Annotated in this window: 54 protein-coding genes, 2 tRNA genes and 1 pseudogene (2 of these 57 cut by a window edge); 41 read left to right on the top strand and 16 right to left on the bottom strand. The window is 70.0% G+C overall.

All coding sequences use genetic code 11. From position 1 onward, the window contains the following. The 3 genes in view from TN53_RS20990 to TN53_RS20980 are tightly spaced (at most 54 nt apart) and all read left to right on the top strand, a layout consistent with a single transcriptional unit that may run on beyond the window. On the top strand, nt 1-902 hold the 3' portion of the coding sequence (locus tag TN53_RS20990; RefSeq protein WP_046260112.1) for a chorismate-binding protein. 142 nt of this gene lie to the left of the window's left edge; 902 of the gene's 1044 nt are visible here — the last part of the coding sequence; its start codon lies off the left edge, out of view; its stop codon occupies nt 900-902. Further along, a complete protein-coding gene (locus tag TN53_RS20985) occupies nt 899-1720 on the top strand; it encodes an aminotransferase class IV (protein ID WP_046260111.1) in 822 nt (273 codons plus the stop codon). The genes TN53_RS20990 and TN53_RS20985 overlap by 4 nt, the downstream gene beginning before the upstream one ends. A gap of 54 nt (nt 1721-1774) precedes the next feature. Next, nucleotides 1775-2602, top strand: coding sequence for a GNAT family N-acetyltransferase (locus tag TN53_RS20980; RefSeq protein WP_046260110.1), 828 nt, complete (start codon nt 1775-1777; stop codon nt 2600-2602). 12 nt (nt 2603-2614) lie between these two features. Here the strand turns inward: TN53_RS20980 and TN53_RS20975 are convergent, their stop codons facing one another. Next, complete coding sequence (locus tag TN53_RS20975; RefSeq protein WP_046260109.1) at nt 2615-3139, bottom strand: DsbA family protein; 525 nt, start codon at nt 3137-3139, stop codon at nt 2615-2617. 199 nt (nt 3140-3338) lie between these two features. On the opposite strand from TN53_RS20975, the gene TN53_RS20970 reads away from it, so the two are divergent. Together TN53_RS20970 and TN53_RS47880 are read left to right on the top strand one after the other, a co-directional pair. Continuing rightward, the gene (locus tag TN53_RS20970; protein WP_046260108.1) at nt 3339-3779 is read left to right on the top strand and encodes a hypothetical protein; all 441 of its coding nucleotides are present in this window, start codon (nt 3339-3341) and stop codon (nt 3777-3779) included. A gap of 155 nt (nt 3780-3934) precedes the next feature. Next, the gene (locus TN53_RS47880) at nt 3935-4087 is read left to right on the top strand and encodes a hypothetical protein (protein ID WP_020138043.1); all 153 of its coding nucleotides are present in this window, start codon (nt 3935-3937) and stop codon (nt 4085-4087) included. 66 nt (nt 4088-4153) lie between these two features. On the opposite strand, the gene TN53_RS20965 is transcribed toward TN53_RS47880, so the two are convergent. After that, nucleotides 4154-4714 (bottom strand): CGNR zinc finger domain-containing protein, encoded by a 561-nt coding sequence (locus TN53_RS20965; RefSeq protein ID WP_046260107.1) that lies wholly within the window; start codon nt 4712-4714, stop codon nt 4154-4156. Nucleotides 4715-4955: 241 nt separating this feature from the next. Beyond that, on the bottom strand, nt 4956-5369 hold the full coding sequence (locus tag TN53_RS20960) for an SsgA family sporulation/cell division regulator (protein ID WP_004002642.1): 414 nt from the start codon (nt 5367-5369) through the stop codon (nt 4956-4958). Between the two features lie 191 nt (nt 5370-5560). Between TN53_RS20960 and TN53_RS20955 the strand changes: the two genes are divergently transcribed. The 7 genes from TN53_RS20955 (at nt 5561) to TN53_RS20925 (ending at nt 13075) form a co-directional block, all read left to right on the top strand. Further along, nucleotides 5561-6013: a TIGR02611 family protein gene (locus TN53_RS20955; RefSeq protein ID WP_046260106.1), complete on the top strand. Its 453-nt coding sequence runs from the start codon at nt 5561-5563 to the stop codon at nt 6011-6013. Nucleotides 6014-6076: 63 nt separating this feature from the next. Next, nucleotides 6077-6148 (top strand) — tRNA-Val (locus TN53_RS20950). A gap of 328 nt (nt 6149-6476) precedes the next feature. After that, on the top strand, nt 6477-7763 hold the full coding sequence (locus tag TN53_RS20945; RefSeq protein ID WP_046260105.1) for an ABC transporter substrate-binding protein: 1287 nt from the start codon (nt 6477-6479) through the stop codon (nt 7761-7763). Between the two features lie 14 nt (nt 7764-7777). After that, nucleotides 7778-8734 carry a carbohydrate ABC transporter permease gene (locus TN53_RS20940; protein ID WP_046260104.1) on the top strand — a complete coding sequence of 319 codons (957 nt, stop codon included), beginning with the start codon at nt 7778-7780 and terminating at the stop codon, nt 8732-8734. Beyond that, complete coding sequence (locus TN53_RS20935; protein ID WP_046260103.1) at nt 8731-9603, top strand: carbohydrate ABC transporter permease; 873 nt, start codon at nt 8731-8733, stop codon at nt 9601-9603. The genes TN53_RS20940 and TN53_RS20935 overlap by 4 nt, the downstream gene beginning before the upstream one ends. Nucleotides 9604-9627: 24 nt before the next feature. Further along, nucleotides 9628-10227: a hypothetical protein gene (locus TN53_RS20930; RefSeq protein ID WP_046260102.1), complete on the top strand. Its 600-nt coding sequence runs from the start codon at nt 9628-9630 to the stop codon at nt 10225-10227. A gap of 112 nt (nt 10228-10339) precedes the next feature. Next, nucleotides 10340-13075: a hypothetical protein gene (locus TN53_RS20925; protein ID WP_046260101.1), complete on the top strand. Its 2736-nt coding sequence runs from the start codon at nt 10340-10342 to the stop codon at nt 13073-13075. 88 nt (nt 13076-13163) lie between these two features. Here the strand turns inward: TN53_RS20925 and TN53_RS20920 are convergent, their stop codons facing one another. Beyond that, a complete protein-coding gene (locus TN53_RS20920) occupies nt 13164-15500 on the bottom strand; it encodes an SCO7613 C-terminal domain-containing membrane protein (RefSeq protein WP_234441654.1) in 2337 nt (778 codons plus the stop codon). 86 nt (nt 15501-15586) lie between these two features. On the opposite strand from TN53_RS20920, the gene TN53_RS20915 reads away from it, so the two are divergent. Both TN53_RS20915 and TN53_RS20910 read left to right on the top strand, forming a co-directional pair. Beyond that, nucleotides 15587-16033 (top strand): SRPBCC family protein, encoded by a 447-nt coding sequence (locus tag TN53_RS20915; RefSeq protein ID WP_046260099.1) that lies wholly within the window; start codon nt 15587-15589, stop codon nt 16031-16033. Nucleotides 16034-16072: 39 nt separating this feature from the next. Then, nucleotides 16073-16144, top strand: a tRNA-Val gene (locus TN53_RS20910). A gap of 56 nt (nt 16145-16200) precedes the next feature. Here the strand turns inward: TN53_RS20910 and TN53_RS20905 are convergent. Then, nucleotides 16201-16929 (bottom strand): 3'-5' exonuclease, encoded by a 729-nt coding sequence (locus TN53_RS20905; protein WP_046260098.1) that lies wholly within the window; start codon nt 16927-16929, stop codon nt 16201-16203. A 168-nt stretch (nt 16930-17097) separates the two neighbouring features. On the opposite strand from TN53_RS20905, the gene TN53_RS20900 reads away from it, so the two are divergent. The 3 genes from TN53_RS20900 (at nt 17098) to thrS (ending at nt 20955) form a co-directional block, all read left to right on the top strand. Continuing rightward, complete coding sequence (locus TN53_RS20900; RefSeq protein WP_046260122.1) at nt 17098-17664, top strand: DUF4365 domain-containing protein; 567 nt, start codon at nt 17098-17100, stop codon at nt 17662-17664. Beyond that, nucleotides 17661-18887, top strand: coding sequence for a hypothetical protein (locus TN53_RS20895; RefSeq protein ID WP_046260097.1), 1227 nt, complete (start codon nt 17661-17663; stop codon nt 18885-18887). The genes TN53_RS20900 and TN53_RS20895 overlap by 4 nt, the downstream gene beginning before the upstream one ends. A gap of 91 nt (nt 18888-18978) precedes the next feature. Beyond that, entirely contained in the window at nt 18979-20955 is a 1977-nt protein-coding gene (gene thrS, locus TN53_RS20890; RefSeq protein WP_046260096.1) for a threonine--tRNA ligase, read from the top strand. Between the two features lie 39 nt (nt 20956-20994). On the opposite strand, the pseudogene TN53_RS20885 reads toward thrS, so the two are convergent. Further along, nucleotides 20995-21654 (bottom strand): annotated as a pseudogene (locus TN53_RS20885) (ion channel). A 67-nt stretch (nt 21655-21721) separates the two neighbouring features. On the opposite strand from TN53_RS20885, the gene TN53_RS20880 reads away from it, so the two are divergent. Then, complete coding sequence (locus TN53_RS20880; RefSeq protein WP_046260095.1) at nt 21722-22279, top strand: HIT family protein; 558 nt, start codon at nt 21722-21724, stop codon at nt 22277-22279. 121 nt (nt 22280-22400) lie between these two features. Here the strand turns inward: TN53_RS20880 and TN53_RS20875 are convergent, their stop codons facing one another. After that, nucleotides 22401-24068 carry a hypothetical protein gene (locus TN53_RS20875; RefSeq protein ID WP_046260094.1) on the bottom strand — a complete coding sequence of 556 codons (1668 nt, stop codon included), beginning with the start codon at nt 24066-24068 and terminating at the stop codon, nt 22401-22403. 219 nt (nt 24069-24287) lie between these two features. Next, nucleotides 24288-26483 (bottom strand): elongation factor G-like protein EF-G2, encoded by a 2196-nt coding sequence (locus TN53_RS20870; protein ID WP_046260093.1) that lies wholly within the window; start codon nt 26481-26483, stop codon nt 24288-24290. Nucleotides 26484-26721: 238 nt separating this feature from the next. Here TN53_RS20870 and pgsA point away from each other — a divergent pair, with 238 nt between their 5' ends. The 15 genes from pgsA to TN53_RS20795 all read left to right on the top strand — a co-directional run bounded on the left by pgsA (nt 26722) and on the right by TN53_RS20795 (nt 42013). Next, nucleotides 26722-27450, top strand: coding sequence for a phosphatidylinositol phosphate synthase (gene pgsA, locus TN53_RS20865; RefSeq protein ID WP_046260092.1), 729 nt, complete (start codon nt 26722-26724; stop codon nt 27448-27450). Further along, nucleotides 27447-28355: a phosphatidylinositol mannoside acyltransferase gene (locus TN53_RS20860; protein ID WP_046260091.1), complete on the top strand. Its 909-nt coding sequence runs from the start codon at nt 27447-27449 to the stop codon at nt 28353-28355. The genes pgsA and TN53_RS20860 overlap by 4 nt, the downstream gene beginning before the upstream one ends. Further along, nucleotides 28352-29521: a glycosyltransferase family 4 protein gene (locus tag TN53_RS20855; RefSeq protein ID WP_046260090.1), complete on the top strand. Its 1170-nt coding sequence runs from the start codon at nt 28352-28354 to the stop codon at nt 29519-29521. The genes TN53_RS20860 and TN53_RS20855 overlap by 4 nt, the downstream gene beginning before the upstream one ends. A 44-nt stretch (nt 29522-29565) precedes the next feature. Beyond that, a complete protein-coding gene (locus TN53_RS20850) occupies nt 29566-30108 on the top strand; it encodes a membrane protein (RefSeq protein WP_046260089.1) in 543 nt (180 codons plus the stop codon). 116 nt (nt 30109-30224) lie between these two features. Further along, the gene (gene pdxS / locus TN53_RS20845) at nt 30225-31130 is read left to right on the top strand and encodes a pyridoxal 5'-phosphate synthase lyase subunit PdxS (protein WP_046260088.1); all 906 of its coding nucleotides are present in this window, start codon (nt 30225-30227) and stop codon (nt 31128-31130) included. Between the two features lie 7 nt (nt 31131-31137). Next, on the top strand, nt 31138-31749 hold the full coding sequence (pdxT, locus tag TN53_RS20840) for a pyridoxal 5'-phosphate synthase glutaminase subunit PdxT (protein WP_046260087.1): 612 nt from the start codon (nt 31138-31140) through the stop codon (nt 31747-31749). A gap of 49 nt (nt 31750-31798) precedes the next feature. Further along, complete coding sequence (locus tag TN53_RS20835; RefSeq protein WP_046260086.1) at nt 31799-32551, top strand: YebC/PmpR family DNA-binding transcriptional regulator; 753 nt, start codon at nt 31799-31801, stop codon at nt 32549-32551. 205 nt (nt 32552-32756) lie between these two features. Beyond that, nucleotides 32757-33296 carry a crossover junction endodeoxyribonuclease RuvC gene (ruvC, locus tag TN53_RS20830; protein WP_046260085.1) on the top strand — a complete coding sequence of 180 codons (540 nt, stop codon included), beginning with the start codon at nt 32757-32759 and terminating at the stop codon, nt 33294-33296. Further along, a complete protein-coding gene (gene ruvA / locus TN53_RS20825; protein WP_046260084.1) occupies nt 33293-33898 on the top strand; it encodes a Holliday junction branch migration protein RuvA in 606 nt (201 codons plus the stop codon). Before ruvC ends, ruvA begins: the two co-directional genes overlap by 4 nt. Nucleotides 33899-33908: 10 nt before the next feature. Then, nucleotides 33909-34979, top strand: coding sequence for a Holliday junction branch migration DNA helicase RuvB (gene ruvB, locus TN53_RS20820; protein WP_046260083.1), 1071 nt, complete (start codon nt 33909-33911; stop codon nt 34977-34979). 174 nt (nt 34980-35153) lie between these two features. Next, nucleotides 35154-35657: a preprotein translocase subunit YajC gene (gene yajC, locus TN53_RS20815; protein ID WP_046260082.1), complete on the top strand. Its 504-nt coding sequence runs from the start codon at nt 35154-35156 to the stop codon at nt 35655-35657. Nucleotides 35658-35789: 132 nt separating this feature from the next. After that, the gene (secD, locus tag TN53_RS20810) at nt 35790-37550 is read left to right on the top strand and encodes a protein translocase subunit SecD (protein ID WP_199924623.1); all 1761 of its coding nucleotides are present in this window, start codon (nt 35790-35792) and stop codon (nt 37548-37550) included. Between the two features lie 2 nt (nt 37551-37552). Beyond that, nucleotides 37553-38662 (top strand): protein translocase subunit SecF, encoded by a 1110-nt coding sequence (secF, locus tag TN53_RS20805; protein WP_046260081.1) that lies wholly within the window; start codon nt 37553-37555, stop codon nt 38660-38662. Then, entirely contained in the window at nt 38659-39198 is a 540-nt protein-coding gene (locus TN53_RS20800; protein WP_046260080.1) for an adenine phosphoribosyltransferase, read from the top strand. Before secF ends, TN53_RS20800 begins: the two co-directional genes overlap by 4 nt. A gap of 280 nt (nt 39199-39478) precedes the next feature. Continuing rightward, on the top strand, nt 39479-42013 hold the full coding sequence (locus TN53_RS20795; protein ID WP_046260079.1) for a RelA/SpoT family protein: 2535 nt from the start codon (nt 39479-39481) through the stop codon (nt 42011-42013). A 71-nt stretch (nt 42014-42084) separates the two neighbouring features. On the opposite strand, the gene TN53_RS20790 is transcribed toward TN53_RS20795, so the two are convergent. Both TN53_RS20790 and TN53_RS20785 read right to left on the bottom strand, forming a co-directional pair. Next, entirely contained in the window at nt 42085-43314 is a 1230-nt protein-coding gene (locus TN53_RS20790) for a DUF349 domain-containing protein (protein ID WP_046260078.1), read from the bottom strand. Nucleotides 43315-43449: 135 nt separating this feature from the next. Next, nucleotides 43450-44265 (bottom strand): peptidylprolyl isomerase, encoded by an 816-nt coding sequence (locus TN53_RS20785; protein WP_046260077.1) that lies wholly within the window; start codon nt 44263-44265, stop codon nt 43450-43452. Nucleotides 44266-44456: 191 nt separating this feature from the next. Between TN53_RS20785 and TN53_RS20780 the strand changes: the two genes are divergently transcribed. Next, nucleotides 44457-45176, top strand: a complete 720-nt coding sequence (locus TN53_RS20780) for an MBL fold metallo-hydrolase (RefSeq protein ID WP_046260076.1) — start codon at nt 44457-44459, stop codon at nt 45174-45176. Between the two features lie 11 nt (nt 45177-45187). Beyond that, a complete protein-coding gene (hisS, locus tag TN53_RS20775; protein WP_046260075.1) occupies nt 45188-46450 on the top strand; it encodes a histidine--tRNA ligase in 1263 nt (420 codons plus the stop codon). A gap of 48 nt (nt 46451-46498) precedes the next feature. Here the strand turns inward: hisS and TN53_RS45305 are convergent, their stop codons facing one another. The 5 genes from TN53_RS45305 to TN53_RS20755 all read right to left on the bottom strand — a co-directional run bounded on the left by TN53_RS45305 (nt 46499) and on the right by TN53_RS20755 (nt 50206). Continuing rightward, complete coding sequence (locus TN53_RS45305; RefSeq protein WP_420719114.1) at nt 46499-46612, bottom strand: hypothetical protein; 114 nt, start codon at nt 46610-46612, stop codon at nt 46499-46501. A gap of 66 nt (nt 46613-46678) precedes the next feature. Then, a complete protein-coding gene (locus TN53_RS20770) occupies nt 46679-47305 on the bottom strand; it encodes a response regulator (RefSeq protein WP_046260074.1) in 627 nt (208 codons plus the stop codon). Then, a complete protein-coding gene (locus TN53_RS20765) occupies nt 47302-48501 on the bottom strand; it encodes a sensor histidine kinase (protein WP_046260073.1) in 1200 nt (399 codons plus the stop codon). The genes TN53_RS20770 and TN53_RS20765 overlap by 4 nt, the downstream gene beginning before the upstream one ends. Further along, a complete protein-coding gene (locus TN53_RS20760) occupies nt 48498-49343 on the bottom strand; it encodes an ABC transporter permease (RefSeq protein WP_046260072.1) in 846 nt (281 codons plus the stop codon). Before TN53_RS20760 ends, TN53_RS20765 begins: the two co-directional genes overlap by 4 nt. Then, nucleotides 49340-50206 carry an ABC transporter ATP-binding protein gene (locus tag TN53_RS20755; protein WP_046260071.1) on the bottom strand — a complete coding sequence of 289 codons (867 nt, stop codon included), beginning with the start codon at nt 50204-50206 and terminating at the stop codon, nt 49340-49342. The genes TN53_RS20760 and TN53_RS20755 overlap by 4 nt, the downstream gene beginning before the upstream one ends. Nucleotides 50207-50352: 146 nt before the next feature. Between TN53_RS20755 and TN53_RS20750 the strand changes: the two genes are divergently transcribed. The 3 genes from TN53_RS20750 to rpsD all read left to right on the top strand — a co-directional run bounded on the left by TN53_RS20750 (nt 50353) and on the right by rpsD (nt 53350). Next, on the top strand, nt 50353-51009 hold the full coding sequence (locus TN53_RS20750) for a vitamin K epoxide reductase family protein (RefSeq protein WP_046260070.1): 657 nt from the start codon (nt 50353-50355) through the stop codon (nt 51007-51009). Between the two features lie 56 nt (nt 51010-51065). Then, the gene (locus TN53_RS20745) at nt 51066-52421 is read left to right on the top strand and encodes a replication-associated recombination protein A (RefSeq protein WP_046260120.1); all 1356 of its coding nucleotides are present in this window, start codon (nt 51066-51068) and stop codon (nt 52419-52421) included. 314 nt (nt 52422-52735) lie between these two features. Beyond that, a complete protein-coding gene (gene rpsD, locus TN53_RS20740; RefSeq protein WP_046260069.1) occupies nt 52736-53350 on the top strand; it encodes a 30S ribosomal protein S4 in 615 nt (204 codons plus the stop codon). A 30-nt stretch (nt 53351-53380) separates the two neighbouring features. Here the strand turns inward: rpsD and TN53_RS20735 are convergent, their stop codons facing one another. Then, on the bottom strand, nt 53381-55516 hold the full coding sequence (locus TN53_RS20735; RefSeq protein WP_046260068.1) for an ATP-binding protein: 2136 nt from the start codon (nt 55514-55516) through the stop codon (nt 53381-53383). A 160-nt stretch (nt 55517-55676) separates the two neighbouring features. On the opposite strand from TN53_RS20735, the gene TN53_RS20730 reads away from it, so the two are divergent. The 3 genes in view from TN53_RS20730 to alaS are tightly spaced (at most 9 nt apart) and all read left to right on the top strand, a layout consistent with a single transcriptional unit that may run on beyond the window. After that, entirely contained in the window at nt 55677-56111 is a 435-nt protein-coding gene (locus TN53_RS20730) for a DUF948 domain-containing protein (RefSeq protein WP_046260067.1), read from the top strand. Between the two features lie 9 nt (nt 56112-56120). Beyond that, complete coding sequence (locus TN53_RS20725; RefSeq protein ID WP_046260066.1) at nt 56121-56480, top strand: hypothetical protein; 360 nt, start codon at nt 56121-56123, stop codon at nt 56478-56480. Continuing rightward, nucleotides 56480-56984: the 5' end (the start) of an alanine--tRNA ligase gene (alaS, locus tag TN53_RS20720; RefSeq protein WP_046260065.1), read on the top strand. The gene runs 2168 nt beyond the window's last position; the window shows 505 of its 2673 coding nt (coding positions 1-505); its start codon is at nt 56480-56482; its stop codon lies beyond the right edge, outside the window. The genes TN53_RS20725 and alaS overlap by 1 nt, the downstream gene beginning before the upstream one ends.

The raw sequence follows: 56984 nt of genomic DNA, 5'->3' as shown, positions 1-56984 counted from the left end.
GCTTCCAGGACGTACGCAAGGAGCGGGTGCCCGCCCCGGTGCCGGGGGCGTGGCACGGCCCGGCGGCCGACGACTGGACGTCCTCCCTGGACCGCGCCGGATACACGGCGGGCGTCCGCCGGATCCGCGAGCACATCGCGGCCGGCGAGGTCTACCAGGCCAATCTCTGCCGGGTGCTGACCGCGCCCGTCGCACCCGACGCCGACGTGGACGCGCTGACCGCCCTGCTGGCCCGCGGCAACCCGGCACCGTACGCAGGAACGATCCGGCTGCGGGCGCACGGTGTGGAGATAGCCACCGCTTCTCCCGAGCTGTTCCTGCGCCGCGACGGCCGGATCGTCGAGTCCGGCCCGATCAAGGGCACCGGGCGCACCGAGGCGGACCTCCTGGAGAAGGACTACGCCGAGAACGTGATGATCGTGGATCTGGTCCGCAACGACATCGGACGGGTCTGCGCCACCGGCAGCGTGAGCGTGCCCGACCTGTGCGCGGTCGAGAAGCACCCGGGCCTTGTCCACCTCGTCTCGACGGTCCGCGGCGAACTGCGCGAGGGCGCCGGCTGGCCCGAACTGCTCGACGCCGCCTTCCCGCCCGGCTCCGTCACCGGCGCCCCCAAGTCCAGCGCCCTGCGGATCATCGACGCCCTGGAGACGGCGCCCCGCGGGCCGTACTGCGGAGGCATCGGCTGGGTCGACGCCGACCGGGGCACTGGCGAGCTGGCTGTCGGCATCCGCACCTTCTGGATCGACCGCGCGCAAGGCGTGCTGCGGTTCGGCACCGGCGCCGGCATCACCTGGGGTTCCGACCCCGAGGGGGAGTGGCGGGAGACCGAGCTGAAGGCGGCCCGGCTGCTCGCGGTAGCGTCGGGTGCGTACGAGGTTGACGAGAGGGACTTGACGTGAAGATCTGGCTCGACGGCGGGCTGCAGGACATCGAGTCCGCCCGCGTCTCCGTCTTCGACCATGGGCTGACCGTGGGCGACGGCATCTTCGAGACGGTGAAGGCGGTGGACGGCGAGCCGTTCGCCCTCACCCGGCACCTCGACCGGCTGACCCGGTCCGCGCGCGGTCTCGGCCTGCCCGACCCCGACCTCGACGAGGTGCGCCGCGGCTGCGCGGCCGTCATCGAGGCCAACCCGATGCCGCTCGGCCGGCTCCGCATCACCTACACCGGCGGCCACGGCCCCCTCGGCTCCGACCGCGGCGAACACGGCCCGACCCTGGTCGTCGCCCTCGGCGAGACCACCCGCCGACCCGACTCCACCACCGTGATCACGGTCCCCTGGACCCGCAACGAGCGCGGCGCCCTCACCGGACTCAAGACCACCTCGTACGCCGAGAACGTCGTGGCCCTCGCCCGGGCCCGCGAGCACGGCGCCTCCGAGGCGCTGTTCGCCAACACGGTCGGGCAGCTCTGCGAGGGCACCGGGTCGAACGTCTTCGTCGTCCTCGACGGTGAGCTCCACACCCCGCCGGTCGCCTCCGGCTGCCTCGCGGGCATCACGCGCGCGTTGACGGTCGAATGGACCGGCGCCAAGGAGACCGACCTGCCACTGGACGTCCTGGAGCGGGCCGACGAGGTCTTCCTCACCTCCACCCTGCGGGACGTACAGGCCGTCCACCGCGTCGACGACCGGGCACTGCCGGGCACCCCGGGCCCGGTCACCGCCAAGGCCATGCGGATCTTCGACGAGCGGGCCGGTCACGACCTGGACCCGTGAAAGGCCCGATAAATTGGGCTGACTCGGAGGCCCGCGGCGGGTAGAACACCCCTGATGACCACGACCCTGCGGCCAACCGAGCCGCTTCAGCACAACGCCGACGGCACGCGTTCACGCCGCTACCAGGTGTGCGTGAACAGCCGTCCCGTCGGCGCGATACACCTCGGCACCTCACCCTCCTTCGGCGACTCGGTGGCCCGCATCCACGACCTGCGGATCGAGGAGCCCGACCGGCGGCGCGGCCGGGGCACGGTGGCCGCGCTCGCCGCCGAGGAGGTGGCACGTGGCTGGGGCTGCCGCGAGATCGAGGCGGTCGGCGTACCGGCGTCCGCTGAGGCGGCCCTGCGGCTGGTCAAGGCGCTGGGCTACGTCCTGCGCAATCGCGGCATGGTGAAGCAACTCGGCGACACCGCGCCGGACCTGCCCGCCGACAGCCAGGCCCGCCCCATGACGCAGGCCGACTTCGACGCCTGGCTGGTGCACGAGTCGGAGGACTACGCGCGCACCTGGATGGCACGGGGCGTGCCCGAGCCCGAGGCGCGCGCCAAGTCGCAGCGCGACCACGACACGCTCCTGCCGCAGGGCCTCGCGACCGAGAACATGCAGTTCAGCATCCTGGAGCACGAGGGCACTCGCGTGGGCGTCCTCTGGCTCGCCCTGCGCGACGGCAAGCCCTACATCTTCGACGTCGAGGTGGACGAGGCCCACCGCGGTCGCGGACACGGCCGCACCCTCATGCTGCTGGCGGAGACCCAGGCACACGCCCTCGGCGAACGGACCCTGGGTCTGAACGTCTTCGCGGGCAACACCCCGGCCGAGCGGCTGTACGAGTCACTCGGCTACGAGACGACGCAGTACGCCTTCTACAAGCCGCTGCTGTAGGCGTACGACGGCTCAGGCACCCTGGGCGGCCAGCAGCCGGTCCGCGATCTCCTCGATGCGCTCGCGCAGCCCCTCCTGGCTCTTGCCGCCGTCCAGGCGCTCGCCGTCGATGACGTACGTCGGGGTGCCGGTCACGCCGATCGCCTTGCCCTCGGCCTGGTCGGCGTCCACGATCAGGATGTGCCGGCCGTCGATCAGCGCGGTGTCGAACTCCTCGGCGTCCAGCCCCAGTTCGCCGGCCACCTCGACCAGGAAGGGTTCTCCCCCGCGGCCCAGCTCCTCGACCCGGCCCAGCACGGCCTCGACGTAGTCCCAGCCCTTCCCCTGCTCCGCGGCCTCCTCGGCGGCCTGCGCGGCGGCGAAGGCGTGCTTGTTCTTCTCCAGCGGGAAGTGCCGCAGCCGCAGCTCCAGCCGGTCGCCGTATCGCGCACGCAGGGCCCGGACGTCCTCCAGGGCGCTCCGGCAGTCCGGGCACTGGAGATCGCACCAGACGTTGAGCACGGGGGCGACGGGACGCGCGGGGGAGGAGTCACTCATGTCCCCAGTCTCCCAGCCGCGCCTCGGACGACCCAATCGGCCCCGGAACGCCGCAGGGGAGACACACCTCGACCGGCACCTACGGAGGATCCGACCCGGAGATGTCCCTGATGTCGGGTCGGAGGATGGCCCCGCGGGGTGGGGGCGGTGCAGGATGGAAGGGACGAAGTGCCCTGCCGAGCCCTGCCTGGAGGACCGGATGATTGCCGAGACCGTCTGTTCCGCCGCCGCCGCGGCCGGCCTGGGCATCGCGGCGGTGACGGCGTACCGCAAGCGTTTCCTCGCCGCCGCCCGTCTCGCCGCGTACTCTCTCGTGCCCCTCGGCCTGGTCATGACGGGTGTCGTCGACTGGGTGGCGGACACCGCGTTCAGTCCGACGGCCTGGGCCGGCTTCGGTGTGCTCGGTGTCTCCTGGATGCTCTTCGCGAGCACGCGCGCGGTGGAGCGCAGGCGCGGCGGCACCCGCAAGGAGCGCAGGGCGGCCCGGGCCGCGCAGAGCGAGGCGATCGCCCCGGCGGCATCGGCGCCCTCGCTGGGCCAGGCCTCCCGGCCGGCGACCCGTCCCGCCGCCACACCCCGCGCCGGTGCCGGGGAGGACTTCAGTGACATCGAGGCCATCCTGAAGAAGCACGGCATATGACGGGTGCAGGCGGACTGAAACGACACAGTCGGCCCGCACCTGTCCCGGAGCCGTCCACGCCGTGAACCGTTCGTCACGGGATCCGGCGAACTGCCGTTCTTCCCTGGCGTGTTGGTCACCCGACCGGCGCCGACTGCGTCATCATCGCCCGCGAGATGCTGGACACGACACAGAGCGACGCCGCGCCGCCGCAGGACGAGCCGCGCGGGTGCCTTTTCGCCCTTTCCCAGCCACCGCTGATGATCTTTCTTGCGGTGATCGGGTGTCTACTGCTCATGGCTGCGCTGCACGATCTGCTGCTGCTCTGAGCCGTACCCGCGGTGCCCGGCGTCACCCGCCGGGTACCGCGTCGACACCACCGTGCGGGCCGGAGCTCAGCCCGCCGCCTCCTTGCGGCGCGCCCGGTACGCGGCCACATGCAGCCGGTTCCCGCACGTACGGCTGTCGCAGTAGCGCCGCGACCGGTTGCGGGAGAGGTCGACGAACGCGTGCCGGCAGTCGGGGGCCTCGCAGCGCCGCAGCCGTTCCTGCTCCCCGGCGACCACGAAGAAGGCCAGCGCCATGCCACAGTCCGCCGCCAGGTGATCGGCGATGGATGCACCGGGCGCGAAGTAGTGCACATGCCAGTCGTAGCCGTCGTGGTCGGTGAGCCGGGGCGTGGTGCCCGCCGCGGCCACCAAATCGTTGATCAGCCCGGCCGCGACCCGGGGGTCCGCGGCGGAGAAGATCGAGGCGAACCGGCCGCGGATCTTGCGCACCGTGGAGAGATCGAACTCCGAGAGCACCCCGACATCGCTGATCTCGTGCTTTTGTACGAAGTCCTCGAGAGCCGCGACGTCCGGCAGCGCGTCCGGGGTCGTGGTGTCCTCCGGTGCGGTGTTCACCAGATCCACCACGGCATCGAGGGCGCACCGGGTGTCATGGGTGATCAGCACGTTTCGCTCCCTGGCCTGGGGGTCGGGCGGGCGCCCGCCGATGCTGGCCGATGGTAGTGGCTCCACGAGCGCCCGTACCGGCCCCGGACCTCCTGAACCGGTGGTAACGGGCACACGCAGCGGCGCCGCCCCGCGAGAATCCGCGGCGACGGCGCCGGTGTGCGTACCCATATGCGGTTGTCTTGGCCCGAGCCGTCACCCCGAGTCGACGGCGCCGGGCGGCTTGGTGGGACCTCTCGCCCTAGCTCTCCGCCAGGATGTGCGAGAGCTCCTGATCGAGGTCGAAGTGCCGGTGTTCCGTGCCGGGGGGCACGGCGGCGTCCGTTCGCTTCAGGAAGGACTCCAGGGCCCGGGCCGGGGCCTCGAGCAATGCTTCACCTTCCGGGGAGCTCAGGGCGATGCACACGACGCCCTGACCGTGACTGCGCGACGGCCAGACTCGGACGTCGCCGGTTCCGGTGGGCCGGTGGAGGCCCTCCGCGAGGAGGTCGCGGGCGAACACCCACTCGACGGTCTCCTCGGCTCCGGTGTGGAAGGTGGCGTGCACGGCGTAGGGGTCGGCCGTGTCGTACCGCAGGCCTGCGGGGACAGGCAGGGAGGACTCGCTCGACACAACGAGGCGCAGGTGCAGCTCGCAGCTGACCGTGGTGTTCATAAGCGCCAGGGCCTTTCGCTCAGTGTGCGCTCGGGGATTCGCACGTCGGCGAAATCGACATGCCACCTACGGTGCCGTTGTAAACCCCTCTGAGTGTTTTGCGTGCCTTTACGTAACTCTTCCGGCCGAGACCCTGTTCGCGAGGTACGACCATTTCGGTGACCGGTTTCCCTCGGGTAAAGTTTGGCCGTATGAATACGGGGAGTGACGAGCAGGCCGAGGTGGCCGTGGCATCGGACGAGTCGAAGACGAGCGGGGCGCAGAGCGGGCACGGGCTCGGCTCGAAGGCGCCGGAATTCATCAAGGCGCGCCGCGTGCTGCACCTGAGCTGGCAGGTCGGGATCTTCATCATCGGCCTTGCCGTCGTGGCCCTGGGCATCGTCATGCTTCCGCTGCCGGGGCCCGGCTGGGTCGTGATCTTCGGCGGCATGGCGATCTGGGCGACCGAGTTCGTCTGGGCCCAGCTGGTGCTGCGCTGGACCAAGCTCAAGGTGACGGAGGCGGCCCAGAAGGCGCTCGATCCCAAGGTGCGCCGACGCAACATCATCCTGACGTCGATCGGCCTGGTGATCGTGGCCGCGATCGGCGGGGTCTACCTCTACAAGTTCGGCTTCGAGATGCCGTGGAACATCAAGGACCAGTGATCGGGGGCCCCGCGGGGGGTGCGGGGGCACCCCCTGACTTGGGGTAATGTTCTTCCTGCGTCCGGGCGATTAGCTCAGTGGGAGAGCGCTTCGTTCACACCGAAGAGGTCACTGGTTCGAACCCAGTATCGCCCACCCGGACCGTCGGCCCGTCTGCCTCAGTGCAGACGGGCCGACGTCGTTCCGGGCCTCCGTGCCGCCGACGAGTTTCGGCCGGACAACGTCCGGGCGCGACAGGCCAGTTCGCGTTCGATCCGTCGAATGCTCGCGTCTCACCTGCGGCTTTGCCTCTTTGGGGGGACCGTTCGGCTCCGACGTGCCGTCAACTCGCCCAGCAGGCCCACAAGAAAATCCTGTCCGAATCATTGACGCATTCCGAGCCCCCTCGTAACTTGTGCCAGCAAGCGCTTACTTGAAACGATTCATGCAGGCGGCAATGACGCTGCGGGGAGGGGGCCCAACCATGGGAACCAGCAAGAATGTTGAGAGGCGTACGATCCTGAAGGTGGCCGGGGCCTCGGCCGCCACCATCGGGCTGGGTGCGACGACCGCGTGCGGCGGTGACAGTGGTTCCGGCGACGGGACGGTGACACTCCGTTACGCGTGGTGGGGTGGCGAGCCGCGCACCATCGCCATGAAGAAGGCGATCGCGGTCTTCGAGAAGAAGAACCCGAAGATCAAGATCAAGCCTGAATTCACCGACTACCTGGCGTTCTGGGAGAAGTTCCAGACGCAGGCCTCCGGTGGAAATCCGCCGGACGTATTCCAGAATGCCGTCGGCTTCCTGCGCAAGTACGACAAGCGCGGCATTCTTCTGGACCTCAAGGCGCAGGCGGACGCCGGGAATCTGAGCCTGGACAACTTCCGCAACGGCGTTCTGGCGAACGGTCAGGTCGACAGCAAGCAGCTCGGCATCCCCGTCGGCGCCAACACCATGGCGCTCGTCATCGACCTCAAGGCCTTCAAGAAGGCGGGCGTCGAGGCGAAGATGGGCTGGACCTGGGACGAGTACTTCGACGCGCTCCAGACGATCCAGGACAAGCTGAAGATCGCCGGCGACACCGGCTACCACGCCATCATGTACCTGTACGACCTGTACCTCCGTCAGAACGGCAAGGCGTTCTTCACCGACTCCGATCTCGGCTTCACCGAGGACGACCTGACGCAGTGGTGGACGGACGGCTACAAGCGCGTGAGGTCCGGGCTCGTCGCCGATCCCAAGAAGATCGAGCAGGTCCAGCCCAAGTCCGGCCTTTCGGCAGGGCTCGCGGCGTCCGAGTTCACCTGGGACAACTTCTCCATCCGCTACGAGGGTGAGGGCGAGTCGGACTACGGGCTCGCGCCGATCCCCACCACGGACGGCAAGCAGACCGGCCAGTACCTCGGTTCGCTGATGCTGAGCGCCTTCTCCGGGACCAAGCACCCCAAGGAAGTCGCCCAGTTCATCAGCTTCATGGTCCACGACCCCGAGGTCGGCAAGATCATGGGCTACGACCGCGGCATCCTCTCCACGACCGAGCAGTACGACGCGTTCAAGCCGGCCGACGCCCAGAACAAGGGTGTCGCGGCCTACGAGGACGAGGTCGCCAAGGCCGGGGTGCTCGGCAAGATCACCCCGCACCCGTCGGGCGCCGACGTCATCGAGGCGGCGTTCCTGCGCATCGGCGGCGAGGTCTCCCAGGGCAAGACCAAGCCGGCCGACGCCGCCAAGGCGCTGTTCAGCGAGGCCAAGGCCGCGTTCGCGGGCTGAGGGGACGTACCACCATGACGCTCGTCAAGGAAGCGCCCGCGCGTCCGGCGAAGAAGCGGTCCACCGCTCCTTCCGCCGGGCGGCGCGGGCGGCGCCGCGAGAACATCGCCGGCTATCTCTTCATGTCGCCGTGGATCGCCGGGTTCCTGGTGCTCACGGCTGGGCCGATGATCGCGTCGCTGTACTACGCGTTCACCCGCTACAACCTCTTCACTCCACCGGAGTGGGTGGGCTTCGACAACTTCACGACCATGTTCCAGGACCCGCGCTGGCAGAAGTCGGTCGAGGTCACGCTGAAGTACGTCGTCGTGGCCACCCCGCTGAAGCTGCTGCTCGCGCTCGGTGTCGCGCTGCTGCTCGCGCAGAAACGGCGCGGACAGGGGCTGTACAGGGCCGCGTTCTACATGCCCTCGCTCATCGGCGCCAGCGTCTCCGTCGGCTTCGTGTGGCGGGCGCTGTTCTCGGACGACGCGATCGTGGACCGTTCGCAGAAGGTCTTCGGGCTCGACGTGGGCGGCTGGATCGGCAACCCGGACTACGTCATCTACGCGCTGGTGGCGCTGAGTATCTGGCAGTTCGGCGCGCCGATGGTCATCTTCCTGGCCGGGCTCAAGCAGGTTCCGCAGGAGCTGTACGAGGCCGCCGAGATGGACGGGGCAGGACCCCTCAGGCGGTTCTGGAACATCACGCTGCCGATGATTTCCCCGGTGCTGTTCTTCAACGTGCTGCTGGAGTCCATCCACGCGTTCCAGGTGTTCGGGTCCGCCTATGTGGTCTCCAACACCCAGTGCGGGCCCGCCGACGCCACCCTCGTCTACACCTGTTACCTCTACCAGAAGGGCTTCAAGGAGGCCCAGATGGGCTTCGCCTCCGCGATGGCCTGGACGCTGGTGGTCGCGGTGGCGCTCGTCACGGCGGTCCTGTTCTGGTCGCAGAAGAAGTGGGTGCACTACGAGGAGGCCGCCAAGTGACCAGTGTCAGCACCCCCGCCGTGCGCACCGCCAACGAGCGGAAGCGCACCGGTTCGATCGCCTGGCACGTGGGCTCGCTCGCCGTCCTCGCGGTCGTCCTGTACCCGGTGATCTGGGTGATCGGTGCCTCGTTCAAGCCGAGCAAGGACATCATCGCCAGCATCGACCTGCTGCCCGTCAAGCCGGTCTGGGCGAACTTCTCCGCGCTCGCCGACGGTATCTCCGGCATCTCCATCAGCACGTTCTTCACGAACTCGCTGATGTACGCGGGGCTCGCCGTGGCCGGTGTCGTGCTGTCCAGCTCGCTGACCGCGTACGCCTTCGCCAAGATCCGGTTCGCCGGGCGGAACCTGCTGTTCACGCTGATGATCGGCACGCTGCTGCTGCCGTATCACGTCCTGCTCATCCCGCAGTACGTGATGTTCCGCAAGCTTGAGCTCACCGACACCCTGGTGCCGCTCGTCGCGGGCAAGTTCCTGGCCACGGAAGCCTTCTTCGTCTTCCTGATGGTGCAGTTCATGCGCGGCCTCCCCAAGGAACTGGACGAGGCCGCCAAGCTCGACGGCTGCGGGCATCTGCGGACCTACTGGTCCATCGTGCTGCCGCTGTGCCGGCCCGCCCTCATCACCAGCGCGATCTTCACCTTCATCAACGCGTGGAACGACTTCATGGGGCCGTTGATCTACCTCAACACCCCCGACAAGTACACCGTCTCGCTCGGCCTGATGATGTTCCGCGATCAGGAGGGCATCTCCAACTACGGCAGCATGATCGCGATGTCGCTGGTGGCGCTGGTGCCGGTCATCGCCTTCTTCATGGCCTTCCAACGGTATCTCATCGACGGTATGGCGACGTCCGGACTGAAGTGAGCGGAAAGGACTGAGGCGGTCACCATGGCGGAAGCACGAGTGAAGGCCCGCTCCCGGCGCAGGGAGTCCATGTTCGGTGAGCGGTTCGCGGTCTTCGCCGAGTCCCTGCTCACCGGGGTATGGATCGCCGTGGCCTGTCTCGGGGTCGTCACCTATCCCGCGGCCTTCGCCGCCGGCGCGCGGCATCTACGGCGTCGTACGACGCACGAGAGCGGTGGCTGGCGGGAGTTCGTCGCGGACTTCCGTACGGCTCTGCGCGGCGGGTGGGTCGTCGGGCTCGCCGGGTGGGCGGTGGCCGCCGCGGTCTGGGTGGACGTCCAGGCCGCGCGGGCCGGTCTGCCCGGTGGGCCGCTCGTCGGGGCCGTCGGCATCTTCGCGCTGATCGGGCTCGCCGTGGCCCTGCTGCGCGCGGCGGCGCACTGGACGCCCGGTGACGCCTGGCGGCTGCTGCTCGCGGACGCCGGGCGGCGGACCGTGCTCGATCCCGCCGGATCCTTCCTGATCGTCTGCGGGCTGGGCGTCGTGGCCCTGTCCGCCATGTTCATCGCACCGCTGGCGGTCCCCGTCCTCGGGGCCGTCGCGGCGGCGGCCGTCGCCGTCGAGGAGCGCTACCGGCGCCGCTGACGGGCGGTGCCCTCGCACCAGGTCGGCGCCCCGGGCGTCGCACCTCTCTCTGTCATGCCCCTGACCACCTGCACGGAAAAGCTTCCCGCACGGAAGGAAAGGCAGGACCCCTATGTCTCCCATCCCCCGCAGGTCCATCCTCAAGGCGGCCGCCGTCGCCGGCGCCGCCGCACAGTTCAGCTGGGCCCTAGGAGCCAAGGACGCGCAGGCCGCGCCGAGAGCCGCGGAAGCCGACGCCGATCCCGTGACCCTGGACTGGCTGGAGGACGGCGGGCTGGGTGCCGCACCCGGCTCCACTCTCGGCGTGCCCTGGCCCAAGGGCACCTACCAGGAGGACCAGACCTTCGCGCTGACGGACGCGGACGGCAAGTCCGTACCCGTGCAGTCCTGGCCGATCGCCTACTGGCCGGACGGGTCCCTCAAGTGGACCGCCCACGCCGTGAGTTCGGGCGACGGCAAGCTCACCCTCGCCGCCGGCGAGGCCGCCGTACCGGACAAGAAGGTCACCGTCGACAAGAGCGGTGGCACCATCACCGTCTCCACCGGCGTCATCACCGCGAAGATCGGCAAGTCCGGTGCCACGCTGATCAAGTCGGTCACCCGCGGCTCCACCGAGATCGCCAAGAACGGCAGGCTCGTGCTGATCCGCCAGCCCGAGATCGAGGACGAGGACCAGGGCGCGGTCAAGACCGAGCGCTTCGACGGCGCCATCTCCGAGGTCACCGTCGAACAGGACGGCCCGGTCCGCGCGGTCGTCCGCATCGATGGCAAGCACCGCAAGGGCAACCGGAGTTGGCTGCCGTTCGCCATCCGTCTGTACTTCTACGCCGGCGCCGACTCCTTCCGCATGGTGCACACCATCACCTTCGACGGCACCCAGGAGCCGGGCAAGGCCAGCGGCGACTTCATCCGTGGCATCGGCGTCCGCTTCACCGTGCCGATGCGCGACCAGTCCTACGACCGTCACATCCGCATCGGCGGTGACGGCACCGGACTGCTGCGCGAGGCCGTCAAGGGCATCACCGGTCTGCGCCGCGACCCGGGCGCCGCCGTGCAGGCCGCCCAGTACGCGGGCGAGAAGCTGCCCGACCCGGCCACCTGGGACCAGCGGGTCACCACCCGACTCCAGTACATCCCCGAGTGGGGCGACTACACCCTCTCCCAGCTCTCCGCCGACGGCTTCAACCTGCGCAAGCGCACCAAGAAGGGCCACGGCTGGATCGGCGCCGGCGGCGGCAAGCGGGCGTCCGGCTTCGGCTACGTCGGTGGCGCCAGCGGCGGACTCTCCTTCGGCCTGCGGGACTTCTGGGAGAAGTTCCCCGCCCAGCTCGACATCCGCGACGCCCAGACCGACGAGGCCGAGGTCACCCTCTGGCTCTGGTCGCCCGAGGCACAGCCGATGGACCTGCGCTTCTACCACGACGGCATGGGCCAGGACACCTTCGCCGAGCAGCTCGAAGGCCTCAACATCACCTACGAGGACTACGAGCCCGAGTTCGGCACCCCGTACGGCATCGCGCGTACGTCGGAGCTGTTGTTCTGGGCCAACGAGACGACCCCGACTCCGGCGAAACTCGCCGAACAGGTCGAGGCCGTACGGGTGCTGCCACAGCTCGCCGCGCCCCCCAAGCAGCTCATCAAGGCCAAGGTCTTCGGCCCCGGCCTGTACTCCGAGCCCGACCGCTCCACGCCCGCCAAGGCGAAGATCGAGGACCACCTCGACTTCCTGTTCACCTACTACAAGGACCAAGTGGAGCAGCGCCGTTGGTACGGCTTCTGGGACTACGGCGACATCATGCACACCTATGACACGGTGCGGCACCAGTGGCGGTACGACATCGGTGGGTACGCGTGGGACAATTCCGAACTGTCGCCAGACCTCTGGCTCTGGTTCGCGTACATCCGCTCCGGTCGCGCGGACATCTTCCGCTTCGCCGAGGCGATGACACGGCACACCGGTGAGGTCGACGTCTACCACCTGGGCAAGTGGGCCGGGCTCGGCACCCGGCACGGTGTGCAGCACTACGCCGACAGCGCCAAGCAGCAGCGCATCGCCAACACGACGTACCGCCGCTACTACTACTTCCTCACCGCGGACGAGCGCGTCGGCGACCTCATGCACGCCAACGTCGACTCCGACGAGACCTTCCTCGCGCTCGACCCGCTGCGCAAGATCCGCACCGAGCCGTACACCCCCGACCGCCACGCGCTGTCGATCGGCTTCGGCACGGACTGGAGCGGGCTCGTGTCGGCCTGGCTGACCGAGTGGGAGCGCAAGGGCCCCAAGTGGGAGAAGGCCAAGGCGCGCGTGCTGTCGACCATGGAGACGATCGGCGCCCAGCCGAACGGATTCGTACAGGGGAGCGGGCTGTACGACCTGGACACCGGCAAGTTCGCCATCGCCTCGGCACCGGTGGTCGGGGTCTCGCACCTCTCCGCGGTCTTCGGGCTCAACGAACTGTGCGCCGAGCTCATCGACCTCGTCGACATCCCGAAGTTCAACGAGGCGTACTACGACTACTGCCGCTACTTCAACGCCACCAAGGCCGAGCAGGCGGCGCGGTACGGGTCCAACTTCGGCACGCTGCTGCTGTTCCAGGGGCACTCGCGGCTCGACGCGTACGCGGCGGTGCAGACCGGGGACGCGAAGCTCGCCAAGCGTGCCTGGGACAAGTTCTACAACTCCGACGGGTACAAGGAGTCGGCGCCCTGGAAGACGGAGGAGCTGAGCGGGCCGGTCGCGTTGGTGCCGGGTAGTGAGGCGGCCTGGGTGGCCACGAACGACACCGCGTTGTACGGGCTCGCCGCCATCGAGAACCTGGCGCTGCTCGGGGACAAGATGCCGTAGCGGGCCTGGGGGCTGCGGGGCTGTTGTGGCTGGTCGCGCTCACGCGGCGGTAGCCGCATATCGACACAGCCCCGCGCCCCTGGGTGGGTCAGCTCATCCTTCCCAGGATGTCCCGCATCCTCTGGACATCCCTGATGCGCTGCTCGTACGTCGCTCCCAGTGCGAGCAGCAACAGGCCGGCCAGGGCGGGAAGTACCCAGCGGGGGAGGGCGTCCGTCACCTGGACGATGTACGGGGCGAGTTCGTGCAGGGCGTCCAGGGTCAGGACCGTGCCGCCCAGCAGGAGCGGTGCCTGGAGGTTGTAGCCGGCGCCGAGCAGGGTGAGTGACAGGGCGGCCAGGCCCAGCAGGAGGGGGCGGGTCCAGTGCGGGTCGGCCCAGGCCGCGGCGAGGCTCGGCAGGAGGGTGGCGGCGAGGCCGGGGCCGTACGCCGTCCAGGACGAGGTCCGCGGCTTGCGGCGGATGCGCAGGAAGCCGATGACGAGCGCCGGGACGGTCACCGGGACGGTGTAGGCCTCGGGCATCGTCACGTCCCAGGCCGCCAGGCGTACCCAGGTGGCGAGGACGAACAGCACGGCGGCCGCGTAGCCGACGGGACGGCGGTCCGGGCGGAGCGCGGTGCCCGCGGCGATCACCGCGCACAGGGCCAGGACCAGGGCGAGCATCGGCAGGTCGGTCGCGGCGAGTCCGATGGCGAGCAGTCCGGCGACGGCACCCGCCACCTCGAGGGGAATCCGCTCGGTCACGCGCGGTGCGATCAGGGCCGCGGCCACCGGGACCACCAGGACCAGCAACGCGGTGTGCTGCGGCTGCCAGTCCGCGGCCGCTCCCGTCGCGCAGGCCAGCGCGGTGGCGTACGCGAGGGCGGCCGGGGCCGTGATGGACGTGAGCCGCCAGGAGACCGCCGCGAAGAACGCGGTGAGGGCGCCGAGCGTGGTGAGGGTCGCCGTCTGTGAGGCCAGCGCGGTGAAGGAGAGGCTGGCGGAGGTGGCGAGGGCGAGGATCGTCGCCGTCGGCTGCCCGTACGGAGCGGCGAGCGCGACCGCGGTCAGCGCGCCGAGCATCAACAGGCCGGTCGTGTAGGGGAGTTCGAGGACCGCCGGAACCGTCAGGGCCGCGGCCCAGATGAGCACCAGTGCGCCCGTCAGGGCCCGGGCGTGCCGGTCGGTGTTCCTGACCGCCAGGGCGAGCACCGCCGCGACGGCCACCAGGACGAGCGGAGCCGCCCCCATGTCCGGCGGCCAGGGCGCGTCCACCGTCACCGCCCCACGAATGTTCGCCGGCGCCCCGGACCACGCCCGGGACGTCCAGGCGACCGGCCCCAGCAGAGTGAGCGCCACGAGCGGCAGCGCCCACAGCACCGCGAGCCCCTGCACGACGGCGGAGGACCAGGCCAGCCCATCGCGAACCGTCTCCGGCAGCCGGCCGATCCGCACGGCCGCCAACAGGGCGATCCCGCAGACGAGAAGCATCGGAACCGTCCACGCGTCCGGCACCGCGGGGCGGACCGCGCCGCCCAGCGCGGCGACCGCGAGGAGACCCGAGGTCACGGCGAGGCCGACGGTGTGGCCCTTGCCCAGGCCGCCGCGCCAGGCCGCGCCCAGGGCGATCGCCGCCGCGAGGAGGACGAGCGCCGCCGCACGGGCGGCGGCGCTCGGACCGGTGGCCGTCCAGGACAACCAGCCGGCCGTCAGTGCGCCCGAGGAGCCCAGGCCGTACGCGCCGACGGTGGCGACGACACGTACGGACCCGATCGTCACCCGGAGCGCGACAACTGTGTCGAACGCGGCCGTCACCAGCAGCGCGGCCGCGATGCCGTGGGCGCCCACGGAGGACGAGATCGCCCAGCAGAACAGCGGGAGTTGGGCCGCGGTCAGCGCGGCCGGGAGGGGCAGACGCAGCTCCGCCGCCCGCGGTAGCAGGCCGTAGGCCAGCCAGAGCCCCGCCAGCAGCGCCGACGCGGTCGCCGTGTAGCCCGCGCCGCCCGTCCCGGGGAAGGCGACCTCGTACAGCGCGTACGCGTCGAGCACCGTCAGCGCCAGACCCAGACCCGCCACCGTCTCGGCCGTCGAGCGCAGCCCGCGCTTCACCAGGGGCAGCGGAGCGGCGAGCGCGGCCAGCGTGAGTGCGCCGAGCACCAGACCCCGGCCGGCGATCCCCAGATGCCCCCAGCTGACCAGCGTGAACACCATCGCGGCGATCGTCAGCAGGACACCGCCCAGCAGCAGGAGAAGGTTCTGCACGCCGGGAGCGCTCGTCTCAGGGCGAGGCGAGGCCACAGGGGCCGGCTTCGTCGTCGGCCGCGGCTGCAGCGCGGCGACCAGCCACGCCCGTCGGGTCAGCAACTGGGCCCGGCGGCGGTCGAGTTGCCACAGCTCGGCATCGAGGAGCCGCAGCTCCTCGGCCGGGGGCGGAATGTGCGTCATACCTTGGAGTGTGGTCCGCGTCACGTCGTAGGGCATGAGTGCGCGTACTCAGACCGTACTCAGATCCGTGCGGGCAGACTCTGTGCATGGACTGGACCCATTACCGCTTCCGTACGCAGTGGGCCCTGAGCGCGCCGCCCGCCACCGTCTACGACGCCCTGGAACAGGCCGAGGACTACCCCCGCTGGTGGCCCCAGGTTCGCGAGGTCGACCGTCTCGACGACACCACCGGCATCATCACGATCCGGGCCACCCTGCCCTACGACCTGGTCTTCACCGCGCGAGAGGTGCGGCGCGACCGGGCGGCCGGAGTGCTGGAGATCGACATGACCGGCGACCTGGAGGGATGGGCGCGCTGGACGATCGACGGGGACGGGGCGCGCAGCCTCGCCCGCTACGAGCAGGTGGTCGATGTGAACAAGCCGCTCCTGAGGCGCCTCGCCGTGCCCGGACGGCCGGTGTTCCGAGCCAACCACTGGTTGATGATGCGGGCCGGACGACGGGGTCTGGCCGCGTACTTGGAAGCGGTTTGAAGGAAGGGCGCGGGGACCTGTATTGTTCAGTCCGTTCCCGGGCGATTAGCTCAGTGGGAGAGCGCTTCGTTCACACCGAAGAGGTCACTGGTTCGAACCCAGTATCGCCCACCGGGAGAAAGCCGGTCCGCGTCACGCGGACCGGCTTCTTTGTGTCGAGGCCCTCCTCAGGCGGCCGCCGCGGGCAGCTCCGGACGCAGCGGCCACGCCGTGTCCACCACCTCCGGGGTGCCACTGCGCGCGAACCACGCCTGCAGCCCCCGCGCCTGCGCCGCGTGCCACCCGGCCTGGAGCGCGTGCACCTCGCCCGCGCTCAGCCGCTCGAGCCGGGCCGCGAAACGGCGCCCCACAGCCCGTACGACATCCAGCGCGGCCAGCGCGTCCGCGCCCGCGTCGTGCGCGCCGTCCAGCGTGACCTCGTAGTGCGCGCACAGGTCCGTCAGCGTGCGACGGCCCTTGCGGTAGCGGTCCAGATGTTTGTCGAGGACTCTCGGGTCCAGCACCAGCAGCGGCGACGACTCGAACCAGCGGTCCAGCGACGAGGCCCGATGGCGGCGCAACTCCCGGTCCAGGATGGTCAGATCGAACGGCGCGTTCATGACCACCAGCGGGCGGCCCGCGGCGGCCTGCTCGGTCAGGTGTTCCGCTATCTCGTACATCACCGGCGCCGGCCAGCGGCCGTTGCGCTGCAGATGGTCGTCCGTCAGTCCATGCACCGCCGTCGCCGCCTCCGGCACCGGAACACCCGGGTTCACCAGCCATCGGGTCACCCGCGGCCGGGTACCCGGGGCGTCCTGGACGACGACGGCGGCCGACACGATCCGGTCGGTCTCGACGTCGACGCCCGTGGTCTCCGTGTCGAAGGCGGCCAGGGGCCCTTCGTACCAGCACGTCATTCCAACTCAACCCCTCGTTCACCCACGGCAGCTGACGCACCGTCTTCTGCCAGTTTGGTGATACCCGGGCTGTTTGCGCCGTACGCCGGAAGGACACAACAGGAATACGGGTCTTTGCAGTTCAGCGACCCGCGGTGCGGATTCACCGAACGTGGAAGGCTGTTGGTCATGGCGATAGCGCAGCCCGAGCGGGGCGGGCTGCTGCCCGAGCGCACGGGCCCCCTTCGCGGCACACTCGCCACCACCGCCTGCATGGAGACCCTGCAGGTGGGCTATCTGCACGCCGTCGCGGCGGCAGCCGGCTGCTCGTTGTCGCAACCCTTCCCGGACAATGGCATCGACTGGCACGTCAGTCACGGCTCGCCCGGGCACACCGTCGACGACGAGGTCACCATCAAGGTGCAGCTCAAGTGCACGTACCAGGTCCCGCCGAACCCCCCGGGACGCTTCTTCTCCTTCACGCTCGACAACGACCATCTGCGCAAACTCGCGCGCACCCCCGTCTCGGTGCACAAGATCCTCGTCGTCATGCTCGTGCCGAGATCCCAGGACGACTGGCTGCGCGCCAGCCACGACCGGCTCGACCTCAGACACTGCTGCTACTGGGTCAACCTGGCCGGCCACCCGATCACCGGCCGGACCCGGACCACCGTGCGGATACCGACCTCACGCATCTTCGACGACCGGGCGCTGTGCGAGATCATGACGCGGGTCGGGACGGGAGGCAGACCATGACCCACCGGCCCATGGAGGAGGTGCTGAGGCCCGTGCGCCCGCACCCTGCCGACGCCGCCTGGGACCGCGCCCCCGAGCCCGACGAGGTCGACCCCGCTGTCCTCGCCGCCCTGCTGCACCGCCACGGCTGGCAGCGCCGCGGTGGGGCCCCCGGACGCTACGGCCGCTGGACCCCGCCCGGTCAGGGCACCGGCGGGACCAGCCTGCTGGTGCCCGAGAGCCGCGCCTTCCCCGACAGCGACGACCTGCTCGGCGAGGCGCTCGTCGCCCTCGCCCGCAGCGGCACGCCCTCCGCCCGCGAGGTCCTTGTCGGCCTCGCCGTGCCCAGCGACGAGATCCGCTGGTGGCGGGACGCCCCGACCGGACCGGGCGGCACCGCGCCCTGGACGGTGGAGGAACAACTGCGCGCCGCCGCCCGCCAGATGCTGCTCGCCGGCGCGCTCGCCACACGCGCGCGTGCCGGGTACTACGGCGCCCGCCACCGCCGCGCCGCCGCCACCCTCATGGAGAGCGTGCTCGTCGGTACGGCGACCGGCGGCGGCCTCACCGCCTTCGTGCCCGTCGGCAACGGCCGCCCCCTCGCCGTACGCCTCCACCAGGCCCTGTACGCCGCCCGCGAGGCCATCGACTACCAGCGCGCCACCGGCGGCATGGACGCCTTCGACGGCGCCGTCGAGGCGGGCGTCAGCCGCGAGCTCACCGAGGCGCTGATCGCCCTCGTGCGCGGGACCGAGGGGGCGCGCATCGCCGTCGAGTGGGCGCCGGCCGCCGGGGTGCCTTCGGGCTGTGCCGCGGGGGTCGAGCCCGTCGAGTTCTCGCCCGGCGATCTGCCCGTGCTGCGCGAGGCCGGGGCCCGCTATCTGCGCGAGGAGCCGTCCGTGCCGGTGCGGATCACCGGCGCGGTGGTGCGCATGCGCCGGTCGGGTCCGCGCGGGGACGGCAGCGTACGGCTGCGGGTGATCGCGGGCGCCGAGGTGCCGCACATCCGGCTCACCCTGGACGAGGAGGCGTACCGGATCGCGGGGCACGCGCACCTCGTCGGGCTGCCGGTGCGGGTGCGCGGGAGGCTGGAGAGCCGGGGCGGGTTCCGCCGGCTCACCGGCGCCTTTGGGGTCGCGCCCGTGCAGGTGGACGAGGCGGAGCGGGACCGGCTGATGAAGTCCCTCCAGGAGAATCTCGACTTCTTCGAGGAGGCCTGCGGGGAGGCCCCCGCAGGGGACTGATTTCGCGGAGGTGGGCCCGGGGTCGGTACGATCCCCTATTGCGCGCGCTCACGGTACGGCGCCCGCATCCACCTTCAGTCAGGAGAGACCGGTGTCAGACGTCCGTGTGATCATCCAACGCGATTCCGAGCGGGAAGAGCGCACGGTGACGACGGGCAGCACGGCCGCCGAGCTCTTCGCCGGCGAGCGCTCGATCATCGCCGCGCGCGTGGCCGGTGAGCTGAAGGACCTCGCGTACGTCGTCGCCGAGGGCGACGAGGTCGAGGGCGTCGAGATCTCCTCCAAGGACGGTCTCGACATCCTGCGCCACTCCACCGCCCACGTCATGGCGCAGGCCGTGCAGGAGCTCTTCCCCGAGGCCAAGCTGGGCATCGGCCCGCCGGTCAAGGACGGCTTCTACTACGACTTCGACGTCGAGAAGCCGTTCACGCCCGAGGATCTCAAGGCCATCGAGAAGAAGATGCAGGAGATCCAGAAGAGGGGACAGCGCTTCTCCCGCCGTGTGGTGACCGACGAGGACGCCCGCGAGGAGCTGGCAGCCGAGCCGTACAAGCTGGAGCTGATCGGTCTCAAGGGCTCGGCCTCCTCCGACGACGGCGCGGACGTCGAGGTCGGTGCCGGTGAGCTGACGATCTACGACAACCTCGACGCCAAGACCGGCGACCTGTGCTGGAAGGACCTCTGCCGCGGTCCCCACCTGCCCACCACCCGGAACATCCCGGCGTTCAAGCTGATGCGCAACGCGGCCGCCTACTGGCGCGGCAGCGAGAAGAACCCGATGCTCCAGCGCATCTACGGCACCGCCTGGCCCTCCAAGGACGAGCTGAAGGCGCACCTCGACTTCCTCGCCGAGGCCGAGAAGCGCGACCACCGCAAGCTGGGCAACGAGCTCGACCTGTTCTCCATCCCGGAGCAGATCGGCTCCGGCCTCGCCGTCTTCCACCCCAAGGGCGGCATCATCCGCCGGGTCATGGAGGACTACTCGCGCCGCCGCCACGAGGAGGAGGGCTACGAGTTCGTCTACACCCCGCACGCGACGAAGGGGAAGCTCTTCGAGCAGTCCGGGCACCTGGACTGGTACGCCGACGGCATGTACCCGCCCATGCAGCTCGACGAGGGCGTGGACTACTACCTCAAGCCCATGAACTGCCCGATGCACAACCTGATCTTCGACGCGCGCGGCCGCTCGTACCGTGAACTGCCGCTGCGCCTCTTCGAGTTCGGCACCGTGTACCGGTACGAGAAGTCCGGTGTCGTGCACGGTCTGACCCGTGCCCGTGGCTTCACGCAGGACGACGCGCACATCTACTGCACCCGTGAGCAGATGTCGGAGGAGCTCGACAAGACGCTCACCTTCGTCCTCGGCCTGCTGCGGGACTACGGTCTGACCGACTTCTACCTGGAGCTGTCCACCAAGGACCCGGAGAAGTTCGTCGGCTCGGACGAGGTCTGGGAGGAGGCCACGGAGACCCTCCGCCAGGTGGCCGAGAAGCAGGGCCTGCCCCTGGTTCCCGACCCGGGCGGCGCCGCCTTCTACGGCCCGAAGATCTCCGTTCAGACCAAGGACGCCATCGGCCGTACCTGGCAGATGTCGACCATCCAGCTCGACTTCAACCTGCCCGAGCGCTTCGACCTGGAGTACACCGGCCCCGACGGCTCCAAGCAGCGCCCGGTCATGATCCACCGCGCGCTGTTCGGCTCCATCGAGCGGTTCTTCGCGGTCCTCCTGGAGCACTACGCGGGCGCGTTCCCGGCGTGGCTGGCCCCGGTCCAGGCGGTGGGCATCCCGATCGGTGACGCGCACGTCGAGTACCTGGAGAAGTTCGCGGCCGCGGCCAAGAAGCAGGGTCTGCGCGTCGACGTGGACTCCTCCTCCGACCGGATGCAGAAGAAGATCCGCAACGCCCAGAAGCAGAAGGTGCCCTTCATGGTCATCGCGGGCGACGAGGACATGGCGGGCGGCTCGGTCTCCTTCCGCTACCGCGACGGTTCGCAGGACAACGGCATCCCGTTCGACGAGGCCCTCGCGAAGATCGCGAAGGTCGTCGAGGATCGGGTCCAGGTCTGATCCCTCGCGATCGGCGAAGGCCTTTGAGAGGCCCCCGGCTCAGCTTCCCGGGGGCCTCTCGTCGTCCTCCCGTGAGAAACACCTGGAGCAGCCAGGAGGCGAAGGTGCCGGTGACCGCGCCCAGCAGTGCCAGGCCGATGGCCATGATCCCGACCGCGATCAGGCGTCCCGTCGGCGTGACGGGGGAGACATCGCCGTAGCCGACGGTCGCGAGGGTGGCGCAGGTCCACCACACGGCGTCCCCGAAGGTGCGCACGGTCGCTCCGGGGGCTCCGTGTTCCTGCTGGTAGACGGCGAGGGCGCCCGCGAAGCCGAGCAGGAGCGTCGACAGGCCGGCGTACACGATCACGCGTGCGTGCAGGGCGAGCCGGGGCCGGCCGTGCCGGCGCTGGACGGCCTCGTAGACCTTCACCACCCGCAGGGGGCGGAGAAGGGGCAGCACCAGCACGAGCGTGTCCAGCCACTGCGTCCGTACGAAGCGCAGCCGCTGTCCGCTGAGCCGCCAGCGCGCACGGCGTAGTCGGCGGCGAACAGCGCCCACGCGGCCAGCATCGCCACGAGGCACAGGTCCCGTCGGCGGTCCGGCAGATCATGCGCCAGGACCTGGATCGCGTACGAGGCGAGGAACACCAGTGACGCCACGGCGAGGGGGACCTCGGTGCGCCGCTCCCAGCGGTCCTTGGGGCTGTCATCGTCCACCGGCCCAGCTTGGCCCGAGGGGGTTTCGCCGCAACCCCGCCGACACGCCGCGAACGGGCGAAGTCATATGCTTCCCTGCATGACGAGTGAGCCGGAGCAGCAGTGGGGAGTGGGGACCCAGGACGCGTTCCAGCGTCTGTGGACGCCCCATCGGATGGCCTACATCCAGGGCGAGAACAAGCCGACCGGCCCTGGTGCCGACGACGGATGCCCCTTCTGCTCCATCCCGGCCAAGTCCGACGAGGACGGCCTGATCGTCCGGCGCGGTGAGCAGGTGTATGCCGTGCTGAATCTGTATCCGTACAACGGCGGCCACCTGATGGTCGTGCCCTACCGTCACGTCGCTGACTACACCGACCTGACCGAGCCGGAGACCGTCGAGCTCGCCGCTCTCACCAAGCAGGCGATGACCGCGCTGCGCACCGCGTCCGGCGCCCACGGTTTCAACATCGGCATGAACCAGGGCACGGTGGCCGGCGCCGGTATCGCCGCCCACCTCCACCAGCACATCGTGCCGCGCTGGGGCGGCGACACGAACTTCATGCCGGTCGTGGGCCACACCAGGGTGCTGCCGCAACTGCTCGCCGATACCCGGAAGATGCTGGCGGACGCCTGGCCTGCATAGACCAGCCCGTCCGGCGTTCGAGGACGAGGCCGTTCAGGCCGAAGGGGGTCTGAAGGGGGGTCCGGGGGCGCGGCCCCGGGCCGGGACCCAGACCCACCCACGCGGCTGAACCGCCGGAGGCCTACGCGTCGTACAGGTCGGCCTTCCTCGGTGACGGGTCCTGCACCGCGGTGCTGAGGAACGCCGAACGGTTGCCGAACTTCTCCGTGTCCACGCCGTTGTCCTCCAGGACCTTGATGGCCGCCGCGTGCACCACGCGCAGCACGGGCGTCGCGGCGCGCATCGCGTCGTCGGCCATGAAGCGGTGGCGCCAGGGCTTGTCGGCCCAGACGTGCCGCAGACCGAACGGCTCGGGGAGGGCTATCGTCCCGCCGAGCCAGTTCAGCAGCGGCGGGTACCAGGAGAGCGGGGCGCGGACGGCGAGACGTACGACCTCGTTGGTGGGGACCAGCGGGAGCTTCACCTTGCGGGTCTCCCAGGGCCGGAACGACTTCTGGACGTCCCTCGTCGGGTCCTCGGGCTTGCCCATGAACAGCGGGTTGACCGGGCCCAGCGCATGTCCGGTGACCTCGATGCGCAGCGTCTCGTGCAGCACGGTGACGGTGATCATCATCGTGAGGATCAACTGGCCGTCCCACAGCGTCCACTGCACCCCGAGGTAGTGCCGGTCCCCGCTGCCGAACTGCTGCTTGTTGCAGATGTCCTGTATGGAGTGGGCCCGGTGCTGGAACGCCTCGATGTCCGTCGACTGCTCGGTCCGGGCCACCGCCTTGGCGTTCTCCCCGATCGGCGTGACGATCCAGTGCCGTATGGATGCCTTCGGGAAGCCGCCGGTGTTGATCGTGTTCCGCTCCAGCATGCGCAGCTTGTCGTGGATGGCGCGGATGACGTCCCAGCTGCGGAACGGGTGGATCTCCCGGGTGGGGTCGGCCTGGACCAGGTCCTCGGCGAGCTGCCAGCTGCCCCAGCGCGTGCCCATGCCCAGGATGCCCTTGGGGCCGGCGTAGAAGACGGAGTTGGACTGCTGCTCGGTGCCCAACCTGGCCAGCGACTGGCGCAGTTGCTCGGCCTGGGTCTCACCGGGGCTGCTCGGCACCGCCTCGGGGACCTGGGCTCCGACACTGCTGCCCGCGATCAGTCCGTCCCAGCGGCCCCGTAGGTCCCTCGTCGAGCGATCGCAGATCTGCTTGGCCCAGAACCAGCCGATGACGGGAAGGACCACGCATGCGCGTGCGTACCAGCCCCAGAAGCCCGTGAACGGCATCTTGACCAGGAAGAGGACGGCGAGTGCGCCGACGCCGACGAGCAGGGCCGTGGCGAGGGCGGAGGCCTTCTTGTTGGGGTTCTTGTCGATGGTGGTGCGGATCGTGAAGACCAGGAGCCAGACCAGGAGCCCGGGCAGGAACAGCACACCGCACAGCACCATGACGGCGGACAGCCGTTTGTCCCGCTCCCGGCGGAGGCGGTAGGCCGCCAGGCAGTGGTCGACGACGACCTGCGGTTCGGTGCCGAAGGACTGGATGAGGGGTTTGCGTCCCGGGCCGATCATGCGCTCGATCACGGCACGGGAGAACGCCTCACCGAGGTTGGGCTTGAAGAGGCCGCCGGTCCACTTCTGGCCCTCCTTGACCGTGGTCTCGTGCCATTCGCTGTTGGCCTTCGTTATGTCTTCGACCGGATTGTCCCGGTATGCGGCTGAAGCGAGGGCGAACGTGGCTGTCTGGCTCTCCTGGCCCGAGAGCGGAACCTGTGGTCCGAAGACGCTCTCGTAACCGGTCCCAACGGTCATGCCCGCCCCCGATCGCCGCCTGGTCGCTCCTGCGGCCTTCCCGACTTCCTTGCCCCGCACACCTGTTGATCAGGCCGTCCCGGCATCCGGGCCCGACTTGATCACTGTCATCAGCGTATCCGTCGCCACCGACATTCGTCGGCGGACGGCCGAAGCCGCCCGCCGACTCGGAGGGGAGCGTTCCAGGAAAGCCACTTGCAGTGTGCCCCGCGCCAACTTCTAGGAGTCGCGCGCCTCTTCACGGATCCTCTCGGCGATCTGCGGCGGCATGGGTTCGTGCCGTGCGTAGGAGCGGTTGAAGCGTGCCGTGCCGTGCGACAGGGAGCGCAGGTCGACGGCGTACCGGCCGATCTCGATCTCCGGTACCTCGGCCTTGACGACGGTGCGGTTCCCGCTGGTCTGCTCGGTGCCGAGCACCCGGCCGCGCCGCCCGGACAGGTCGCTCATCACGGCGCCCACGTAGTCGTCGCCGACCAGAACGCTCACCTCGGCCACCGGTTCGAGAAGGTGGATCTTCGCGTCCGCCGCAGCCTCCCGCAGCGCCAGTGCGCCGGCCGTCTGGAACGCGGCGTCGGAGGAGTCCACCGAGTGCGCCTTGCCGTCGAGCAGTGTGATCCGTACGTCGATGAGCGCGTAGCCGGCCGCGACACCCTTGGCGGCCTGGGCCCGCACACCCTTCTCGACGGAGGGGATGAACTGCCGGGGCACCGCGCCGCCGACGACCTTGTCCACGAACTCGATGCCCGAGCCGCCCGGCAGCGGCTCCACCTCGATCGCGCAGATGGCGAACTGCCCGTGCCCGCCGGACTGCTTCACATGCCGGCCGCGGCCCGCCGACCTGTCGGCGAACGTCTCCCGGAGGGAGACCTTGTGCGGTACGACGTCGACCTGGACGCCGTACCGGCTGCGCAGCCGCTCCAGCGCCACGTCGGCGTGTGCCTCGCCCAGGCACCACAGGACCACCTGGTGGGTGTCCTGGTTCTGTTCGAGCCGCATGGTCGGGTCCTCGGCCACCAGCCGGCTCAGGCCCTGCGAGAGCTTGTCCTCGTCGGCCTTGCTGTGCGCCTCGATGGCGAGCGGCAGCAGCGGGTCGGGCATCTCCCAGGGCTCCATCAGGAGCGGGTCGTCCTTGGCCGAGAGGGTGTCGCCGGTCTCCGCGCGGTTCAGCTTGGCCACGCACACCAGGTCGCCGGCGATGGCGTGCGTCACCGGGCGTTGTTGTTTGCCGAACGGGGTGGACAGTGCGCCGACGCGTTCGTCGACGTCGTGGTCCTCGTGCCCGCGGTCGGCCAGACCGTGTCCGGAGACGTGCACCGTCTCGTCGGGGCGCAGCGTGCCGGAGAAGATGCGGACGAGGGAGACGCGCCCGACGTAGGGGTCGGAGGATGTCTTGACGACCTCCGCGACCAGCGGGCCGTCCGTGTCGCAGGCCTTCACCTCGCGCGGTGTGCCGTCGATGGTGGTGACACCCGGCGTGGGGTGTTCGAAGGGGGTCGGGAAGCCCCGGGTGATGAGCTCCAGCACCTCGACGGTGCCGAGCCCCTGCTTGGCGCCGTCGGCCGCGGGGGCGGCGGCGAGGACGGGGAAGAAGACGCCGCGTGCGACGGCCCGCTCCAGGTCCTCGATCAGTGTCTTGACGTCGACCTGTTCGCCGCCGAGGTAGCGGTCCATGAGGGTCTCGTCCTCGCTCTCGGCGATGATCCCCTCGATCAGCCGGTTGCGGGCCTCCTCGATCTCCGGCAGCTGGTCCTCGCCCGGCTCGGACTCCTTGCGCTCACCGCAGGAGTAGTCGAACAGTTTCTGCGACAGGAGTCCGGTCAGACCGGTCACGGGTGCGTGCCCGTCCGGCCCCTGCGGGCCGTGCAGCGGCAGATACAGGGGGAGCACGGCGTCGGGGTCGTCCCCGCCGAACGCCTGAGCACAGGTCCGTGTCATCGCCTCGAAGTCCGCCCGCGCGGACTCCAGGTGTGTGATCACGAGCGCCCGCGGCATGCCGACGGCCGCGCACTCCTCCCACACCATGCGGGTCGAGCCGTCCACGCCGTCGGAGGCCGAGACGACGAAAAGGGCCGCGTCCGCCGCTCGCAGACCGGCCCTCAGTTCACCGACGAAGTCGGCGTATCCGGGAGTGTCGAGGAGATTGACCTTGATGCCGTCCCATGCGACGGGCACCAGGGAGAGCTGCACCGAACGGTTCTGCCGGTGTTCGATCTCGTCGTAGTCGGAGACGGTGCCGCCGTCCTCCACGCGGCCCGCCCTGTTCACCGCCCCCGCTGTCAGCGCGAGAGCTTCCACCAATGTCGTCTTGCCCGATCCGGAGTGGCCGACCAGCACCACATTCCGTACGGACGCGGGGTGGTCGGCCGCTGTTGCCCTGCCGGCGGCTCCGGGGTGTGCGTTCGCCTTGTCGCCCATGGCCTTGCCTCCCGTGCACGGTGAGGTCACTGTGGGCGCTGCGGATCCTCCCCCAGACTTCGTCCGGGAGGTGCCCCCAGCGATGGCGGCTCCGGTGACGCCCGCGGTTCTTCGAGCTTTCCACTCCCGTCACGGTGCGTCCATACGGCGGACGCGATCCTGCCGTTACCCGTATGCCATGCGGCCGTGACACGGGGCGCGAGTGCCCGGCGTTCGCACATGCGCGCGCGTGGCTACGATGGGCCAGCCGGTGGCCAGCAGGGGCCGCGCGGCCACACCGACCCTCGGGAAGGCCATGCTGAACAAGTACGCGCGTGCATTCTTCACGCGTGTCCTCACGCCGTTCGCCGCATTTCTCATCAGAAGGGGCGTCAGTCCCGACACGGTGACGCTGCTGGGTACCGCGGGGGTGGTCGCGGGGGCGCTGGTCTTCTTCCCCATGGGCGAGTTCTTCTGGGGCACGATCGTGATCACGCTGTTCGTGTTCTCGGATCTGGTCGACGGCAACATGGCCCGCCAGCTCGGCCGTTCCAGCCGCTGGGGCGCCTTTCTGGACTCCACGCTGGACCGGGTCGCCGACGGGGCGATCTTCGGCGGCTTCATCCTCTGGTACGCCGGTGGCGGTGACGACCTCGTCCTGTGCGCCGTCTCGATCTTCTGTCTGGCGAGCGGCCAGGTGGTGTCGTACACCAAGGCCCGGGGCGAGTCGATCGGTCTGCCGGTCGCCGTCAACGGTCTCGTCGAGCGGGCCGAGCGGCTGGTGATCTCCCTGGTCGCGGCCGGTCTCGCGGGTCTGCACAAGTTCGGTGTGCCGGGCATCCAGTACCTGCTGCCGGTCGCCCTGTGGATCGTCGCCGTCGGCAGCCTGGTCACGCTGATCCAGCGCGTCGTCACGGTCCGCCGTGAGGCGGCGGAGGCCGACGCGGCCACCCCGCAGGAGACCCAGGGGAGCGAGGCGGCGAAGTGAGTGCCCAGGACCGGCTCACCGACACGCTGTACGGCCTCGGCTGGGGAGCGGTGAAGACGCTCCCCGAGCCGGTCGCCGTACGCCTCGGCCGGACCATCGCCGATCTCGCCTGGAAACAGCGTGGCAAGGGCGTGCAGCGGCTGGAGAGCAACTACGCGCGCGTGGTGCCCGACGCGACCCCCGAGCGCCTCGCCGAACTGTCCCGCGCGGGCATGCGCTCGTATCTGCGCTACTGGATGGAGTCCTTCCGGCTGCCCGCCTGGAGCAAGGAGCGCATCAGGGGCGGCTTCGACCCCAAGGACGTGCATCACCTGACCGAGGGCCTCGCCTCCGGCCGGGGCGTCGTCCTGGCGCTGCCGCACATGGCCAACTGGGACCTCGCCGGCGCCTGGGTCACCACCACGCTGGAGACGCCGTTCACGACCGTCGCCGAACGGCTCAAGCCGGAGACGTTGTACGACCGGTTCGTCGCCTACCGCGAGGGCCTCGGCATGGAGGTCCTGCCGCACAGCGGCGGCACCGCCTTCGGCACCCTGGCCCGGCGGCTGCGCGACGGCGGCCTGGTCTGCCTGGTCGCCGAGCGCGACCTGTCCTCCTCCGGCGTGGAGGTCCAGTTCTTCGGCGAGGCGACCCGGATCCCCGCGGGCCCGGCGCTCCTCGCCCAGCAGACCGGAGCGCTGCTGCTGCCGGTGACGCTCTGGTACGACGACTCGCCCGTCATGCGGGGCAGGGTGCACCCCCCGGTCGAGGTACCCGAGACAGGTACCCGCGCCGAGAAGACGTCTGTCATGGCACAGGCGCTGGCCGATGCCTTCGCCTCGGGGATCGCCGACCATCCGGAGGACTGGCACATGCTGCAGCGGTTGTGGCTCAAGGATCTCGACCCCAGTAAGGGGCCTTCGTGAGGATCGGCATCGTCTGCCCGTACTCCTGGGACGTGCCGGGCGGCGTCCAGTTCCACATCCGCGATCTCGCCGAGTACTTCATCCGCCTCGGCCACGACGTGTCCGTCCTGGCCCCGGCCGACGACGACACCCCGCTGCCGTCCTACGTCGTCTCGGCGGGCCGCGCGGTGCCGGTGCCCTACAACGGCTCGGTGGCCCGGCTGAACTTCGGCTTCCTCAGCGCCGCGCGCGTGCGCCGCTGGCTGCACGACGGAGAGTTCGACGTCGTCCACATCCACGAGCCGTCCTCGCCCTCCCTGGGCCTGCTGGCCTGCTGGGCGGCGCAGGGGCCGCTCGTCGCGACCTTCCACACCTCGAACCCGCGTTCCAAGGCCATGATCGCCGCGTACTCCATCCTCCAGGCCGCCCTGGAGAAGATCAGCGCGCGCATCGCGGTGAGCGAGTACGCCCGCCGCACGCTGGTGGAGCACCTCGGCGGGGACGCGGTCGTCATCCCGAACGGCGTCGACGTCGACTTCTTCGCCAAGGCCGAGCCCAACCCCGAGTGGCAGGGCGACACCCTCGGCTTCGTCGGACGCATCGACGAGCCCCGCAAGGGCCTGCCGGTGCTGATGAAGGCGCTGCCCAAGATCCTCGCCGAGCGCCCGCAGACCCGGCTCCTGGTCGCCGGACGCGGCGACGAGGAGGAGGCCGTGGAGAACCTGCCGGCCGAACTCCGCTCGCGTGTGGAGTTCCTCGGCATGGTCAGCGACGAGGACAAGGCGCGCTTCCTGCGCAGCGTCGACCTGTACGTCGCTCCCAACACCGGCGGCGAGAGCTTCGGGATCATCCTGGTCGAGGCGATGTCTGCGGGGGCCCCGGTCCTCGCCTCGGACCTGGACGCCTTCGCCCAGGTGCTCGACCAGGGTGCGGCGGGCGAACTCTTCGCCAACGAGGACGCCGACGCCCTGGCCGACGCGGCGCTGCGGCTGCTGGCGGATCCGGAGCGGAGGGCCGAACTGCGGGAACGCGGGAGCGCCCACGTACGGCGGTTCGACTGGTCGACGGTCGGCGCGGACATCCTGTCGGTGTACGAGACGGTGACGGCGGGCGCGGCGGCGGTGGCAGCGGCCGAGGACGACCGCACCACGAGCCTGTTGTCGCGGTTCGGGCTGGCGCGGGACTGAGGGGCGCGTAAGACCGGGGCCGTACGTCGGTAACCTTTGCGCCCGTGACCTCAACCCTCATCTGGATCCTCGTCGCCCTGATCGCGATCGGCCTCTACTTGAGCTGGACCGCAGGACGACTGGACCGGCTGCACGCCCGGATCGACGCCGCCCGTGCCGCGCTGGACGCGCAGCTGCTGCGGCGCGCCTCGGTGACCCAGGAACTGGCGACCTCCGGTGTCCTCGACCCGGCCGCCTCGATCGTGCTCTACGAGGCGGCGCACGCCGCGCGGCAGGCCGAGGAGGAGCAACGGGAGGTCGCCGAGAGCGAGCTGACCCAGGCCCTGCGGGCCGTCTTCGCGGAGACTCCGCAGGTGGAGACGGTGCGGGAGGCACCCGGGGGAGTGGAGGCCGTCCGGGAGCTGACCGAGGCGGTGCGCCGGGTGCCGATGGCCCGGCGCTTCCACAACGACGCCGTACGGGCCGCCCGTGCCCTGCGACGCCACCGCAAGGTCCGCTGGTTCCGGCTGGCGGGCCACGCCCCGTTCCCGATGGCGTTCGAGATGGACGACGAGCCTCCTGTGGCCCTGGTGGACCGGACCGCGTAGCCGCGCCCGCTCGGAAAACGATCCACCGGCTCTCCATTGGCCCTTGCTGTGGACTGCTCTCTTCACGTTTCCTCGGTGCTGCAGAAATCCTCTTTTCACATCAGCGAGGTCAACCCGTGTCCAGCACCGAGAACCAGGCTTTCGAGACCGGCACCGCCCGTGTGAAGCGCGGCATGGCCGAGCAGCTCAAGGGCGGCGTGATCATGGACGTGGTCAACGCCGAGCAGGCGAAGATCGCCGAGGACGCCGGCGCCGTGGCCGTCATGGCCCTGGAGCGGGTCCCCGCCGACATCCGCAAGGACGGCGGCGTGGCCCGGATGTCGGACCCCACCATGATCGAGGAGATCATCGAGGCGGTCTCCATCCCCGTGATGGCCAAGTCCCGCATCGGCCACTTCGTCGAGGCCCAGGTCCTGCAGTCGCTCGGCGTCGACTACATCGACGAGTCCGAGGTCCTCACCCCGGCCGACGAGGTCAACCACTCCGACAAGTGGGCCTTCACGACCCCCTTCGTCTGCGGCGCCACCAACCTCGGTGAGGCCCTGCGCCGTATCGCCGAGGGCGCGGCCATGATCCGCTCCAAGGGCGAGGCCGGCACCGGCAACGTCGTCGAGGCCGTCCGTCACCTGCGCCAGATCAAGAACGAGATCGCCCGTCTGCGCGGCTACGACAACAACGAGCTGTACGCCGCCGCCAAGGAGCTGCGCGCCCCGTACGAGCTCGTCAAGGAAGTCTCCGAGCTCGGCAGGCTCCCGGTCGTGCTGTTCTCCGCCGGTGGCGTCGCCACCCCGGCCGACGCCGCCCTGATGCGCCAGCTCGGCGCCGAGGGCGTCTTCGTCGGCTCCGGCATCTTCAAGTCCGGCGACCCGGCCAAGCGCGCCGCCGCCATCGTGAAGGCCACCACCTTCTACGACGACCCGAAGATCATCGCGGACGCGTCCCGCAACCTGGGCGAGGCCATGGTCGGCATCAACTGCGACACCCTCCCCGAGGCCGAGCGCTACGCCAACCGCGGCTGGTAATCACACCATGTCGAACGAAGCCCCAGTCATCGGCGTCCTGGCTCTCCAGGGCGACGTACGGGAGCACCTCATCGCCCTGGCCGCGGCGGACGCCGTGGCCAGGCCGGTGCGGCGGCCCGAGGAACTCGCCGAGATCGACGGTCTGGTCATCCCCGGCGGCGAGTCCACGACCATCTCCAAACTGGCCGTCCTGTTCGGCGTGATGGAGCCGCTCCGCGCGCGTGTACGTGCCGGAATGCCTGTCTACGGCACCTGCGCGGGCATGATCATGCTGGCCGACAAGATCCTCGACCCACGCTCGGGCCAGGAGACGATCGGCGGCATCGACATGATCGTTCGCCGCAACGCCTTTGGACGGCAGAACGAGTCCTTCGAAGCGACGGTCGACGTCGAGGGCGTCGAGGGCGATGCTGTAGAGGGTGTCTTCATCCGTGCCCCCTGGGTCGAGTCCGTCGGCGCCGAGACCGAGGTGCTCGCCGAGCACGACGGCCACATCGTCGCGGTCCGCCAGGGCAACGCGCTCGCCACGTCGTTCCACCCGGAGCTGACCGGCGACCACCGCGTGCACGCCCTGTTCGTCGACATGGTGCGCGCGAACCGGGCGGCGGAGTCCTTGTAGGATCTCTGGCGTTCGTTGTTTGGATGGGTTACGCGAAGGAGACAGGCAGATGTCCGGCCACTCTAAATGGGCTACGACGAAGCACAAGAAGGCCGTGATCGACGCCAAGCGCGGCAAGCTCTTCGCGAAAATGATCAAGAACATCGAGGTCGCGGCCCGTACCGGTGGCGCCGACGTGTCCGGCAATCCGACGCTGTTCGACGCCATTCAGAAGGCCAAGAAGAGCTCGGTCCCGAACAAGAACATCGACTCCGCGGTCAAGCGCGGCGCCGGTCTCGAGGCCGGTGGCGCCGACTACGAGACGATCATGTACGAGGGCTACGGCCCGAACGGCGTCGCGGTGCTCATCGAGTGCCTCACCGACAACCGCAACCGCGCCGCCTCGGACGTGCGGGTCGCCATGACCCGCAACGGCGGTTCGATGGCCGACCCGGGCTCCGTCTCGTACCTCTTCAACCGCAAGGGCGTCGTGATCGTCGCCAAGGGCGAGCTGACCGAGGACGACGTCCTGGGAGCCGTCCTGGACGCGGGTGCCGAGGAGGTCAACGACCTCGGTGAGTCCTTCGAGATCCTCTCCGAGGCCACCGACCTCGTCGCGGTCCGTACCGCCCTCCAGGACGCCGGCATCGACTACGACTCCGCCGACGCCAACTTCGTCCCGACCATGCAGGTCGAGCTCGACGAGGACGGCGCCCGGAAGATCTTCAAGCTGATCGACGCCCTCGAGGACAGCGACGACGTGCAGAACGTCTTCGCCAACTTCGATGTCAGCGACGAGGTCATGGAGAAGGTCGACGCGTAGCACTGCCGCGAGTTGAGCCGTTTCGACGGGCCGATGGGACACGTCCCACCGGCCCGCCGCCATTGTCGGTGGCAGCGGATAGCCTGACGAGAGTCAAAGATCGCCGTCCCATGGGCCGCAACCATCAATTGAGGAACCCCGACGGCGTTCAGCTACGTCCGCGAGAGCGGCGGCGGATTAGCCGCAAAGTAGGGGAGGGGGCGCGGTGCGCGTACTCGGGGTGGACCCCGGACTCACGCGGTGTGGTGTCGGTGTCGTCGAAGGGGTTGCCGGCCGTCCGTTGACGATGCTCGGCGTCGGCGTCGTACGCACGCCCGCCGACGCCGAGTTGGGGCACCGGCTCGTCACCATCGAGCAGGGCATCGAGCAGTGGCTCGACGAGTACCGGCCCGAATTCGTCGCCGTGGAGCGGGTGTTCAGCCAGCACAACGTACGGACCGTGATGGGCACCGCCCAGGCCAGCGCCGTCGCCATGCTCTGCGCCGCCCGCCGCGGCATCCCCGTCGCCCTGCACACCCCCAGCGAGGTCAAGGCCGCCGTCACCGGCAGCGGCCGCGCCGACAAGGCCCAGGTCGGCGCCATGGTCACCCGCCTGCTCCGGCTCGACGCACCGCCCAAGCCCGCCGACGCCGCCGACGCCCTCGCGCTCGCCATCTGCCACATCTGGCGCGCCCCCGCACAGAACAGGCTCCAGCAGGCGGTCGCCCTGCACGCAGCCGACGCAACGAAAGGCCGTACGGCATGATCGCCTTCGTGAGCGGCACGATCGCCGCACTCGCCCCCGACGCCGCCGTCGTCGAGGTCGGCGGGGTCGGCATGGCCGTGCAGTGCACGCCGAACACCCTGTCCACGCTCCGCCTGGGCAAGCCGGCCAAGCTCGCCACCTCCCTCGTCGTACGGGAGGACTCGCTGACCCTGTACGGCTTCGTGGACGACGACGAACGCCAGGTCTTCGAGCTGCTCCAGACCGCGAGCGGCGTCGGCCCCCGCCTGGCCCAGGCGATGCTCGCCGTACACGCTCCGGACACCCTGCGCAGGGCGGTGGCCACAGGCGACGAGAAGGCGCTGATCGCCGTCCCCGGCATCGGCAAGAAGGGCGCCCAGAAGCTGCTCCTGGAGCTGAAGGACCGCCTGGGCGAGCCCATCGGCGCCCCGGCCGTCGGCGCCCCGGTCACCCAGGGCTGGCGCGACCAGCTGCACGCGGCTCTGATCGGCCTCGGCTACGCGACCCGCGAGGCCGACGAGGCCGTGTCCACCGTGGCACCCCAGGCCGAGGCCGCCGGCGGCACGCCCCAGGTGGGTCAGTTGCTGAAGGCCGCCCTGCAGACCCTGAACCGCGCCCGCTAGGAGAACGTCAGTGAACTGGGACGACGCGACCGACGACACCGCCCCCGACCGCCTGGTGGGCTCCGTCGCCGACCGTGAGGACCAGGCCGTCGAGGCCGCCCTGCGCCCCAAGGACCTGGACGAGTTCATCGGCCAGGAGAAGGTCCGCGAACAGCTCGACCTCGTCCTGCGCGCTGCACGCGCGCGAGGCGCCACCGCCGACCATGTGCTGCTCTCCGGCGCCCCCGGCCTGGGCAAGACCACCCTCTCGATGATCATCGCGGCCGAGATGGGCGCCCCCATCCGCATCACCTCGGGCCCCGCCATCCAGCACGCCGGCGACCTGGCCGCGATCCTCTCCTCGCTCCAGGAGGGCGAGGTCCTCTTCCTCGACGAGATCCACCGCATGTCCCGGCCCGCCGAGGAGATGCTGTACATGGCGATGGAGGACTTCCGCGTCGACGTGATCGTCGGCAAGGGCCCGGGCGCCACCGCCATCCCCCTCGAACTGCCCCCGTTCACCCTGGTCGGCGCCACCACGCGCGCGGGCCTGCTGCCGCCCCCGCTGCGCGACCGCTTCGGCTTCACCGCGCACATGGAGTTCTACGAACCCGCCGAGCTGGAGCGCGTCATCCACCGTTCCGCGAACCTCCTCGACGTCGAGATCGACACCGCCGGCGCCGCCGAGATCGCCGGCCGCTCCCGCGGCACGCCCCGTATCGCCAACCGTCTGCTGCGCCGGGTGCGCGACTACGCCCAGGTCAAGGCGGACGGGTTCATCACACGTGACATCGCGGCGGCCGCGCTCAAGGTCTACGAGGTCGACGCCCGCGGCCTCGACCGCCTGGACCGCGGAGTCCTGGAGGCCCTGCTCAAGCTGTTCGGCGGTGGCCCGGTCGGCCTGTCCACCCTCGCGGTCGCGGTGGGGGAGGAGCGCGAGACCGTCGAGGAGGTCGCCGAGCCCTTCCTCGTCCGGGAGGGTCTGCTGGCCCGTACACCGCGTGGTCGCGTCGCCACTCCCGCCGCATGGGCGCACCTCGGCCTCACCCCGCCCCGCTCGGCGGCCACAGGAAACGGACAACAAGACCTGTTCGGGACGTGATGTCTTTGTGACGGTGCGGGATTGGCCGGGTCAGGAACCCGGGTGCCATGCTGAGCGTTGTTCCCTGCACGCGGACTCGCTTAGACTCCGCCGATGCCGCCTTTGTCGGCGGCGCGCACACCCCCAACCATCAGGCCGCTCACCATCGCGGTCACGTGAAGGAAGTACCGACCCGTGAGTCTCGTGACCCTCCTCCCGTTCGTCGTGCTCATCGGGGCCATGTTCCTGATGACCCGGTCGGCGAAGAAGAAGCAGAAGCAGGCCGCCGACATGCGGAACCAGATGCAGCCCGGCAGTGGCATCCGCACCATCGGGGGCATGTACGCCACGGTCAAGGAGGTCAACGACGACACGATCCTCGTCGACGCGGGGCCGGGCGTGGAGCTCCTCTTCGCGAAGAACGCGATCGGTGCCGTCCTGACGGACGACGAGTACAACCGGATCGTCCACGGTGTCGAGCACGACCTGAAGACCGACGTCGTCCCCGACGACGCCTCCTCCCTCACCGAGACCGACGAGTCCGCCGACGAAGCTGCCGCCGCCTCCGACGACGACAAGTCCGTTGACCTCGGCAAGAAGGACGAGCCCGCCGACGAGGCCGAGCCGGCCGACGAGGCCGCCGAGGCGAAGACGGACGACGAGCCGAAGAAGACCGACGGCGACTCCGACGCGAAGTAGCCGTACCCTGCGGGGCGCGCGGGCCAGGCCTGCGCGCCCTCGGCCGTACGCAGCTCGCACGGGATCGACACCATGTCATGGCCGCCCGCCCGCAGACCCGGCGCGCAGCGGCCCGAGAGGGAGTACGAGAAGGTGGCAGCACCCAAGAGGGGCCGGAGCGCGAGCGCCCAGAGCAAGCCAGGGCGCTCGCTGGCCCTGATCCTGATCGCCATCGTGGCGCTCACCGGAGGGATGTTCCTCTCCGGTCACACCACGCCGCGTCTCGGTATCGACCTCGCCGGCGGTACCAGCATCACGCTGGAGGCGAAGGCCGACCAAGGGTCCGCGATCAACAAGGCCAACATGGACACCGCGGTCGACATCATGAACCGCCGTGTCAATGGCCTGGGCGTCTCCGAGGCGGAGGTGCAGACCCAGGGCGACCGCAACATCATCGTCAACATTCCCAAGGGCACCAACTCCAAGGAAGCCCGGGACCAGGTCGGCACCACCGCGAAGCTGTACTTCCGTCCGGTGCTGGCCCAGGAGGCCACCGGCGCCGCCGCCACGCCCTCGCCGAGCGCGAGCGCGTCGAAGAGCGGTTCCTCCAGCGCCTCGCCGAGCCCCTCCACGAGCGAGTCGGCCACCACGGGTGAGAAGGCGACCTCGTCGAGCTCCCCGTCGGCCTCCGCCACCACGCAGGGCCGCGCCGCCTCCGACGCGCTGAAGGCCGACCCGACCCCGTCGGGCTCCGCCTCGCCCTCCGCCCCCGCGAGCCCGTCCGCCTCCGCGAGCACCGGCACCGCCGCCGACGCCAAGCTCCAGGCCGCGTACACCGCCCTCGACTGCTCCAAGCAGGGACAGCGCAACAAGGCCGGCGAAGGCGTCAAGCCCGAGGACTCCACCGTGGGCTGCGGCGAGATCCAGGGCGTCTGGTACAAGTACCTGCTCGGCCCGGCCGCCGTCGCCGGCACCGAGGTCAAGAAGGCCCAGGCCATCTACGACACGCAGACCGCCGCCGGTTGGCAGGTCACGATGGACTTCGACAAGAGCGGCGCCAAGAAGTTCGCCGACATCACCGGCCAGCTCGCCCAGAACCAACTGCCGCAGAACGAGTTCGGCATCGTCCTCGACGGCGAGGTCGTCTCCAGCCCGACCGTCAGCCAGTCCATCACCGGTGGCCAGGCCCAGATCTCCGGCAGCTTCACGCAGGAGGAGGCCCAGAGCCTCGCCAACATGCTGTCGTACGGCGCGCTCCCGCTCTCCTTCCAGGAGCAGAGCGTGACCACGGTGACCGCCGCGCTCGGCACCGACCAGCTGCACGCCGGTCTGCTCGCCGGTGCGATCGGCCTCGCGCTGGTCATCCTGTACCTGGTGTTCTACTACCGCGGTCTGTCGCTGGTCGCGATCGCCTCGCTGCTCGTCTCCGGCATCCTCACCTATGTGCTCATGTCGCTGCTCGGCCCGGCCATCGGGTTCGCGCTGAACCTGCCGGCCGTGTGCGGTGCCATCGTCGCCATCGGTATCACCGCGGACTCGTTCATCGTGTACTTCGAGCGCATCCGTGACGAGATCCGTGAGGGCCGCTCCCTGCGCCCCGCCGTCGAGCGGGCCTGGCCGCGCGCCCGGCGCACCATCCTGGTCTCCGACTTCGTGTCGTTCCTCGCCGCGGCGGTGCTGTTCATCGTCACCGTCGGCAAGGTCCAGGGCTTCGCGTTCACGCTGGGTCTGACCACCGTCCTCGACGTCGTCGTGGTCTTCTTCTTCACCAAGCCGCTGATGACGCTGCTGGCCCGCCGCCCGTTCTTCGCGAGCGGCAACAAGTGGTCCGGCCTCGACCCGAAGAGTCTGGGTGCCAAGCCGCCACTGCGCCGCACCCGCCGTCCCGCCCCCGTTGAGACGAAGGAGGCGTGAGCATGTCGAAACTCGGCAACCTCGGCGCCCGACTGCACCGTGGCGAGATCAGTTACGACTTCGTCGGCCACCGCAAGCTCTGGTACGGCATCTCGATCCTGATCACCATCACGGCCATCGTCGGCCTGGCGGTGCGCGGCCTGAACATGGGCATCGACTTCCAGGGCGGTGCCGTCTTCACGACCGAGAAGACCAGCATCTCCGTCTCCCAGGCGCAGGAGTACGCGGAAGAGGCCTCCGGCCACGACGCCGTCGTGCAGAAGCTCGGCAACGGCACGCTGCGTATCCAGATCGCCGGTATGGACACCACGCAGTCCGACCAGATCAAGAACCAGCTCGCCGAGGACTTCAAGGTCGACCCCGAGAAGATCGCGGCCGACCTCGTCGGTCCCAGCTGGGGTGACCAGATCGCCAACAAGGCCTGGCAGGGTCTGGCGATCTTCATGGTCCTGGTGGTGATCTATCTGGCGATCGCCTTCGAGTGGCGTATGGCCATCGCGGCGCTCGTCGCACTGATCCACGACATCACCATCACCGTCGGCATCTACGCCCTCGTCGGCTTCGAGGTCACGCCGGGCACGGTGATCGGTCTGCTGACCATCCTCGGTTACTCGCTCTACGACACGGTGGTCGTCTTCGACTCCCTCAAGGAGCAGACGAAGGACATCACCAAGCAGACCCGCTGGACCTACAGCGACATCGCCAACCGTTCGATCAACGGCACCCTGGTCCGTTCCATCAACACCACGGTGGTCGCGCTGCTGCCGGTGGCGGGCCTGCTGTTCATCGGTGGCGGCTTCCTCGGCGCGGGCACGCTCAACGACATCTCGCTGTCGCTGTTCGTCGGTCTCGCCGCCGGTGCGTACTCCTCGATCTTCATCGCCACGCCGCTCGTGGCGGACCTCAAGGAGCTCGAGCCGCAGATGAAGGCCCTCAAGAAGCGGGTCCTGGCCAAGCGTGCCCAGGCCGGCGCCGAGGAGGACCAGGCGGAGGCCCGCGGCGAGGACTCGCACGGCGACGAGCCGGAGGACGCCCACGCGGTCGTCGGCCCGCGCACCCAGCCCGCCTCGCGCAGCCGGGGCCGCGGCCGCCCCTCGGGGAAGCGGCGATGACCGACATCAAGGAGCTGCTGTTCAGCCGCATCCGTGACGTGGCCGACTACCCGGAACCGGGTGTGATGTTCAAGGACATCACCCCGCTCCTGGCGGACCCGGCGGCGTTCACCGCGCTGACCGACGCGCTCGCGGAGATCGCCGGGCGCACCGGCGCCACCAAGGTCGTCGGCCTGGAGGCCCGCGGCTTCATCCTCGGCGCCCCGGTGGCCGTCCGCGCGGGCCTCGGCTTCATCCCCGTACGGAAGGCGGGCAAGCTCCCCGGAGCCACCCTCGGCCAGGCGTACGACCTGGAGTACGGCTCCGCGGAGATCGAGGTGCACGCCGAGGACCTGTCGGCCGACGACCGCGTCCTGATCGTCGACGACGTGCTGGCCACCGGCGGAACCGCCGAGGCCGCGATCCAGCTGATCCGCAGGGCCGGCGCCGAGGTCGCGGGCCTCGCGGTCCTGATGGAACTCGGCTTCCTCGCGGGCCGCCCCCGCCTGGAGCAGGCGCTGGAGGGCGCTCCGCTGGAGGCCCTGCTGGTGGTCTGAGGCGGCCAGCACGGTTTACGTCATCGGCGGCCCGGGATTCCCCGGGCCGCCGATGACGTACCCAGGGGCGCGGGGAACTGCGCGACCAGCCACAGCGGAGCCGCGGTCGGCCACGTACATCAGGCCCTCGGGCAGGTCCCGGAATTCCCGCGCCGACCCCTCACGTTTCAGGGGTAGACGGTCCTCACACCGGACTGAACGCGATCCTGAGCCGCAGGCTCGCTACCATGGGGTCTCCGGAGCCTGATCGGGGGACCCGGTTCGCGCACGAGGAGTCCTCTTGCCAGACGAGGCCCAGCCACTGACCGCCGCCAAGCCCGAGCCTTCGGCAGGCGCCGCGGCCACGCCCGCGCCGAGCGCGAAGAACGCCGCGCAGGGCCCGGTCGAGCACGCCCAGTCCGCGCCCGTGGACAAGTCGGCCGAGCAGCCGCGCCCCAAGGCGGCCCCGCCCGAGCGCCCCGCGCCCGCGTCGACGCCGGCCGCGGTCCGCCCGCCGGCCGGCCAGCCCGCCCGCTCCGGCTCCTCCAACCGCGTCCGCGCCCGTCTCGCCCGCCTCGGCGTCCAGCGCTCCAACCCGTACAACCCGGTCCTGGAGCCGCTGCTGCGGATAGTGCGCAGCAACGACCCGAAGATCGAGACCGGGACCCTCCGCAAGATCGAGACGGCCTACCAGGTCGCCGAGCGCTGGCACCGCGGACAGAAGCGCAAGAGCGGCGACCCGTACATCACGCACCCCCTCGCGGTGACCACCATCCTTGCCGAGCTCGGCATGGACCCGGCCACCCTCATGGCGGGCCTGCTCCACGACACCGTCGAGGACACCGAGTACGGCCTGGACCAGCTCCGCCGCGACTTCGGCGACTCGGTCGCCCTGCTCGTCGACGGCGTCACCAAGCTGGACAAGGTCAAGTTCGGCGAGGCCGCCCAGGCCGAGACCGTGCGCAAGATGGTCGTCGCCATGGCCAAGGACCCGCGCGTCCTGGTCATCAAGCTCGCCGACCGCCTGCACAACATGCGCACCATGCGCTATCTCAAGCGCGAGAAGCAGGAGAAGAAGGCGCGCGAGACCCTCGAGATCTACGCGCCGCTCGCCCACCGCCTGGGCATGAACACCATCAAGTGGGAACTGGAGGACCTCGCCTTCGCGATCCTCTACCCCAAGATGTACGACGAGATCGTCCGCCTCGTCGCCGAGCGCGCCCCCAAGCGCGACGAATACCTCGCCATAGTGACCGACGAGGTGCAGCAGGACCTGCGCGCGGCCCGCATCAAGGCGACCGTCACCGGCCGCCCGAAGCACTACTACAGCGTCTACCAGAAGATGATCGTCCGCGGCCGTGACTTCGCGGAGATCTACGACCTGGTGGGCATCCGCGTCCTCGTGGACACGGTCAGGGACTGCTATGCGGCCCTGGGCACCGTCCACGCCCGCTGGAACCCGGTTCCGGGGCGGTTCAAGGACTACATCGCGATGCCCAAGTTCAACATGTACCAGTCGCTGCACACCACGGTCATCGGCCCCAACGGCAAGCCCGTCGAGCTCCAGATCCGCACCTTCGACATGCACCGCCGCGCCGAGTACGGCATCGCCGCGCACTGGAAGTACAAGCAGGAGGCCGTCGCCGGAACCTCCAAGGTGCGTTCGGACCAGCCGAGGACCACCGGCAAGGACGACCACCTCAACGACATGGCGTGGCTGCGCCAGTTGCTCGACTGGCAGAAGGAGACCGAGGACCCCGGAGAGTTCCTGGAGTCCCTGCGCTTCGACCTGTCGCGCAACGAGGTCTTCGTCTTCACCCCCAAGGGTGACGTGATAGCGCTGCCCGCCGGCGCGACACCCGTGGACTTCTCGTACGCGGTCCACACCGAGGTCGGCCACCGCACCATAGGGGCGAGGGTCAACGGCCGCCTCGTACCGCTCGAATCCACCCTGGACAACGGCGACTTGGTGGAGGTCTTCACCTCCAAGGCGGCCGGCGCGGGTCCGTCCCGCGACTGGCTCGGGTTCGTCAAGTCCCCGCGGGCCCGCAACAAGATCCGGGCCTGGTTCTCCAAGGAGCGCCGCGACGAGGCGATCGAGCAGGGCAAGGACGCCATCGTCCGCGCGATGCGCAAGCAGAACCTGCCGATCCAGCGCATCCTGACCGGCGACTCCCTCGTGACGCTCGCCCACGAGATGCGCTACCCCGACATCTCCGCGCTCTACGCGGCGATCGGCGAGGGCCATGTCTCCGCGCAGAACGTCGTACAGAAGCTGGTCTCCGCGCTCGGCGGCGAGGAGGCGGCCACTGAGGAGATCGACGAGTCGGTACCGCCGTCGCACGGTCGAGGCCGCAAGCGGCGCTCCAACGCCGACCCGGGCGTCGTCGTCAAGGGCGTCGACGACGTGTGGGTCAAGCTGGCGCGCTGTTGTACGCCCGTTCCCGGCGACCCGATCATCGGCTTCGTCACCCGCGGTAGTGGCGTATCGGTTCACCGCAACGACTGCGTGAACATCGAGTCACTGTCCCGCGAGCCCGAGCGCATCCTTGAGGTCGAATGGGCGCCCACCCAGTCCTCGGTCTTCCTGGTCGCCATCCAGGTCGAGGCCTTGGACCGCTCCCGGCTCCTCTCCGACGTCACCCGCGTCCTGTCCGACCAGCACGTCAACATCCTCTCCGCGGCCGTCCAGACCTCCCGCGACCGCGTCGCCACCTCCCGCTTCACCTTCGAGATGGGCGACCCGAAGCATCTCGGCCACGTCCTGAAGGCGGTACGCGGAGTGGAGGGCGTCTACGACGTCTACCGCGTGACGTCGGCGCGCGCCCGGGCGTAGGGCAGACCACGAAAGGGCCCCGTACACGAGGTACGGGGCCCTTCTCGTCGTAGCAGCCGAACCGCGGCCTGTCAGCCGCCGAACTCCTGCAGACCCTTCAGCGCCTGGTCCAGAAGCGCCTGGCGGCCCTCCAGCTCGCGCTCGAGCTTGTCGGCGCGGGCGTTGTTGCCCTGGGCGCGGGCCTGCTCGATCTGGCCCTGGAGCTTGGACACGGCGTCCTGGAGCTGACCGGTGAGACCCGCGGCACGCGCGCGTGCCTCCGGGTTCGTCCGGCGCCACTCGGTCTCCTCGGCCTCCTGGATGGCCCGCTCGACGGCGTGCATCCGGCCCTCGACCTTGGGACGCGCGTCGCGCGGGACGTGGCCGATGGCCTCCCAGCGCTCGTTGAGCTGGCGGAACGCGGACCGCGCCGCCTTGAGGTCGGTGACCGGGAGGATCTTCTCGGCCTCCGCGGCCAGCTCCTCCTTGAGCTTCAGGTTCTCCGTCTGCTCGGCGTCGCGCTCGGCGAAGACCGAGCTGCGGGCGGCGAAGAAGACGTCCTGGGCGCCGCGGAAGCGGTTCCACAGGTCGTCCTCGTGCTCGCGCTGGGCGCGGCCCGCGGCCTTCCACTCCGTCATCAGCTCGCGGTAGCGGGCGGCCGTCGGACCCCAGTCGGTGGAGCCGGACAGCGCCTCGGCCTCGGAGACCAGCCGTTCCTTGGTCTTACGGGCCTCCTCGCGCTGTGCGTCGAGCGAGGCGAAGTGGGCCTTGCGACGCTTGGAGAACGCCGACCGGGCGTGGGAGAAGCGGTGCCACAGTTCGTCGTCGGACTTGCGGTCAAGGCGCGGCAGACCCTTCCAGGTGTCCACCAGGGCCCGCAGCCGTTCACCGGCCGAACGCCACTGGTCGGACTGCGCCAGCTCCTCCGCCTCGACGACCAGCGCCTCCTTGGAGTGACGGGCCTCGTCGGACTGCTTGGCACGCTGCTGCTTGCGCTCCTCGCGACGCTTCTCGACCGTCTCCACGAGCTTGTCCAGACGCACCTTGAGGGCGTCCAGGTCGCCGACCGCGTGGTGCGCGTCCACCTGCTCGCGAATGTGGTCGATGGCGACCTGTGCGTCCTTCGCCGACAGATCGGTGGTCTTCACTCGCTTCTCGAGGAGGCCGATCTCGACAACCAGGCCCTCGTACTTGCGCTCGAAGTAGGCCAGCGCCTCCTCAGGGGAGCCGGCCTGCCAGGAACCGACGACCTGCTCGCCGTCGGCCGTACGCACGTACACGGTCCCCGTCTCGTCGACGCGGCCCCACGGGTCGCTGCTCACAGCGCCTCCTCCACATGATGCCTGCATGAGGCTTCAGCACCCCCGGGCATCGTCCACAGTTTCGTCACGGCCAACATAGGCGACCGGCGGGTTGCCTGTCCGCATCCCGCGCGACCGAAATTTCGCTGTTGGGGGTCAGGATTTGGTGACAGTCGCCTTGTTGATCACGACCGTTGCGTTGGGCGCGCCATCACCCGCTCCGGTGCTCTCACCCGCCGCCGCGATCTTCTTCAGGACCGTCATACCGGATTCGGAAACGGTACCGAACGGTGTGTAGCTCGGCGGCAGCTGACTGTCCTGGTAGACGAGGAAGAACTGGCTGCCGCCGGTGTGCGCCTGCCCGGTGTTCGCCATCGCGATGGTGCCCGCCGGGTAGACGTTGTCCTTGAGGCTTTTGTCCTTCAGGTTCTCGTCCGGGATCGTGTAGCCGGGACCACCGCTGCCGCTGCCCGTCGGGTCGCCGCACTGGAGCACGTAGATGCCGTTGGTGGTGAGCCGGTGGCACTTGGTGTGGTCGAAGTAGCCCTTGGCCGCGAGGAAGTCGAACGAGTTGACGGTGTGCGGAGCCGCCTTCGTCTTGAGCGCGATGTCTATGTCACCGCACGTCGTCGCCAACTTCATCGTGTACTTCGCCGACTTGTCGATCGTCATCGACGGCTCCTTCTTCCAGGTCGCCGTCTTGACCTTGCCCTCCGCGGCCTTCTTGCACGGGTCGGCGATCGCGCTGGGCGTCGGCGACGGCGTGGCCGCGGCGGTGTCGGACTTGTCGTCGTCGCCCTTGAGGACGTCCGACGTATAGAGCGCCAGACTGCCCACCAGGATCACGCCGAGCACCGACGCGATCACGGAGTTGCGCATGCGGGACTTGCGCCGCGCGGCCGTGCGCCGCTGCTGCTGCCGCAAGAACTTCTCCCGGGCGAGCTGCCGCTTCCGCTGTTCCTGGGTGACCACCGGGTTCTCTCCTCATGCGTCTCGTACGCCTGCTGGGACGCCTGCGTCTAGTGAGCCGACCGCGTGCGTGTGCCCCGTACCGTATATGGGTTCGCTGAGGAAACGGCAGCGCCGGTAGGCTCTGACCACAGGCGCAGCCGATTTTTAAGCCCGCCCTCAGTCCGCACTTATCGACACAACGAAGGACGATCGTGCTCATTGCCGGGTTCCCCGCCGGGGCCTGGGGGACGAACTGTTATCTCGTCGCCCCCGCCGCCGGTGAGGAGTGCGTGATCATCGACCCGGGCCATCAGGCCGCCCAGGGAGTCGAAGAGGCACTGAAGAAGCATCGGCTCAAGCCGGTCGCCGTCGTCCTCACCCATGGCCACATCGACCATGTGGCCTCGGTCGTCCCGGTCTGCGGAGCGCACGACGTACCCGCGTGGATCCACCCCGAGGACCGGTTCATGATGAGCGACCCGGAGAAGGCGCTCGGCCGTTCCATCGGAATGCCGCTCATGGGCGAGCTGACCGTGGGGGAGCCGGGCGACGTCAAGGAGCTCACCGACGGCGTGAAGCTGGAGCTCGCCGGAATGGAGCTGTCCGTCGCGCACGCGCCGGGCCATACCAGGGGGTCGGTGACCTTCGGCCTGCCCGAGACGGCGGACATCCCGCCGCTGCTCTTCTCGGGCGACCTGCTGTTCGCCGGCTCCATCGGACGCACCGATTTCCCCGGTGGCTCCATGGACGACATGCTCGAGTCCCTGGCCCGCGTGGTCCTGCCGCTCGACGACTCGACCGTGGTGCTGCCCGGCCACAACGAGCACACGACCATCGGCCGTGAGCGCGCCACCAACCCGTATCTGCGGCAGGTGGCCGCAGGCCGCCAGGATCACAGCGCGCATGTCGACGCTCCCCGACGAGGAATGTGACGAGACCTTCCGTGAGCACCTTCAAGGCCCCCAAGGGCACGTACGACCTCATCCCGCCGGACAGCGCGAAGTTCCTCGCGGTCCGCGAGGCGATCGCCGCCCCGCTGCGCAACTCCGGCTACGGCTACATCGAGACGCCCGGCTTCGAAAGCGTCGAGCTCTTCGCGCGCGGTGTCGGTGAGTCCACCGACATCGTGACCAAGGAGATGTACGCCTTCGAGACCAAGGGCGGCGACAGGCTGGCCCTGCGCCCCGAGGGCACGGCCTCCGTGCTGCGCGCGGCGCTGGAGGCCAACCTGCACAAGGCGGGCAACCTCCCCGTCAAGCTCTGGTACTCGGGCTCGTACTACCGCTACGAGCGCCCGCAGAAGGGCCGTTACCGGCACTTCTCCCAGGTCGGCGCCGAGGCGATCGGAGCCGAGGACCCGGCGCTCGACGCCGAGCTGCTCATCCTGGCCGACCAGGCGTACCGCTCGCTGGGGCTCAGGAACTTCCGGATCCTCCTCAACAGCCTCGGCGACAAGGAGTGCCGCCCGGTCTACCGGACCGCGCTCCAGGACTTCCTGCGCGGCCTGGACCTCGACGAGGAGACGCTGCGCCGCGCGGACATCAACCCGCTGCGCGTCCTGGACGACAAGCGGGAGGCGGTCCAGAAGCAGCTGGGGGACGCACCGCTGCTGCGCGACTACCTGTGCGACGCGTGCAAGGCGTACCACGAGGAGGTCCGTGAGCTGATCACCGCGGCGGGCGTCGCCTTCGAGGACGACCCGAAGCTGGTGCGCGGCCTGGACTACTACACCCGTACGACCTTCGAGTTCGTCCACGACGGTCTGGGCTCGCAGTCCGCGGTGGGCGGCGGAGGCCGCTACGACGGCCTGTCGGAGATGATCGGCGGCCCCGCGCTGCCGTCGGTGGGCTGGGCGCTGGGCGTCGACCGCACGGTGCTGGCGCTGGAGGCGGAGGGCGTCGAGCTCGAACTCCCCTCCACCACCAGCGTCTTCGCGGTCCCGCTGGGCGAGGAGGCCCGTCGGGTCCTCTTCGCCAAGGTGACGGAGCTCCGCAAGGTCGGTATCGCCGCCGACTTCTCCTACGGCGCCAAGGGCCTCAAGGGCGCCATGAAGAACGCCAACCGCAGCGGCGCCCGCTACACGGTCGTCGCCGGCGAACGCGACCTCGCCGAGGGCGTCGTCCAGCTCAAGGACATGGAGTCCGGCGAGCAGACGGCGATCGGCGTGAACGAGATCGTGGCCGAGCTGGAGGCAAGGCTCGGCTAGTACGGCCGGGCGAGGCGCCGGGGCCCTTCGAGGCACCCGGCGCCTTCGTCATTGCTCCAGCAGCCCGTGGCGCATCGCACTGGTGACCGCCGCCGTTCGGTCGGTGACCCGCAACTTGCCGAAGACCCGCAGCAGATGGGTCTTCACCGTCGACTCCCCGATGCTGTGTTGAATTTGCGGCTACCGCCGCGTGGGCCGCCGCCCGATCTCTGTGTTCGGTGGGGTGCGTCATGGGTCGAGCAGTCCGAAACGCATCGCGCTGGTGACCGCGGCCGTTCGGTCGGTGACCCGCAACTTGCCGAAGACCCGCAGCAGATGGGTCTTCACCGTCGACTCCCCGATGTACAGCCGGCGCCCGATCTCCGCGTTCGTGCAGCCCTCCGCCACCAGCCGCAGCACCGCGACCTCCCGCGCCGACAGCCGTGGCCGCTCCGGCTTGGTCCGCAGTTGGTCCACCAGCCGGGCCGCGACCGACGGCGCCAGTACCGTCTCGCCGCGCGCGGCGGCCCGTACCGCCTCCGCGAGCTCCCCGCGCGGCAGGTCCTTGAGCAGATAGCCCGCCGCCCCCGCCTCCACGGCCCGCAGGATGTCCCGGTCGGTCTCGTAGGTCGTCAGGACGATCACGCGGCAGCCCAGACCGGCCGCGGCCATCCGCTCGATCGAGGCCACGCCCGAGCCGCCCGGCATCCGCAGGTCCATCAGCACGATGTCGGGGCGCAGTGCCGCGGCCAGTGCCTCCGCCTGGGGGCCGCTCGACGCGTCGGCGACCACCTCCAGGTCGGGCTCGGCGCTCAGCATCGCCCGCAGGCCCTCCCGTACGACGGGATGGTCGTCGGCCAGAATGAGCCGGATCACGTTGCACTCCCCAAGGGTGGTACGGGCAGCCGGACCGTCACTGTCGTGCCGTGCCCCGGTGCGCCGCGGACCGACACCGCCCCGCCGACCTCCGCGGCCCGGGCCCGCAGTCCCGCCAGCCCGTAGCCTTCGGTCACGCACGACGGGTCGAAGCCCCGGCCGTGGTCCCGCACGGACACGGAGAGGGACTCGTCGGCGTACGCCAGCGAGATCCCCACGGACACCGAACTCCCGGCGTGCTTACGGGCGTTCGACAACGCCTCCTGGCACGACCGCAGGGCCACCACCTCGGCGCCGGCCGGCAGCGCCCGCACCGGGCCCGTCACCTCCAGCGTCGCCTCGTGGCGCGCGGCGAGGCGCCGGAGCGCGTCCGGGAGCGAGGCGCCGTCCAGGTCCGCGGGTGCCGCCCCGGCCACCAGGGCGCGCGCCTCGGCGAGGTTCTGCCGGGCCGTCTCGTCCATGAGCGCCAGATGCCGGCGGGCCTGCGGCACATCGCACTCCAGCTCGGCCTCGACCGCCTGGACCAGCATCAGCAGGCTCGTGAAGCCCTGGGCGAGAGTGTCGTGGATCTCCCGGGCCATCCGCTCCCGCTCGGCCAGCGCCCCGTGCGCCGCGGACAACCGCGACACCTCGTGGCGGCTCGCGTCCAGCTCCGCGATCAGCTCGGCCCGTTCCTGGCTCTGCTCGATGATCCGGATGATCCAGCTGCCGAGGGCCGCCGAGAAGACGAAGGTGACGAGCGCGAACATTCCGTTGAAGAAGACGTCCTGGTCGCTCGGCCACCACAGCAGCGCCCAGCCCGCCACGGGGACGAGATTGATGACGGCCGAGGCCGCCAGCGCCCACGGCACCCGCAGGCTCATGAAGCACGGCGGTACGAGCGCGAACGTCATCAGCCGGGTCTCGCCGACCAGCACCGCCGACGGCAGGAACAGCGCCATCGTGGCCGCCAGAAAGCCAAGGGCCCGGCGCTCGTCCGGCGGATCGCCCCGCAGGAGGGGGCGCCCCACCACGACGTACAGCGGAATCAACGGCACGAGCAGCGCGGCCGCCGTGACCCGGACCGGCCACCCCGGGAAGTCCGTGCCGAGCACGAACACCGAGGTGGCCAGCCAGATGAGCGCGAAGTACGTGTCCCACAGCCGGAACGAGCGGTCCCAGGTGTACGCGCCCACCAGCCCGGAGGGGATCCTCATCCGTCGCGCCGGTTCTTCCACCGGAAGGTCAACAGACACAGCAACAATCCTCCGACGCACCAGGCCCCCAGAACCAGGGCGATACGGCCGAACTCCCAGCCGCCGGCCTGTTCGAGAACCTGCGCCGAGTCCGGCAGGAACGCCCCGCGCAGACCCTGGCACATCCACTTCAGCGGGAACAGGGCACCGATGTTCAGCATCCAGTCCGGGATGGTGTCGATCGCGATGTACACCCCGGAGATGAACTGCAGGACCAGGAAGGGCAGTACGACCACGGAGGTCGCGCTCTTGCCGGACTTCGGGACCGAACTGATCGCGATGCCGAGCAGGGCGCACCCCGTCAGTCCGAGGACGAAGATCCAGGTGAAGTGGAACCAGCGCGTGGCGTCCGAGGGCAGATCGACGTCGTACAGCGTCGTGCCGACGAGCAGCAGGATCGCCGTCTCCATCAGGCCGGTGACCAGAACCAGCCAGATCTTGCCGAGGAAGTACGAGGCCGGCGGCATGGGGGTGCCCCGGAGCCGGCGCAGCACCTTCTCGTCGCGCTCGATGGCGATCGAGATGCCGAGGGACTGGAAGCTCGTCGACATGATGCCGGCGGCCATCATCGCGGGGACGTAGAGCTGCGAGGCCGTGATGCCGGCGCCCTCCACGTCGTCGCTGAAGATCGACGCGAACAGGAACAGGAAGACGACCGGGAAGGCGAAGGTGAACACCACCTGGTCGCGCTGGCGGAAGAACTGCCTGAGTTCCAGGGCGCCCCGCCGCAGGCCGATGCCGAATGCGCCGGGCAGTCGCTCGGCGGCCGCGTCCGCGCGTGTCCGTACGACGGTCGTGGTCATCGTGCGTCCTCCTGTCCGGTCAGCCGGAGGTAGACGTCCTCCAGCGTGGGGCGGCTCACCCGGAGCCCCGGGATCTCGCCGTCGAAGCGGTGTGTGAGCTCGGCGACCGTGCGGGTCGGGGTGAGCGTCCGCTCGGTGCGCGGGACGCCGTCCGGCTCGGTCCACTCGACGGTGGCCTCGGTGCCGTACCGGTCCCGCAGGGCGGCCGGGCGGCCCTCGGCCACGATCCGCCCCGCGTTCACCACGGCGAGGCGGTCGGCCAGGGCTTCCGCCTCCTCCAGGTAGTGCGTGGTGAGGAGGATGGTCGTGCCCTCGTCGGACAGGGAGCGGATCAGGTCCCAGAACTGACGTCGGGCCGCCGGGTCGAAGCCGGTCGTCGGTTCGTCCAGGAGCAGCAGTTCGGGACCGCCGATCACCCCGAGGGCCACGTCGAGGCGGCGGCGCTGCCCGCCCGACAGGGCCTTGATCCGGCTGCCCGCCTTCGCCTGAAGACCCACCAGACCGATGACCTCCTCCGGGTCACGCGGCTTCGGGTAGTAGCGGGCGAAGTGCCGTACGGTCTCCCGGACCGTCAACTCGGCGGGTGCCGATTCGTCCTGCCAGACGATTCCGACATGTGAGCGCCACGCACGCGTGCCCTTCGCCGGATCCGTGCCGAGCACCCGGACCTCGCCCGCGTCCCGGCCCCGGTTGCCCTGGAGGATCTCCAACGTCGTGCTCTTGCCCGCGCCATTGGGCCCCAGCAGGCCGAACACCTCGCCCCTGCCGATGCCGAGATCGATGCCGTCGACCGCGATCACGTCGCCGTACTGCTTGCGCAGCCCCCGTACGTCCACCGCGAGTTCGTTCGCGTGTGTTGTCATGCCCTCGAGCCTCGGCCGGAACCGAACGCTCAGGGACGACCAGGCGTACTTCCTTATGTCCACCGAACGGTGGACACGGCCCCGTGTACGGCACAATGGCCCCTGCCCGAAGAAGGTCCAACTCTCAAGCAGACGGAATCGGCGTGATGAGCAAGACCACCGTGAAAGACGTCTCCACCGAGCCCGAGCCGGAGCGCACCGCCGCCGAGCCACGGACGGTGGGGGGCAGCCGCGCCTTCGCCATCATGCTGCTGCTCACCGGCGCGGCCGGTCTGCTCGCCGCGTGGGTCATCACGATCGACAAGTTCAAGCTGCTCGAGGCCAAGGTCGCGGGCACGAGCTACACCCCGGGTTGCAGTCTGAACCCCGTCGTCTCCTGCGGCAGCGTCATGGAGTCCAAGCAGGCCGCCGCCTTCGGGTTCCCCAACCCGGTGCTCGGCCTCGTCGCCTATGGCATCGTCATCGGCGTCGGCATGAGCCTGCTGGCCCGGGCCCGCTTCCCGCGCTGGTACTGGCTGACCTTCAACGCCGGCACCCTCTTTGGCGTCTCCTTCTGCGCCTGGCTGATGTTCCAGTCGCTGTACCGGATCAACGCGCTGTGCCTGTGGTGCTCCCTGGCCTGGGTCGCGACGATCATCATGTTCTGGTACGTGACCTCGTTCAACGTGCGCAACGGCTTCCTGCCCGCCCCGCGCTGGCTGAAGAGCTTCTTCGGCGAGTTCACCTGGGTGCTGCCGGTTCTGCACATCGGGATCATCGGCATGCTGATCCTGACGCGCTGGTGGGACTTCTGGACCAGCTGAGCCCTTCTCTCCAGGGCCCGGCGGGATTGTCAGTGCCGTGAACTAGGGTTTTGTACGTGGAGCCCGACCTGTTCACCGCAGCCGCCGAAGAGCGCCAGGAGAAGGACCCCGCCGGGAGCCCCCTGGCGGTGCGGATGCGCCCGCGCACCCTCGACGAGGTGGTGGGCCAGCAGCATCTGCTGAAGCCCGGCTCACCCCTGCGCCGCCTGGTCGGCGAGGGCACGGGCGGCCCGGCGGGCCCGTCCTCGGTGATCCTGTGGGGTCCGCCCGGCACCGGCAAGACAACTCTCGCCTACGTCGTCTCCAAGGCCACCAATAAGCGCTTCGTCGAACTGTCGGCGATCACCGCGGGCGTCAAGGAGGTCCGCGCGGTCATCGAGGGAGCCCGCCGCGCCACCGGTGGGTACGGCAAGGAGACCGTCCTCTTCCTCGACGAGATCCACCGCTTCAGCAAGGCCCAGCAGGACTCCCTCCTCCCGGCCGTCGAGAACCGCTGGGTCACCCTGATCGCGGCGACCACCGAGAACCCGTACTTCTCGGTGATCTCCCCACTGCTGTCCCGCTCGCTCCTGCTGACCCTCGAACCCCTCACGGACGACGATCTCCGCGGGCTTCTGCGAAGGGCGCTCGGCGACGACCGCGGCCTCAAGGACGCCGTCACCCTCCCCGAGGACACCGAGGACCACCTCCTGCGGATCGCCGGTGGCGACGCCCGCCGGGCCCTGACCGCCCTGGAGGCCGCCGCCGGGGCCGCGCTCGACAAGGGCGAGCCGGAGGTCTCCCTCACCACGCTCGAGGAGACGGTCGACCGCGCGGCCGTGAAATACGACCGCGACGGCGACCAGCACTACGACGTCGCCAGCGCCCTCATCAAGTCCATCCGGGGCTCGGATGTCGACGCCGCGCTGCACTACCTGGCCCGGATGATCGAGGCCGGCGAGGACCCCCGCTTCATCGCCCGCCGCCTGATGATCTCCGCCAGTGAGGACATCGGCCTGGCCGACCCCAATGCCCTGCCGATAGCCGTCGCCGCCGCCCAGGCCGTCGCCATGATCGGCTTCCCCGAGGCCGCCCTGACCCTCAGCCACGCCACCATCGCCCTCGCGCTCGCCCCCAAGTCCAACGCCGCGACCATGGCGATCGGCGCCGCCATGGAGGACGTACGCAAGGGACTGGCCGGATCCGTGCCACCCCACCTGCGCGACGGGCACTACAAGGGCGCCGCCAAGCTCGGCCACGCCCAGGGGTACGTGTATCCGCACGATCTGCCCGAGGGCATCGCCGAGCAGCAGTACGCCCCGGACGCCCTCAAGGACCGCGAGTACTACGCGCCGACCAGGCACGGCGCCGAGGCGCGGTACGCGGACGCGGTCGAGTGGACCAGACAGCACCTCGGTCGCAAGCGGTCCTGAGCGCCCTGTAGAATCCCTCGCAGTGCTGCGTCCTGTGCAGTCAGAACAGGACAGTCAGCCGGAGCCAGTCAGAGGACCCAGTCCTCGGATCGGCTCCAGGAGCGTCGCGCACCGTTCGATTGGTGTCGCGGGCAGCCCACCACCACTCGTCGTATGACGGGACCGGTCGGTGGGCCACTCGTGTGCTGCACGTATGTGCCCAGACCAGGGGAGCGGCTGCCCATCAGGCCCGGCAACGGACCCGGCGGGTTTCCCCGGCTGCGGATGCGACCTCCCTCAACCCTGACAAGCCGAACACTGAGAAATGAGAGATTGTGGCGAACCAGTCCCGCCCCAAGGTCAAGAAGTCGCGTGCCCTCGGCATCGCGCTGACCCCGAAGGCCGTCAAGTACTTCGAGGCCCGCCCCTACCCCCCGGGTGAGCACGGCCGTGGCCGCAAGCAGAACTCGGACTACAAGGTCCGTCTGCTCGAGAAGCAGCGTCTGCGTGCGCAGTACGACGTGTCCGAGCGCCAGCTCGTCCGCGCCTACGAGCGTGCCTCCAAGGTGCAGGGCAAGACCGGTGAGGCCCTGATCATCGAGCTCGAGCGCCGTCTCGACGCGCTGGTCCTGCGTTCGGGCATCGCCCGCACGATCTACCAGGCCCGCCAGATGGTCGTCCACGGCCACATCGAGGTCAACGGCGGCAAGGTCGACAAGCCGTCGTTCCGCGTCCGTCCCGACGACGTCGTGATGGTCCGCGAGCGCAGCCGCAGCAAGACGCTGTTCGAGGTCTCCCGCGCCGGTGGGTTCGCCCCCGACGGCGAGACCCCGCGCTACCTCCAGGTGAACCTCGGCGCCCTGGCGTTCCGCCTGGACCGCGAGCCGAACCGCAAGGAGATCCCGGTGATCTGCGACGAGCAGCTCGTCGTCGAGTACTACGCCCGCTGATCACCAGCCGGACGTAGCACACGCACCACCTCAGCCCGCCGTCTCCCCACCCTTCCCGGTGGGCGAGGCGGCGGGTTCCTGCATGGCGACGCCACCCTGAGCGTGCCGTGCCGGTCCGCGCGGCGCGGGCAGCGCCTTTGGACTCCGCCCCAGCGCCCGGGCCACAGCGGCGTCCCGGCCGAGCCGGCCGCCCGTCCGCACGCACTCCGCGTACCGCTCGTCGCCCAGGTCCTCGCGGGCCGTCGCCTCGCACAGCTCGTGCGGCGCGTTGTAGTAGGCGGAGCCGAACAGCGGCAGGCCCACCGACGGCCACATCGAGGCGGCGCCGCCCTGCAGGACCGCGGCCTCCGCCGTGTCGCCCTGGGCCGCCGTGACCAGGGCCAGCAGCTCGATCGTCAGCACCGAGCCGAGCAGATCATGGAAGGCGTGGGCAGCGCCCAGACAGTCGGACAGCAGCGTGCGGGCCGCCGTCAGATCACCCTCGCTCCAGGCCGCGTACGCCAGCACATACAGCGCGTACGACCTGGTCCAGCCCTCGCCGTGGTCCTCGCAGACCCGGCGCACGTCCTGGCACAGACGCACCGCCTCCGGCAGGTCGCCCTGGAACGCCCGCGTCATCGCCAGCTCGACCTGGCCCATCAGGACGTTGCTGTTGAGCTCGCCGATCTCCCGGTAGCGCTCCAGCGCCGAGCGCAGCAGCGTCTCCGCGCGGGCCATGTCGTCGCTGACCAGGGCCAGACAGCCGGTGCGGTGCTCGGCGTACGCCACCGCCGTCGGGTTCGCGGACCGCTCCGCCTCCTCCCGGCACTCATGGAGCGCGGCCAGCGCCGGCACCGTGTCGCCCTGCAGAATCGCGACATAGCCGAGCACCCACAGCGCCTTGAGCCGGGACAGTTCGTTGTCGGACTCCAGCCGCACGGCCTGCTCCAGCCAGTGCCGGCCCTCCGACAGCCGTCCGCAGCCGACCCAGTAGAACCAGAGCGAACCCGCCAGGTACTGGCCCAGATGCACCTCGTCCGGATCGCCGAGACAGTGCTCCAGGGCGCCGCGCAGATTCGGCAGCTCCGCGTCGACGCAGGCGGCCACCTCGGCCTGCCGCGGGGAGAACCAGTCCAGCTCGCACCAGGTCGCCAGGCCCAGATACCAGTCGCGGTGCCGCCGCCGCAGCCGGTCCGCGTCCCCGGTCGCCTCCAGCCAATCGGCGCCGTACGCCCGGACCGTGTCCAGCATCCGGTAGCGCACACCCGTCGCGCTCTCCTCGCGCCCGACCACGGACTGCGTGAGCAGCTCCGTCAGCACATCGAGAACGTCCTGCTCGGCCAGCCCGTTGCCGCTGCACACGTACTCCACGGCCGCCAGGTCGAACGGCCCGGCGAACACCGAGAGGCGGGACCACAGCAGCCGCTCCTGCGGCGTGCACAGCTCATGGCTCCAGCCGATCGCCGTACGCAGCGTCCGATGCCGGGGCAGAGTGTCCCGCCCACCGCCGGTCAGCAGCCGGAACCGGTCGTCGAGCCGCTCCAGCAACTGGCCGGGGGACAGGGCCCGCAGCCGCCCGGCGGCCAGCTCGACGGCGAGCGGGATGCCGTCGAGGCGCCGGCACAGCTCCCGTACACCGGGATCGGCGGCCACCGACACGCCCTGCCGCCCCGCCCGGTCCACGAAGAGCTCCACGGCCTCGGCCTCGGCGAGCGGCTCCAGCGCGAACACCCGCTCGCCCGCCACGGACAGCGGTCGGCGGCCCACGGCGAGCACCCTGAGCCCCGGCACCCGGTGCAGCAGATCGGTCACCAGCTCGGCGCAGACGTCCACCAGGTGCTCGAACCCGTCGAGAACCAGCAGGAGTTCACGCCCCGGCCGCGCCAGGTGTGCCAGCAGGATCTCGCGCGGCAGCCGTGTGGTGTGGTCGGTCAGCCCCAGCGCCTCCACGACCGCGAAGTCGACGAACTCCGGATCGCGCACCGACGCCAGCTCGACCCGCCAGGCCCCGTCCCGCAGCGCCGCCCGTGCCGCCAGCCGGGACTTGCCGATGCCACCGGGGCCGGTCACGGTCACCAGCCGCGAGCTCTCCAGAGCCAGGGAGAGTGCGGCGAGTTCGGCCGAGCGGCCCACGAACGCGTCCAGTTCGAGGGGGAGATTGCCGTCGCAGAGCCGATCGTCACGCATGGAACACGGAGCGTACTGAAGCGTGTTCGGTCCGTACAATCGCTCCGCGCGACGCGGCCCGCGCGCGCACGGTAATCCGGTGCGGAGGCCCGCCCGCGGCGCGATAGGCTCACCGCACGACTTTTTCTATGTTCAGGCACGTACAGGGAGCGGGTGCGCAGTGTCCGGTGGCGAGGTGGCCGGGATCCTGGTGGCCGTCTTCTGGGCGATCCTGGTCTCCTTCCTCGCCGTCGCGCTGGCGAGGCTGGCCCAGACGCTCAGGGCGACCACCAAGCTGGTGGCGGACGTGACCGACCAGGCCGTCCCGCTCCTGGCGGACGCCTCCTCGGCGGTCCGTTCCGCGCAGACCCAGATCGACCGGGTGGACGCGATCGCCTCGGACGTCCAGGAGGTCACCTCCAACGCCTCCGCGCTGTCCACCACCGTCGCCTCCACCTTCGGCGGCCCCCTGGTCAAGGTCGCGGCCTTCGGATACGGCGTGCGCAGGGCGATCAGCGGCCGCAAGGACGACGTGCCCGCCAAGGCACCCCGGCGTACCGTGATCGTGGGCCGCACCGTTCCGGCGTCACGACGGAGCAAGCGGAAGAAGGACTGAGACCTAGCGATGTTCCGCCGTACGTTCTGGTTCAGCACGGGCGTCGCCGCCGGTGTGTGGGCCACCACCAAGGTCAACCGCAAGCTGAGGCAGCTGACCCCCGAGAGCCTCGCCGCGACCGCGGCGAACAAGGCGCTCGAGGCCGGTCACCGCATCAAGGACCGCGCGGTGGGCTTCGCGCTCGACGTCCGCGACAACATGGCCCAGCGGGAGGAAGAACTGGGTGACGCACTGGGGCTGAACGCCCCGGTCGACCCCGAACTCCCCGCCCCCCGGCGGCACGCCGCCATCGAGAACCGCAACAACCCGAAGTACGTCGAGGGATCGACGTACCGGACGTACCCGTACAACCGAAACGAGGACCACTGATGGAGTCGGCCGAGATCCGCCGCCGCTGGCTGAGCTTCTACGAGGAGCGCGGTCACACCGTCGTCCCTTCGGCGTCGCTCATCGCGGACGACCCGACTCTGCTCCTGGTCCCCGCCGGCATGGTCCCCTTCAAGCCCTACTTCCTCGGTGAGGTCAAGCCGCCTTGGGCGCGCGCCACCAGCGTGCAGAAGTGCGTGCGCACGCCCGACATCGAAGAGGTCGGCAAGACCACCCGGCACGGCACGTTCTTCCAGATGTGCGGCAACTTCTCCTTCGGCGACTACTTCAAGGAAGGCGCCATCAAGTACGCCTGGGAGCTGCTCACCAGCCCCCAGGACAAGGGTGGTTACGGCCTGGAGCCGGAGAAGCTCTGGATCACCGTCTACCTCGAGGACGACGAGGCCGAGCGCATCTGGCACGAGGTCGTCGGGGTGCCGAAGGAGCGCATCCAGCGCCTCGGCATGAAGGACAACTACTGGTCCATGGGCGTCCCCGGACCCTGTG

It is taken from the genome of Streptomyces sp. WM6386, from assembly GCF_000972385.1.
In the GTDB taxonomy this organism is placed as follows: domain Bacteria; phylum Actinomycetota; class Actinomycetes; order Streptomycetales; family Streptomycetaceae; genus Streptomyces.
This window is presented reverse-complemented; position numbering and strand designations above follow the sequence as displayed.

What these genes read in the sequence shown, in the direction of transcription:
- TN53_RS20980 (WP_046260110.1), top strand. Translation starts at nt 1,775, where the DNA reads ATGACCACGACCCTGCGGCCAACCGAGCCGCTTCAGCACAACGCCGAC.
- TN53_RS20975 (WP_046260109.1), bottom strand. Translation starts at nt 3,139, where the DNA reads ATGAGTGACTCCTCCCCCGCGCGTCCCGTCGCCCCCGTGCTCAACGTC.
- TN53_RS20970 (WP_046260108.1), top strand. Translation starts at nt 3,339, where the DNA reads ATGATTGCCGAGACCGTCTGTTCCGCCGCCGCCGCGGCCGGCCTGGGC.
- TN53_RS47880 (WP_020138043.1), top strand. Translation starts at nt 3,935, where the DNA reads ATGCTGGACACGACACAGAGCGACGCCGCGCCGCCGCAGGACGAGCCG.
- TN53_RS20960 (WP_004002642.1), bottom strand. Translation starts at nt 5,369, where the DNA reads ATGAACACCACGGTCAGCTGCGAGCTGCACCTGCGCCTCGTTGTGTCG.
- TN53_RS20955 (WP_046260106.1), top strand. Translation starts at nt 5,561, where the DNA reads ATGAATACGGGGAGTGACGAGCAGGCCGAGGTGGCCGTGGCATCGGAC.
- TN53_RS20945 (WP_046260105.1), top strand. Translation starts at nt 6,477, where the DNA reads ATGGGAACCAGCAAGAATGTTGAGAGGCGTACGATCCTGAAGGTGGCC.
- TN53_RS20940 (WP_046260104.1), top strand. Translation starts at nt 7,778, where the DNA reads ATGACGCTCGTCAAGGAAGCGCCCGCGCGTCCGGCGAAGAAGCGGTCC.
- TN53_RS20930 (WP_046260102.1), top strand. Translation starts at nt 9,628, where the DNA reads ATGGCGGAAGCACGAGTGAAGGCCCGCTCCCGGCGCAGGGAGTCCATG.
- TN53_RS20925 (WP_046260101.1), top strand. Translation starts at nt 10,340, where the DNA reads ATGTCTCCCATCCCCCGCAGGTCCATCCTCAAGGCGGCCGCCGTCGCC.
- TN53_RS20920 (WP_234441654.1), bottom strand. Translation starts at nt 15,500, where the DNA reads ATGACGCACATTCCGCCCCCGGCCGAGGAGCTGCGGCTCCTCGATGCC.
- TN53_RS20915 (WP_046260099.1), top strand. Translation starts at nt 15,587, where the DNA reads ATGGACTGGACCCATTACCGCTTCCGTACGCAGTGGGCCCTGAGCGCG.
- TN53_RS20905 (WP_046260098.1), bottom strand. Translation starts at nt 16,929, where the DNA reads ATGACGTGCTGGTACGAAGGGCCCCTGGCCGCCTTCGACACGGAGACC.
- TN53_RS20900 (WP_046260122.1), top strand. Translation starts at nt 17,098, where the DNA reads ATGGCGATAGCGCAGCCCGAGCGGGGCGGGCTGCTGCCCGAGCGCACG.
- TN53_RS20895 (WP_046260097.1), top strand. Translation starts at nt 17,661, where the DNA reads ATGACCCACCGGCCCATGGAGGAGGTGCTGAGGCCCGTGCGCCCGCAC.
- TN53_RS20880 (WP_046260095.1), top strand. Translation starts at nt 21,722, where the DNA reads ATGCTTCCCTGCATGACGAGTGAGCCGGAGCAGCAGTGGGGAGTGGGG.
- TN53_RS20875 (WP_046260094.1), bottom strand. Translation starts at nt 24,068, where the DNA reads ATGACCGTTGGGACCGGTTACGAGAGCGTCTTCGGACCACAGGTTCCG.
- TN53_RS20870 (WP_046260093.1), bottom strand. Translation starts at nt 26,483, where the DNA reads ATGGGCGACAAGGCGAACGCACACCCCGGAGCCGCCGGCAGGGCAACA.
- pgsA (WP_046260092.1), top strand. Translation starts at nt 26,722, where the DNA reads ATGGGCCAGCCGGTGGCCAGCAGGGGCCGCGCGGCCACACCGACCCTC.
- pdxT (WP_046260087.1), top strand. Translation starts at nt 31,138, where the DNA reads ATGTCGAACGAAGCCCCAGTCATCGGCGTCCTGGCTCTCCAGGGCGAC.
- TN53_RS20835 (WP_046260086.1), top strand. Translation starts at nt 31,799, where the DNA reads ATGTCCGGCCACTCTAAATGGGCTACGACGAAGCACAAGAAGGCCGTG.
- ruvA (WP_046260084.1), top strand. Translation starts at nt 33,293, where the DNA reads ATGATCGCCTTCGTGAGCGGCACGATCGCCGCACTCGCCCCCGACGCC.
- secF (WP_046260081.1), top strand. Translation starts at nt 37,553, where the DNA reads ATGTCGAAACTCGGCAACCTCGGCGCCCGACTGCACCGTGGCGAGATC.
- TN53_RS20800 (WP_046260080.1), top strand. Translation starts at nt 38,659, where the DNA reads ATGACCGACATCAAGGAGCTGCTGTTCAGCCGCATCCGTGACGTGGCC.
- TN53_RS20765 (WP_046260073.1), bottom strand. Translation starts at nt 48,501, where the DNA reads ATGAGGATCCCCTCCGGGCTGGTGGGCGCGTACACCTGGGACCGCTCG.
- TN53_RS20760 (WP_046260072.1), bottom strand. Translation starts at nt 49,343, where the DNA reads ATGACCACGACCGTCGTACGGACACGCGCGGACGCGGCCGCCGAGCGA.
- TN53_RS20755 (WP_046260071.1), bottom strand. Translation starts at nt 50,206, where the DNA reads ATGACAACACACGCGAACGAACTCGCGGTGGACGTACGGGGGCTGCGC.
- TN53_RS20750 (WP_046260070.1), top strand. Translation starts at nt 50,353, where the DNA reads ATGAGCAAGACCACCGTGAAAGACGTCTCCACCGAGCCCGAGCCGGAG.
- TN53_RS20735 (WP_046260068.1), bottom strand. Translation starts at nt 55,516, where the DNA reads ATGCGTGACGATCGGCTCTGCGACGGCAATCTCCCCCTCGAACTGGAC.
- TN53_RS20725 (WP_046260066.1), top strand. Translation starts at nt 56,121, where the DNA reads ATGTTCCGCCGTACGTTCTGGTTCAGCACGGGCGTCGCCGCCGGTGTG.